This window comes from Streptomyces atriruber (assembly GCF_001418325.1).
Lineage (GTDB): Bacteria > Actinomycetota > Actinomycetes > Streptomycetales > Streptomycetaceae > Streptomyces > Streptomyces atriruber.
This window is the reverse complement of sequence record NZ_LIPN01000221.1, coordinates 1-41,822: the sequence shown is the minus strand read 5'-3', so window position 1 is coordinate 41,822 and position 41,822 is coordinate 1. Positions and strand designations below refer to the sequence as shown.

At 70.5% G+C, this 41,822-nt stretch carries 45 protein-coding genes and 1 pseudogene; 23 read left to right on the top strand and 23 right to left on the bottom strand.

From position 1 onward, the window contains the following. A pseudogene (locus AOK03_RS22800) lies at nt 1-253 on the bottom strand (AAA family ATPase); the annotation flags it as partial. Nucleotides 254-321: 68 nt separating this feature from the next. Between AOK03_RS22800 and AOK03_RS22795 the strand changes: the two are divergent. After that, nucleotides 322-993 (top strand): TetR/AcrR family transcriptional regulator, encoded by a 672-nt coding sequence (locus AOK03_RS22795; protein ID WP_055567184.1) that lies wholly within the window; start codon nt 322-324, stop codon nt 991-993. A 27-nt stretch (nt 994-1,020) separates the two neighbouring features. On the opposite strand, the gene AOK03_RS22790 is transcribed toward AOK03_RS22795, so the two are convergent. From AOK03_RS22790 to AOK03_RS22775, 4 genes are all read right to left on the bottom strand, one after another. Beyond that, nucleotides 1,021-1,830, bottom strand: a complete 810-nt coding sequence (locus AOK03_RS22790) for a hypothetical protein (RefSeq protein WP_055567183.1) — start codon at nt 1,828-1,830, stop codon at nt 1,021-1,023. Between the two features lie 201 nt (nt 1,831-2,031). Next, nucleotides 2,032-3,162 (bottom strand): aminoglycoside phosphotransferase family protein, encoded by a 1,131-nt coding sequence (locus AOK03_RS22785; RefSeq protein WP_055567182.1) that lies wholly within the window; start codon nt 3,160-3,162, stop codon nt 2,032-2,034. Between the two features lie 92 nt (nt 3,163-3,254). Then, nucleotides 3,255-4,052, bottom strand: a complete 798-nt coding sequence (locus AOK03_RS22780) for an HAD family hydrolase (RefSeq protein ID WP_055567181.1) — start codon at nt 4,050-4,052, stop codon at nt 3,255-3,257. After that, complete coding sequence (locus tag AOK03_RS22775; RefSeq protein WP_055567187.1) at nt 4,053-4,958, bottom strand: winged helix-turn-helix domain-containing protein; 906 nt, start codon at nt 4,956-4,958, stop codon at nt 4,053-4,055. Between the two features lie 125 nt (nt 4,959-5,083). Between AOK03_RS22775 and AOK03_RS22770 the strand changes: the two genes are divergently transcribed. Then, complete coding sequence (locus AOK03_RS22770; protein WP_055567180.1) at nt 5,084-5,272, top strand: hypothetical protein; 189 nt, start codon at nt 5,084-5,086, stop codon at nt 5,270-5,272. Nucleotides 5,273-5,323: 51 nt separating this feature from the next. Here AOK03_RS22770 and AOK03_RS22765 read toward each other — a convergent pair whose 3' ends face one another. Further along, the gene (locus AOK03_RS22765) at nt 5,324-6,235 is read right to left on the bottom strand and encodes a winged helix-turn-helix domain-containing protein (RefSeq protein WP_055567179.1); all 912 of its coding nucleotides are present in this window, start codon (nt 6,233-6,235) and stop codon (nt 5,324-5,326) included. 229 nt (nt 6,236-6,464) lie between these two features. On the opposite strand from AOK03_RS22765, the gene AOK03_RS22760 reads away from it, so the two are divergent. Further along, a complete protein-coding gene (locus AOK03_RS22760) occupies nt 6,465-6,650 on the top strand; it encodes a hypothetical protein (protein WP_055567178.1) in 186 nt (61 codons plus the stop codon). Between the two features lie 115 nt (nt 6,651-6,765). On the opposite strand, the gene AOK03_RS22755 is transcribed toward AOK03_RS22760, so the two are convergent. Further along, nucleotides 6,766-8,022 (bottom strand): GNAT family N-acetyltransferase, encoded by a 1,257-nt coding sequence (locus tag AOK03_RS22755; protein WP_055567177.1) that lies wholly within the window; start codon nt 8,020-8,022, stop codon nt 6,766-6,768. Nucleotides 8,023-8,093: 71 nt separating this feature from the next. Further along, nucleotides 8,094-8,702 carry an RsiG family protein gene (locus tag AOK03_RS22750; RefSeq protein WP_055567186.1) on the bottom strand — a complete coding sequence of 203 codons (609 nt, stop codon included), beginning with the start codon at nt 8,700-8,702 and terminating at the stop codon, nt 8,094-8,096. A gap of 164 nt (nt 8,703-8,866) precedes the next feature. On the opposite strand from AOK03_RS22750, the gene dtd reads away from it, so the two are divergent. Beyond that, a complete protein-coding gene (gene dtd / locus AOK03_RS22745; protein WP_055567176.1) occupies nt 8,867-9,304 on the top strand; it encodes a D-aminoacyl-tRNA deacylase in 438 nt (145 codons plus the stop codon). Nucleotides 9,305-9,323: 19 nt separating this feature from the next. Here dtd and ygfZ read toward each other — a convergent pair whose 3' ends face one another. The 3 genes from ygfZ to AOK03_RS22730 form a co-directional block, all read right to left on the bottom strand. Then, nucleotides 9,324-10,289, bottom strand: coding sequence for a CAF17-like 4Fe-4S cluster assembly/insertion protein YgfZ (ygfZ, locus tag AOK03_RS22740; protein WP_055567175.1), 966 nt, complete (start codon nt 10,287-10,289; stop codon nt 9,324-9,326). A gap of 34 nt (nt 10,290-10,323) precedes the next feature. After that, nucleotides 10,324-10,752 (bottom strand): Fur family transcriptional regulator, encoded by a 429-nt coding sequence (locus tag AOK03_RS22735; RefSeq protein WP_055567174.1) that lies wholly within the window; start codon nt 10,750-10,752, stop codon nt 10,324-10,326. A 66-nt stretch (nt 10,753-10,818) separates the two neighbouring features. Then, nucleotides 10,819-11,391, bottom strand: a complete 573-nt coding sequence (locus AOK03_RS22730; protein ID WP_055567173.1) for a heme-binding beta-barrel domain-containing protein — start codon at nt 11,389-11,391, stop codon at nt 10,819-10,821. 244 nt (nt 11,392-11,635) lie between these two features. Between AOK03_RS22730 and AOK03_RS22725 the strand changes: the two genes are divergently transcribed. Beyond that, nucleotides 11,636-11,893, top strand: coding sequence for a DUF3099 domain-containing protein (locus tag AOK03_RS22725; RefSeq protein WP_055567172.1), 258 nt, complete (start codon nt 11,636-11,638; stop codon nt 11,891-11,893). A 116-nt stretch (nt 11,894-12,009) separates the two neighbouring features. Here AOK03_RS22725 and AOK03_RS22720 read toward each other — a convergent pair whose 3' ends face one another. The 7 genes from AOK03_RS22720 to AOK03_RS22695 form a co-directional block, all read right to left on the bottom strand. Then, complete coding sequence (locus AOK03_RS22720) at nt 12,010-12,297, bottom strand: DUF1416 domain-containing protein (RefSeq protein ID WP_055567171.1); 288 nt, start codon at nt 12,295-12,297, stop codon at nt 12,010-12,012. 34 nt (nt 12,298-12,331) lie between these two features. Next, nucleotides 12,332-13,177: a sulfurtransferase gene (locus AOK03_RS22715; RefSeq protein ID WP_055567170.1), complete on the bottom strand. Its 846-nt coding sequence runs from the start codon at nt 13,175-13,177 to the stop codon at nt 12,332-12,334. A gap of 145 nt (nt 13,178-13,322) precedes the next feature. Beyond that, nucleotides 13,323-13,403, bottom strand: coding sequence for a putative leader peptide (locus AOK03_RS45220; RefSeq protein ID WP_350893136.1), 81 nt, complete (start codon nt 13,401-13,403; stop codon nt 13,323-13,325). Nucleotides 13,404-13,631: 228 nt separating this feature from the next. Next, nucleotides 13,632-14,384 (bottom strand): LmeA family phospholipid-binding protein, encoded by a 753-nt coding sequence (locus tag AOK03_RS22710; RefSeq protein WP_055567169.1) that lies wholly within the window; start codon nt 14,382-14,384, stop codon nt 13,632-13,634. 137 nt (nt 14,385-14,521) lie between these two features. After that, the gene (locus AOK03_RS22705; protein WP_079074893.1) at nt 14,522-15,916 is read right to left on the bottom strand and encodes a hypothetical protein; all 1,395 of its coding nucleotides are present in this window, start codon (nt 15,914-15,916) and stop codon (nt 14,522-14,524) included. Nucleotides 15,917-15,921: 5 nt separating this feature from the next. Beyond that, complete coding sequence (locus tag AOK03_RS22700) at nt 15,922-16,179, bottom strand: MoaD/ThiS family protein (protein WP_055567167.1); 258 nt, start codon at nt 16,177-16,179, stop codon at nt 15,922-15,924. 34 nt (nt 16,180-16,213) lie between these two features. Continuing rightward, nucleotides 16,214-17,059, bottom strand: a complete 846-nt coding sequence (locus tag AOK03_RS22695) for an alpha/beta hydrolase (protein ID WP_079074892.1) — start codon at nt 17,057-17,059, stop codon at nt 16,214-16,216. 244 nt (nt 17,060-17,303) lie between these two features. On the opposite strand from AOK03_RS22695, the gene AOK03_RS22690 reads away from it, so the two are divergent. From AOK03_RS22690 to AOK03_RS22665, 6 genes are all read left to right on the top strand, one after another. Further along, nucleotides 17,304-18,110: a response regulator transcription factor gene (locus tag AOK03_RS22690; protein ID WP_055567165.1), complete on the top strand. Its 807-nt coding sequence runs from the start codon at nt 17,304-17,306 to the stop codon at nt 18,108-18,110. 23 nt (nt 18,111-18,133) lie between these two features. After that, nucleotides 18,134-19,156 carry a LacI family DNA-binding transcriptional regulator gene (locus AOK03_RS22685; RefSeq protein WP_079074891.1) on the top strand — a complete coding sequence of 341 codons (1,023 nt, stop codon included), beginning with the start codon at nt 18,134-18,136 and terminating at the stop codon, nt 19,154-19,156. A 134-nt stretch (nt 19,157-19,290) separates the two neighbouring features. Next, on the top strand, nt 19,291-20,325 hold the full coding sequence (locus AOK03_RS22680; RefSeq protein ID WP_107098069.1) for a S1C family serine protease: 1,035 nt from the start codon (nt 19,291-19,293) through the stop codon (nt 20,323-20,325). Nucleotides 20,326-20,353: 28 nt separating this feature from the next. Then, complete coding sequence (locus tag AOK03_RS22675) at nt 20,354-20,533, top strand: hypothetical protein (RefSeq protein WP_055567162.1); 180 nt, start codon at nt 20,354-20,356, stop codon at nt 20,531-20,533. A 45-nt stretch (nt 20,534-20,578) separates the two neighbouring features. Continuing rightward, nucleotides 20,579-21,316, top strand: a complete 738-nt coding sequence (locus tag AOK03_RS22670; protein WP_055567161.1) for a response regulator transcription factor — start codon at nt 20,579-20,581, stop codon at nt 21,314-21,316. Beyond that, a complete protein-coding gene (locus AOK03_RS22665) occupies nt 21,313-22,776 on the top strand; it encodes a HAMP domain-containing sensor histidine kinase (protein ID WP_055567160.1) in 1,464 nt (487 codons plus the stop codon). The genes AOK03_RS22670 and AOK03_RS22665 overlap by 4 nt, the downstream gene beginning before the upstream one ends. A 24-nt stretch (nt 22,777-22,800) precedes the next feature. On the opposite strand, the gene AOK03_RS22660 is transcribed toward AOK03_RS22665, so the two are convergent. Both AOK03_RS22660 and AOK03_RS22655 read right to left on the bottom strand, forming a co-directional pair. Then, nucleotides 22,801-24,069: an LmeA family phospholipid-binding protein gene (locus tag AOK03_RS22660; RefSeq protein WP_055567159.1), complete on the bottom strand. Its 1,269-nt coding sequence runs from the start codon at nt 24,067-24,069 to the stop codon at nt 22,801-22,803. Between the two features lie 147 nt (nt 24,070-24,216). Continuing rightward, nucleotides 24,217-26,049, bottom strand: coding sequence for a bifunctional metallophosphatase/5'-nucleotidase (locus AOK03_RS22655; RefSeq protein ID WP_063792547.1), 1,833 nt, complete (start codon nt 26,047-26,049; stop codon nt 24,217-24,219). A 690-nt stretch (nt 26,050-26,739) separates the two neighbouring features. Between AOK03_RS22655 and mshD the strand changes: the two genes are divergently transcribed. Next, the gene (gene mshD, locus AOK03_RS22650) at nt 26,740-27,675 is read left to right on the top strand and encodes a mycothiol synthase (RefSeq protein WP_055567158.1); all 936 of its coding nucleotides are present in this window, start codon (nt 26,740-26,742) and stop codon (nt 27,673-27,675) included. 105 nt (nt 27,676-27,780) lie between these two features. On the opposite strand, the gene AOK03_RS22645 is transcribed toward mshD, so the two are convergent. Next, nucleotides 27,781-28,122 carry an LppU/SCO3897 family protein gene (locus tag AOK03_RS22645; RefSeq protein ID WP_055567157.1) on the bottom strand — a complete coding sequence of 114 codons (342 nt, stop codon included), beginning with the start codon at nt 28,120-28,122 and terminating at the stop codon, nt 27,781-27,783. Between the two features lie 198 nt (nt 28,123-28,320). Here AOK03_RS22645 and AOK03_RS22640 point away from each other — a divergent pair, with 198 nt between their 5' ends. The 10 genes from AOK03_RS22640 (at nt 28,321) to pstB (ending at nt 39,289) form a co-directional block, all read left to right on the top strand. After that, on the top strand, nt 28,321-28,737 hold the full coding sequence (locus AOK03_RS22640) for a GntR family transcriptional regulator (RefSeq protein ID WP_055567156.1): 417 nt from the start codon (nt 28,321-28,323) through the stop codon (nt 28,735-28,737). Continuing rightward, nucleotides 28,734-29,633: an ABC transporter ATP-binding protein gene (locus AOK03_RS22635; protein ID WP_055567155.1), complete on the top strand. Its 900-nt coding sequence runs from the start codon at nt 28,734-28,736 to the stop codon at nt 29,631-29,633. The genes AOK03_RS22640 and AOK03_RS22635 overlap by 4 nt, the downstream gene beginning before the upstream one ends. Continuing rightward, nucleotides 29,630-30,649 (top strand): hypothetical protein, encoded by a 1,020-nt coding sequence (locus AOK03_RS22630; protein ID WP_055567154.1) that lies wholly within the window; start codon nt 29,630-29,632, stop codon nt 30,647-30,649. Before AOK03_RS22635 ends, AOK03_RS22630 begins: the two co-directional genes overlap by 4 nt. Nucleotides 30,650-30,809: 160 nt before the next feature. After that, nucleotides 30,810-33,161 (top strand): RNA degradosome polyphosphate kinase, encoded by a 2,352-nt coding sequence (locus AOK03_RS22625; protein ID WP_079074890.1) that lies wholly within the window; start codon nt 30,810-30,812, stop codon nt 33,159-33,161. Continuing rightward, nucleotides 33,142-34,296, top strand: coding sequence for a CHAD domain-containing protein (locus AOK03_RS44185; protein WP_055567152.1), 1,155 nt, complete (start codon nt 33,142-33,144; stop codon nt 34,294-34,296). The genes AOK03_RS22625 and AOK03_RS44185 overlap by 20 nt, the downstream gene beginning before the upstream one ends. Then, nucleotides 34,293-34,751 (top strand): NUDIX hydrolase, encoded by a 459-nt coding sequence (locus AOK03_RS44180; protein WP_055567151.1) that lies wholly within the window; start codon nt 34,293-34,295, stop codon nt 34,749-34,751. Before AOK03_RS44185 ends, AOK03_RS44180 begins: the two co-directional genes overlap by 4 nt. Before the next feature lie 372 nt (nt 34,752-35,123). Continuing rightward, nucleotides 35,124-36,248, top strand: a complete 1,125-nt coding sequence (gene pstS / locus AOK03_RS22610) for a phosphate ABC transporter substrate-binding protein PstS (RefSeq protein ID WP_055567150.1) — start codon at nt 35,124-35,126, stop codon at nt 36,246-36,248. Between the two features lie 118 nt (nt 36,249-36,366). Then, nucleotides 36,367-37,389, top strand: a complete 1,023-nt coding sequence (gene pstC, locus AOK03_RS22605; protein ID WP_055567149.1) for a phosphate ABC transporter permease subunit PstC — start codon at nt 36,367-36,369, stop codon at nt 37,387-37,389. Then, complete coding sequence (pstA, locus tag AOK03_RS22600) at nt 37,386-38,459, top strand: phosphate ABC transporter permease PstA (protein WP_055567148.1); 1,074 nt, start codon at nt 37,386-37,388, stop codon at nt 38,457-38,459. Before pstC ends, pstA begins: the two co-directional genes overlap by 4 nt. A gap of 53 nt (nt 38,460-38,512) precedes the next feature. Then, nucleotides 38,513-39,289 (top strand): phosphate ABC transporter ATP-binding protein PstB, encoded by a 777-nt coding sequence (pstB, locus tag AOK03_RS22595; RefSeq protein ID WP_055567147.1) that lies wholly within the window; start codon nt 38,513-38,515, stop codon nt 39,287-39,289. Nucleotides 39,290-39,407: 118 nt separating this feature from the next. Here the strand turns inward: pstB and AOK03_RS22590 are convergent, their stop codons facing one another. Then, the gene (locus AOK03_RS22590) at nt 39,408-40,406 is read right to left on the bottom strand and encodes an inorganic phosphate transporter (protein WP_055567146.1); all 999 of its coding nucleotides are present in this window, start codon (nt 40,404-40,406) and stop codon (nt 39,408-39,410) included. 9 nt (nt 40,407-40,415) lie between these two features. Next, entirely contained in the window at nt 40,416-41,036 is a 621-nt protein-coding gene (locus AOK03_RS22585) for a DUF47 domain-containing protein (protein ID WP_055567145.1), read from the bottom strand. Between the two features lie 194 nt (nt 41,037-41,230). Between AOK03_RS22585 and AOK03_RS22580 the strand changes: the two genes are divergently transcribed. Continuing rightward, the gene (locus tag AOK03_RS22580) at nt 41,231-41,590 is read left to right on the top strand and encodes a metal-sensitive transcriptional regulator (protein WP_055567144.1); all 360 of its coding nucleotides are present in this window, start codon (nt 41,231-41,233) and stop codon (nt 41,588-41,590) included. Nucleotides 41,591-41,822 lie beyond the last annotated feature (232 nt).

Below are 41,822 nucleotides of genomic sequence, written 5' to 3'. Positions count from 1 at the left end.
CCCCTCCTTCGTCCCCCTCCCCTCCTTCGAAGTCCAGCCGCCCGAAGAACAACGGCGCCTCCGGCAGTTCGCGCATGGCCTTGGCGTGGCTCCGGAACTGGTACCCGAGCACCTCGGCGTCGGCACCGGACGCGGATACGTCCGCCCCGCCGACCACCCGCTCCTCGGCCCCCTCGACCATGCGGGCCAGGGCGGCGCGGCAGGCGTCGTGGTAGCTGCGTTCCTGGGCGAGGGCGTCGGGTGTCGTCGTCATGCGCCCCAGAATAATGTAACCGAGTTAAATTTGTAACCGAGTTCCGGCGCCCGGCTACACTCCCCCCCATGACCTCTGCCGACGAGACCACCGCGAGCGAGAGCGCCGCCACCGGCCCGACGGGGCTGCGCGCCCGCAAGAAGCAGCGCAGGTACGAGGCGATCTCCGAGACGGCGATCGCCCTGTTCCTGGAGAAGGGCTTCGAGAAGGTGTCCGTGGCGGAGGTGGCGGCGGCGGCCGAGATCTCCAAGCCGACCCTGTTCCGCTACTTCGCGTCCAAGGAGGACCTGGTCCTCCACCGCTTCGCCGACCACGAGGACGAGGCGGCCCGCACGGTGGCCGCCCGCCCCACGGGACTCACCGCGCTCGACGCCCTCCACCACCACTTCCTGGACGGCCTGGAGCGCCACGACCCGGTGACGGGCCTCAACGACGCCGAGGGCGTCATGGCCTTCCACCGCCTCCTCTACGGAACCCCCTCCCTGGTCGCCCGCCTCTACGGCTACCAGGACCGCTCCGAACAGGCCCTGGCCACCGCCCTGCTGGCCGCCCACGGCGGCAACCCCCTGGAGGCCCGCCTGGCCGCGGCCCAGATCGTGGCCGTCCACCGCGTCCTGGCGGAGGAGAACTGGCACCGCATCGCGGCGGGCGAGCCCGTGGCCGAGGTCGCCCCGACGGCGGTGACGGCGGCGAACAGCGCGTTCGACCAACTGCGCACGGGCCTCGCGCGCTACGCGTGACCCACGCGGTGGCCGACAGGCGGCCCCTCAGGAAGCCCACACCTCGGGCAACGGCGAGGAGAGCCGCCACAGCGTGTCGAAGAGATCCTGCCGCTGAGCGACCTTCTCGCGCCCCGCGGCCCCCGACTCGGAGCGCCAGTGGGTCAGGACCGCCTGATAACCCTTGAGGTCGAGGATCTGCCGCTCCGGCGGCACCGGGGCCGACTCCTGCACCACCTTGTCGTAGATGCCGTCGAACAGCTCCTCGCCGTTGATCAGGCAGAACTTCAGCAGGGGCGTGATGCGCAGCATGCGGAACTGCACGTCCATCTCGGCCCGGCGGGAGCCTCTGAGGCTCCGGGCCGCTTCCCCGAACTCGCGGACGTTCCACCGCACCCGGTCCAGTTGGTACGCGCGGTACGCGGGATCGTCCACCGCTCTGCCGTCCGCGTCCAGCGTCCCCGGTATCGCCATCGGCGCGGTGAAGTCCGGCACGAGGATACGAACCCGCACGTTCCGTCGCGCGTCCTCTCGCAGGGCTTCCAGGCTCCGGCTGATCGGCGCCTGGACGGTCTCTCCCGTGTAGCCGATGGCGTCGATGCGGATCCGCCTGGTCCTTCGGTTTCCCAGCACCCGCTCGATGTGCTCGTTCAGTTCAGCCGTGCGTATCTCGGAACCGGACTCGGGCGGCGTCCGGTCGTTCAGTTCGGACACCACGTCGTAGAGCACGTAACCCACCAGGCTGAGGATCGCACCGCCCGCATAGACCTTGCCCTCCAGCGCGCCCCCCACCGGCTGCACGAACTGGGCGACCATGCCCAGGAGGAACACACCGAGCAGCAGCGCCTTGGTCGCCACGCTCTCCGCCCTCGCCCAGCGTTCCCGTCCCGCACGTCCCGCACGACGACCTCTCACAGTCACCGGGCCCCCTGCCTCACGGTATTGAGCGGAGTGCTCAACAGTGCAGCCATGGTGCCCGCGCCCCGGGCCGTCAGGAAGAGCCCGTCCCCGTCCACCGGCCGACGGCCCGGGAGCCGCCGACGGATCCCGCCACACCGCTCAGGGACGGCCGAACGGCCCCGCGCACCACTCCCGAAGAGCGCTCTCGGCGACCCCCTCGTCCGGCACCGAGTCCAGCTTCAGCGGCTCCGCCGCCCTCCGTACCGCACGGCACACCCGCGCCGCCGCGCCCGCGAAGTCGGCGGCGTCCGGCTCGTCCGGCAGGGCGATCAGGTCGAGTGCGGCCCGCATGATGTCGGGGAAGACGGACTGGGCGTACTCGAAGTCCAGGTAGACGGGCAGGTCCGTCGCCATGCCCTCCGTCATGGCGGCGTGGCCCGCCCGCTCCATGCCGTCGGCCCACAGCTCCTTGACCCGGGTCTGCTCGTCCTTCTCGTAGTCCATGCGGACGACGTGGGTCGCGAGGTCGTGCAGGGGGTCGCCGTACATGGCCAACTCCCAGTCGATGACGGCCAATTGCCTGCGGTCGACGACGACGTTCGCACGGTGCACATCGGTGTGCAGCAGGCAGAAGGGCCTCGGCGTCAGCCGCGGGCGGCCGGGGTCGTCGAGGAAGGCGGTCATGGCGTCGCGGCGCACCCCGACCGCGGAGAAGAGTGCGTCGAATCGCCACCTGTTGGGCTCGTGCACCCGCTTCTCGGTGAAGTCGACGAGCCACCGGAGGAACGCCTCGCTCTGCCCGGACTCCGGCCAGTCGGCGGGCCGGGGCGGCAGCTCCCCCTCGGGCACCGCGGCGGCCCGCGCGAAGAACTCGGCGAAGGAGCGCAGCAGCGCCTCCCCGACGGGCCCTTGGGGCTGCACCTCGGAGAGGGCGCGCCCGGCCCGGTAGGAGTGCAGCGACCAGTCGCCGAAGTCCCGGTAGCAGCGCGGCACTTCCTTCAGATACCGGCTGACCACCCTGAGCAGCTCGGGCTCGCTCGGCCAGATGCGGGGCGCCACCTCGACCGCCTCACGCGGCATCCGGCACTTGACCCGGGCCCTGAAGGGCATCGTGCGCAGCAGCAGGGCGAGGGACCAGCCGAGCGGCACGACGTAGTTGATGTTGTGGTGACCGGCCACGACCTGGCGGTCCGGGCGGTCCCGGTGCAGATCCGCGAGGCGTCGGATCCACGCCTCGCGACGCCCGGTCTTCGGCGCCTCGTGGGGGGCGCGAGGCGGAGGTGACGGCATGAGCGCAGAGGGTATCCGCTGCACGGAACCGTTCCTGCCACATGCCACATAGTGGACGCCGGCGTGGCGCTTGCATGCTCTCGCCTGCTCCTTTAGGGCGCCTTCGTGCGCCCGATGGCGTATACAACCCTGGAGAGTTGTTCGAGAGAGTCGACCAGGTGTTCCGCACCGGCCAAGCGCAGCAGCTCCGCCTTGCGCTCGTTACGCGCGTAGCCGAGGAAGCGCACGCCCGCCCGCTCCGCCGCCACGTAGTCGGACGGCGCGTCACCGATCATCAGGGCGGCTCCCCGCTCCGCCCCCATCGCGTGCAGCGCACGCTCGACGCAGTACGGATCGGGCTTGAGGAGACTGAGGTCCTGGGTGCGGCCGTATATGTGGGGGGAGAAGCACTCCAGGAGGCCGCGCATCTCCAGATATCTGCCCACCGCGCACGGCGCGTTGTTGGTCGTCACCGCGAGCCGGACGCCGACCGCCGCCCAGGTGCGGATCAGCGGATCGACGTACGCGGTCGGCATGGCCGTCGTCACGGCCGCCAGCTCCTGCCGGGTGAGCCACTGCTCCAGCTCGGCGACCAGGTCGCTGCGGGGATGGCGGCGGTCGACGGCACGCAGCACGACGTAGGGATCGGGCAGCTTCTTCTCGTCGGCGGTGAGCAGTCCGCGCAGCCCACGCTCCTTCAGCCACTGGACCAGGTCCTGCGCCACCGTGGACGCCGGCCGCCCGGCGAAGAGGCGGCAGATGGGCCCGTCGAAGTCGAAGAGCACGAATCGGACGGGCGTGACCACCTTCCGCAGCAGGGCGGCCGCGTCCGCCGCCGCTTCGGCCTGCGTCGCTTCGGCCTGCGGCCCGTCGGGCTGCGTCGCTTCGGATTGCGTCGAATCAGGTGTCATTTAAGAGAGTGTCAGGTCAGTGGTGATGGTTTCCCAGAGGGCGTCGAACCAGTTCTGCGACTCGTCGACGAATACGGTGTCGCGGGAGGCTTCGCCGGTCTTCTCGAAGGAGAAGACCGGCGCCTTGATGCCCCCGGCGTCCCAGATGTCCATCGTCTCGGTCGCCCCGCCGCGCACGTCCAGCTCCACGGACGTCGGCGCCAGCGTGTAGAAGGCGAGGAGCGCCTCGCGTCCGTTGAGCAGGTAGAGCTTGACGGGCGTGGTGAACGGCAGGGCGCGGAACGTGACCTGGACGTCGATTCCGTGGGAGGCGCGCAGCGCGCGCAGGTTGTGCCGCAGCACCTGGCCCTGCGCGTTGCGCTGGGCGAGCCAGCGCCGGTGGAGCCGCTCCCGGCCCTGCTCGCCGCCCTCCACGGGCACGGGGAAGGCCAGCTCGATGTCGCTGCTCGGCAGCAGGATCCGTACCTTGATCGAGTTGGGGCGCAGACTGCCCTCGTGGATGAGCCGGACCGGCTCGCCCAGCGCGACCATCAGCGTTTCGGCGGTGTACGAGACCGCGTCGATCCGGACGTCGGGCGCGGCGAACGCCTCCGCGAGGCGTGGGGCCAGCGCGGCCATGGACGGCTGGGGGTCCTTGCCCACGGGGAGCTTGGGGGACTGCGCCACGCGCGGCGGGCTCCCCTTGCTCACGTTGGACAGCAGGCCCTCGGCCTGCAGCTTCTTCATGGCCTGGCGCACCGCGCCGCGTTCGACGCCGAACTCCTCGGCCAGTTCCGCCTGGGTCGGCAGGCGTTCTCCCGCTCTGAGTTCGCCCACGCGGATGCGCTCGCGGAGGGTGTCGGCGATGTCCTGGGGGGTGAGTCTTCTGCTGCCGTTCACTGCCACGTTCTCCTGGGTCACGACCAGACGATACAACTGACCGCCATCTCTGGGGAGTTGAGGGCAAGTTGTTTATGGACTGTCACCAAGTGGGGACAACTCAAGCAGAGTTGGTTGCCAACTGGCTCAAGATGGCAGAAGGAGGAACCACCATGCCCGCCATAGCCCTCCTCGCAGCCGTGGTCGCTGTAGCCCTGGAACAGCTCGTGCAGTGGAAGTACGGCCCGATGGGCATCGTCGGCCTCCTTCTGCTCACCGTGGGCGTCAAGGCGAAGAATCCCACGTGCAGTTCCATCGGAGCCGTCGTCCTCGCCCTGATGGTGACGGGTCCGGCCGGCTGATCCGACAGAACCGGCGGCCGGCCGGCCCCGGGCGGGGAACTCCCGGGGCGCTCAGCCCGCCGCCAGCTCCAGGTCTTGACTGATCGTGTTCCAGAGGGCGTTGAACCACAGATGGGACTGTTCCACGAACGTCGTGTCCCGCAGCCCGTCCCCCTCCTTGAACGGAAAGAGCATCGACTGCGTGCCCTGCGCGTCGTACATCTCCAGGGACTCCTGGCCGATCTCCTCGTCCCGCTTGGTGAGCGTGTAGTAGGCGAAGAGCGCCTCCGAGCCGTTGATCAGGTACAGCTTCACGGGCGGCGTGAACGGCAGCGCGCGGAACTGCACCGATACGTCGATGCCGTGCGAGGACCGCAGCGCGAGCAGGTTGTGGCGCAGCACCTGCCCCTGCGCGTTGCGCTGGTCCAGCCAGCGCCGGTGCACCCGGTCGCCCTGGTGGTCCCCGCCGTCGACCGGCGCCGGGAAGGCGAGGTCGATGTCGCGGCTGGGCAGCAGCACCCGGACGTCGACCTTGGCCGGTTTCCGCCGTCCGGCATGGATCTGCCGCAGCGGTTCGCCGATGGCCATGGTGAGAGAGATGGACGTGAGACACAGGGCGTCTATCTCGACGTGCGGCGCATCGAACGCGGCTGCGATCCGCGGGGCCAGGCCGACCATGGTGGGCTGCGGACGCACCTCGCCGGAACCGGCGGAAGCACGCTCCGCGACGTCCGCGACCGTGGCCGGGCTCCCCTTGGACACATTGGACAGCAGATGCTCACGGTGCAGGATGCGCAGCGCCTCACGCACGGCTCCGCGCTCCACACCGAACTCATCGGCCAGCTCGGCCTGCGTGGGCATGCGCTGACCGGGTCGCAGCGACCCGGTCCTGATCCGGTCGCGCAGCACGTCGGCAACCTCTCGGTGGCTCCGCTGCGCTCGCTTGCGCCCGTTGACGGCGGCGTGTTCGGTGCTCACAACCAAACAGTACAACTTCGCGCCATCTTAGGGGAGTTGCAGGAAAGGTGGTTATGAGTCGACTCCTAGCGGAGATAAGTCAGTTGAAGTTGGTAGCCAACTTCGGCGATATGGTCGGACCCTCCCGGGGTTGGCCACCAGCCGTCGGCAGCCGCCCGCAAGCACCCCGCAGCGGCAGCCAGTTGGCCATCGACCGAACGGGGTCCGCCGCCCCGATCCCGAAGGAGGGAACGTCATGCCGCTCATCGCCATCGTCGTCGCCGCCCTCGCCATTGGATTCGAGCAACTCGTCCAGTGGAAGTACGGACCGCTGGGCATCGTCGCCTTCGTCCTGCTGACCGTCGGAATCAAGGCCAAGAACGTCAAGCTCAGCGGCGTCGGAGCCGGACTCCTCGTCCTGCTCCTCGCCCAGTCGGGCTGAACCGCCCGACCCGACAGGTTCGGCTGGCCGGGCTCCCATCCGGAGGGGAGCCGGGAGTCCGGTCAGCCGTAAGGGGGGGCTGGGCCCCGGTCCATCGCTACGGACGGGCCGGGGCTCAGAACATGTCCGGGCACCATGGCCGCCTGGACGTGCGGAACAGGGCGTCGGCCACCACGGCGGCGCCCGTCCGCTCCTCCACCACCCGCCCGAGCGCCACGGCCCGCGCCACGGACGCGTCCCCCAGCCACATCTCCCCCAACTCCCGCACATCGAGGGCCAGGTCGGCCGGAGCGCTCGTCGGCACACAGGACGCCCCCTGCGGCGTCGCGTCGAGACGGTAGCGCCCGCCCGCGAGCCCCGCGGCGTCCGTGATCTCCAGGACGACCGTGCCCGAGCCGTCGTACGTACGCGACTCAAGGGCCCGCACGACGTCCAGGATCCGCACCCAGAGCCAGTCCGCGTGCCCGCTGACCTTGGCCGCGCGCGGGTCGGGCAGGAGGTGCGGGAGCAGGTCGTCGGGGGCCAGCCAGCCGCTCCTGACCTCGAGAACCTTGTCGACCGCGCAGACGAAGTGCCACAGGGCTCGCTCGGCGGCGGGCGAGACCGCCGTCATCCCGAGCACGGTCGCCGTGTTCTCCGGCAGCCGGGACGGCCCCCACTCGTCGTTCGTCGTCCGGTACGCGACGAGCCCGTCCACCTGGCCCGAGGGGGCGCGGTAGAGGGCGTAGAACGGCTCCTGCCAAGGGAATTCGGGGGTGGCCTGCAGTCCGGTGTTGCGCAGCCACCACTCCTCGTCGCGGTTGACCACGCCGTGCCGGGCCGCGCGGAACCGCTCGAACAGGTCCGGGCCGTGCTTGCGGACGTCGTCGCCGTCGACGAGGTCGATGCGGGCCCCGGACTCCTCGGGCCCCGACCAGCGCGGATCGAGACCGGAGCGCGCCACGTCGACCGTCCACTCGGTGGCCCAGGACGCGGGGCCGAAGCCGTACCGCCCGTAGATCGGGTACTCGGCGGAGATGAGCGTGGCCAGGACGTCGCCGCGCTCCTTCGCCTCGGCGAGGTCCCCGGACATCATGCGGCTGAGGATGCCGCGGCGGCGGTGGGTGGGCGCCACGGTCACGCCCGACACCGCGTTCGCCACGACGGGTGCGCCGCCCACCGCGGTGACCTCCTGCCGGAAGGACCGGAAGGTGCCCACGAAGCGGTCGCCGTCAAAGGCGCCCAGGAGGCGGGACGGAGCCGTACGGGAACGGAGATGGGCGACGGCTTCGTCCGACATCTCGGCGAAGGGCTGCAGGAACCCGGCCTGCGCGGCCCGCAGCCAGCCGGACAACTCGGCGTCGGAGACCGCTCTTACGTCAACATCGCTCATCCGCCCACGCTAGGCAGCGACCACCCGCCACCGCACGCGCTTTCCGGTGAGCCCCCCCCCACCCGCGGGGCTCACAGCAACAGGTCGTCCACCTGGGCCTCGCCCACGCGGTACCTCCGCGCGATCTCCGCCGAGCAGTCGTCCGCCGTGTGCTGCAGCGCCTGTCTGCGCCGCGACACCTGCTGTTCGTAGCGGACGAGGCGGCCCATCGCGGTGTCCAGTTCGTCGTCCGTGCGCGCCGCCAGGTCGGAGAGCTCGACCTCGGCGAGCATCTCCGTGGCCAGCAGCCGGGACTCCTCGCCGAGCGGGGTGCCGAGCGTGACGTGCCGGGCCGAGGAGCGGTGGCGGGCCGGGGCGTCCCTGAGGATCTCCGAGAGCCGGTCCACGACCGTCGTCTCCGGCTCGGGCGCCGGTGGTCCCGGTGCCCTGCGGCGCGCGATCTCGGCCCGCAGGATGTCGATGCGCCCCTGCAGCAGCCGCCGCACATAGCTGAGGTCGGCCTCGTCCTGCTGCGCCCCCTTGCGCAGTTCGCGGAGCTCCGGCAGGCGCAGTGCGGCCAGGTCGTGCTCGGGCACGTCGGGCAGCAGTCGGCCGCCGGTGCGCTGCGCGGGCGGCCGCGCGGTCTGCGTGCGCCGCAGCGAGACGCGGCCCGGCGGCTGCCCGGTACTTGAAGTACTCACCATCTGGCTCTACCCGTCCCCTCGACCGGCCGACGCGGTGCACCGCGTGTATGCATGGTGCCACCCCGAGTGGCCGCTATGGGACCGAGTGCCCGGAATCGGCCCCGGATGGGGGGATCAGGGGCCCGTCCCGTGCGCCTCGTGCGGCACGGCATGATGGCCGTATGCGAGCAGTGGTGCAGAGGGTCGACGGAGCGAGCGTCGTCGTCGCGGGTGAGGACGGCCCCGAGACGGTGGGCGAGATCAGCGGCGAGGGCCTGTGCGTCCTGGTGGGCGTCACGCACGACGACACCAAGGAGAAGGCCGCCCAGCTGGCCCGCAAGCTGTGGTCGGTGCGCATGCTGTCCGACGAGAGGTCGTGCAGCGACATCGACGCACCGCTGCTGGTCATCAGCCAGTTCACGCTCTACGGAGACGCCCGCAAGGGCCGCCGCCCCACATGGAACGCGGCGGCCCCCGGTGACGTGGCCGAGCCCCTGGTCGACGAGGTGGTGTCGCAACTGCGCGCCCTGGGGGCGACGGTGGCGACGGGCCGCTTCGGGGCGCAGATGCGGGTGGGCCTGACGAACGACGGCCCGTTCACGGTGCTGCTGGAGATGTGACGGGACCCCGACGACCGCGTCAGGGCTCGACGACGACTTCCTGCGCCGCGGCCGTGTCTCCCGCGATCAGCCCCGCGTCCACCGGCACATTGCGCTTGACCAGGCCCAGCGCAATCGGCCCGAGCTCGTGGTGGCGGACGGCCGTGGTGATGAACCCGAGCTTCCGCCCCTCGACGCCCTCGCTCGCGAGATGCAGCGGCGTCCCGGCCACGGGCAGGTGCACCTCGCTGCCGTCCAGGTGCAGGAAGACCAGGCGGCGCGGCGGCTTCCCCAGGTTCTGGACGCGGGCGACCGTCTCCTGGCCGCGGTAGCAGCCCTTCTGCAGGTGCACCGCCGAACCGATCCAGCCCAGCTCGTGCGGGATGGTGCGGTGGTCGGTCTCGAAGCCGAGGCGCGGCCGGTGGGTCTCCACCCGCAGTGCCTCGTACGCGAGGAGTCCGGCCGCGGGGCCGTTCCCCTCGGCGTACGCCTCCAGGTCCGCGCGGGGCAGGAACAGGTCGCGCCCGTGCGCGGTCTCGCGTACGACGACGCCGTCCGGGACCGGGGCGATGGAACCGGCCGGCAGGTGGACGACGGCGACGTCCTCCGTGCGGTCGGCGACCTCGACGCGGTAGAAGAACTTCATGCTCTCCAGGTACGCGATGAGCGCGTCCTGCGTGCCGGGCTCGACGTGCGCCCAGACGGTCTCGCCGTCGTCGACGAGGGAGAGGTGGTGCTCGATGTGGCCGTTGGCGGAGAGGATCAGCGCTTCGGTGGCCTGGCCCGCGGGCAGCTCGCTGAGGTGTTGGGTCAGCAGCAGATGCAGCCAGCTCAGCCGGTCGGAGCCGGTGACGGTGACCACGCCGCGGTGCGAGAGGTCGACGAAACCGGTGCCGTCGGCGAGGGCGCGCTGCTCTCGGAACAGTTCGCCGTAGTGGGCGGCGACGCCTTCGTCCACGCCCTCGGCGGGGACGGCGCCGGGCAGGGACAACAGGGGGCTCTTCATGTTCACAAAGACTACGACCCGCTGATGACGGTTTTTATTTCTGGGTCGCGCAGTTCGCGCACTGTCCGAAGATCGCGAAGTGCTTCAGGTCGGTGTCGAAGCCGAACGTCCCGCGCAGCTTGGCGGTGAACTCCGCGGCGATCTCCGTGTCGGCCTCGATGACGTCCGTGCAGTCCCGGCAGACCAGGTGGATGTGGTGGTGCCGGTCCGCCAGGTGGTACGTCGGCGCGCCGTGCCCGAGGTGGGCATGGCTGACCAGGCCCAGCTCCTCCAGGAGCTCCAGGGTGCGGTAGACCGTGGAAATGTTGACCCCCGACGCCGTCTTGCGCACTTCGCAGAGGATGTCGTCGGGGGTCGCGTGTTCAAGGGTGTCGACGGCTTCGAGGACAAGCTGTCGCTGCGGCGTCAGCCGGTAGCCGCGCTGACGCAGGTCGCTCTTCCAGTCGGAGTCGGTACTCGCCACACCCAGAAGTCTAGGGCCTTCCGTCGGGGGCGGGCCGGGCTCGCGCCGGACGGAAGGCCCTGGGGTCTACTTGAAGAAAGCGATGCCGTCGTCGGGCAGATCACCGAGGTTGCGGGCCATGTCGGCGACCTCTTCCGGGGTGACGACCTTCTTCAGCTGGGCCGACATGTAGGGCCGCAGCGGGACCTCGGGGGTCTGCTTCTCGCCGACCCACATCAGGTCGCCCTTCACATAGCCGTAGAGGCGCTTGCCGCCGGTGTAGGGGCCGGAGGCGGCGGTGCGCGCCACGGCGTCGGTGGCCAGGTCGATCTGCGGCTTCTTGTCGGCCAGCTCGCCGTACCAGACCTCGACGACGCCGTCGTCGCGGACCATGACGACCTCGACTTTGCGGTCCTTGTCGATGCGCCAGAAGCCCGACTCGGACTCCAGGGGCTTCACCTTGTTGCCCTCGGCGTCGAGGATCCAGCTGTACGAGCGGTACTCGATGAAGTCCCGCCCGTCATGGGTGAAGGAGACTTCCTGGCCGAAATTCGCCTTCTCGGCGCCGGGGAAGTCGGTGACGCCCGCGCCCGCCCAGTTGCCGAGGAGCCAGGCGAGGGGGACGAGGTCGGGGTTCAGGTCGGACGGAATCTCGATCATGGGAAGCTCAGGCGATCTGTGGAGGTGGCGGGGGTCAGCGCTGGCCCTGGTACAGCTTCTTCACGGTGAGCCCGGCGAAGGCGAGAACGCCGACGCAGACAAGAACCAGCAGGGCGGAGAAGAAGGCCTCAAGCACGGGGTGCTCCTCGGTGAGCGGTTGGGGCAGGTATTCAGAGCCGGTCCCACTGTAGTCGGGCGGCGCCCGTCCCTCTCTGTGAGGGCCCTGGCGACGTACGCTGGATGTATGTACGCGCGACGGCGTCATGTGTACTTCGCCATGATGGGGACCTGCATCGGTCTCTTCGTCCTGGCCTGGGGCGTCGTGCGGCTCTGGTCGGTCCCCGTCGCCGTCGGGATGTGCGTCGTGGCGATGGTGATCCCGCCGCTCGCGGCCATGGCGGCGAACCGGCGCGGCCCCGACGACCGCTGGTGGGACGACCCCAGCGGGGACGAGAAGTCCGACGAGTGGTGGGACGAGCTCGACGGCAGGCGAAGGCGGTAGCCCGAGTGGCGGCCGCCGGAAAGACCGCCGGAAGGCAGCCGAAGGGCCGCACCCCGTCCAGTGGCGTCCAACCCCCTGGGGTGCGGCCCTTCAGCCGTTCTCGGTGCGGTGAGTGGTCAGACCGCGATCGCGACCTCCGCGAGGCCGCCCGTCTGCGCGACGACCGTGCGGTCGGCGGTGCCGCCGGGGATCAGCGCCCGGACGGTCCAGGTGCCCTCGGCCGCGTAGAAGCGGAACTGTCCGGTGGCCGAGGTCGGGACCTCGGCGGTGAACTCGCCGGTCGAGTCGAGCAGGCGCACGTAACCGCTGACGGGCTCGCCGTCGCGGGTCACCTGGCCCTGGATCGTCGTCTCACCGGGCTTGATCGTCGAAGCGTCGGGGCCGCCGGCCTTTGCTCCACACATGGGTACTCCTGAGGGGGAAGGAAGGTCGGATGACTTACTTGTTGGCGCCGAGCTCGATCGGCACGCCGACGAGGGAGCCGTACTCGGTCCACGAGCCGTCGTAGTTCTTGACGTTGGTCTGGCCGAGCAGCTCGTGCAGGACGAACCAGGTCAGGGCCGAACGCTCACCGATGCGGCAGTAGGCGATGGTGTCCTTGGCCAGGTCGACCTGCTCGTCCTCGTAGAGGGCCTTGAGCTCGTCGTCCGACTTGAAGGTGCCGTCGTCGTTGGCGTTCTTCGACCACGGGATGTTGCGGGCGGACGGGACGTGGCCCGGACGCTGCGACTGCTCCTGCGGGAGGTGGGCCGGGGCGAGCAGCTTGCCGCTGAACTCGTCGGGCGAGCGCACGTCGACCAGGTTCTGCGCGCCGATGGCCGCCACGACGTCGTCGCGGAAGGCACGGATCGAGGTGTCCTGGGGCTTGGCCTTGTACTGGGTGGCCGGGCGGTTCGGGACCTCGTCGCCGTCGACCAGGTCGCGGGAGTCGAGCTCCCACTTCTTGCGGCCGCCGTCGAGGAGCTTCACGTCCTGGTGGCCGTAGAGCTTGAAGTACCAGAAGGCGTAGGACGCGAACCAGTTGTTGTTGCCGCCGTAGAGGACCACGGTGGTGTCGTTCGCGATGCCCTTGGCCGAGAGGAGCTTCTCGAAGCCCTCCTGGTCCACGAAGTCGCGGCGGACCGGGTCCTGGAGGTCGTCGGTCCAGTCGATGCGGATCGCGTTCTTGATGTGGTTCTTGTCGTACGCGGAGGTGTCCTCGTCGACCTCGACGATGGCGACCTTCGGGTCCTCGATGTGGGCCTCGACCCAGTCGGCGTCTACCAGGACGTCGCTGCGGCTCATGCTTCTCTCCTCCGGGGCAGTTACGGCGGTGCAAAGGGGCGTGCGCGGCACGGGCGGTGCGGGGAGGCACGGCGTGCGTACGCACGGGGGAGGCCCTGACGGATGGCGTCAACAGGCCGGGGGAATGCGGGGATGGGGCGTCCCGCTAGAAGGTGCGACAGAGCATGGCGGCGACGCGGCACAGGTCCACTGCCCGCCGCTTCGTGAGGTCCGCCTGTCGGTGCATGCGTCCGATCGTAGGGACGGAGAGGCGGCCGTGTCACCGGCGCTCCGCATGCTGAGACACGATCGTCCACGATGTGGGAATCGTTGAAGCCCGCGGCCGCCCCGGTGGGGCCGTGGGCCGCCTGTCGCCCCGGTCACATCCGCCCGCCGGACGCCTCCGTCTCGCACTGCGGACGGAGCCCCGGAGGAAGCCGGAGGGAAGGCGGGGGAAGCCGGAGGAAAGAGGGGTTCAGCCCGCCAGGCGCACGTTGGAGCCGGTCACCGACATGTCGACGCCGTCCGGTGCCGCCTCGACCTTCTCCAGCTTGATGCCCGCCGGCAGGTCGTCGATCTTCTGGTCGAAGTCGGTGACGTTGCGGGCCGTGCCCTCGGGGAGCGGGATGGAGACGCCGAGGACGTCGATGCTCTTCGGGATCCGGTCGGCGTGGACCTTGATGTTGTCGCCCTCGACGCGGACCGTGCTGAGGACGTGGACGGGCTTCGGGAGCTTCACGCCGCCCTTGCTGACCTCGACCGCGACCTTGATCTTGCCGTTCCCGCCGTCGGAGAGGCCGATGACCTTGCCGGTCGCGCCGAGCGGCAGCTCGACGGGCTCGGACCTGCTGGCCTTCAGGAGCTCGTCGTACGTGACGTGGGCGGTGCCCGTGGCCGTCGCGGCGGTCGCCGAGCTGTAGTCGCCGGAGAACTCGACGCCCTTCATGTGGGCCGTGAGGTCGGCGATGCGGATGGAGTCGGACCCGGATTTGGCGTCGTAGTTCTTGATGCCGACCTCCACGTCGTCGAGCTCACCGCCCATGACCTGGGTGAGGAAGGGGAAGCCCTTGATGGAGACGTCGGGCGTCTCGCTCAGCCCCTCGCTGGTCCGCATCTTGTCCGCCGCCTCGCCCTCGGCGAAGTTCACGGCGAGCCGGTCGGCCGCCACGAAGAGACCTCCGAGGATCACGACGACGATCAGAAGTATGCGTATGGCTCGCTTGCTCATGTCCGGTGTTCCCCCACCTGGTCCCCCGAGTGATGTGTCGTTTCCGCGAGCCTAAAGGACAGGTCCCCGGCCGGAGAGCCCGGCGGGGGACCTGTCGATCAGCTGTGACGATCAGCCGTGGCCGGTCGGACGCGTGGTCAGCCGAGGGCGCGGCCGAGCACGTAGACGGCCGGGGCGGCGGCCGCCAGCGGCAGCGCGACGCCCGCCGTCATGTGCACGAAGCGGGACGGGTAGTCGTAGCTGGCGGCGCGGTGCCCGATCAGCGCGCAGACCCCGGCGCCGAGGGCGAGCAGCGCCCCCTCGCTGCCGTAGTCCGTCGTCCCGCCGACCGCGATCCCCGCTCCGGCGGCCGCGAGCAGCGCGACGACCACGGAGGCGGGGGTGGGCAGCGGCAGCGCGCGGGCGAGGATCGCGACGGCGACGGCGATGCCGCCCACTGTCACGGCGTCGGACGCGGCCGCGAGGTGCCCGGCAGCGACGATCGCGAGCGCGGCCGAGGCGACGGTGGCCATCAGCCCGTACATCCGCTCGTCGGCACCCGCGTGGCTGCGCAGTTGCAGCACGAGGACGAGCAGCACCCACACGCCCAGGGTGCCGAGGATGGCGGCGGGCGCGTTCTCCTTGCCGACGGCCAGCAGCGCCACGTCCGCGACGACACCGCCGAGGAAGGCGAGCGCGATGCCCTGCCGCGCGGGCCACATGCCGTTGAGCCGGAACCATCCCGCGGCGGTCACGGCCTGCAGGAGCACGAGCGGGACGAGCAGTGCGTACTGCCCGACGGCCGCGCCCGCGGCCAGCAGCAGCCCGAGCAGGGCGGTCAGCGCGGCGGGCTGCATCCCCGGCTCGATGATCGGCGAGCGCCCCTCGGCGCGGGCCCGCTGGGCGTCGGTGACGCGGGGGTTGCCGGTGGTGGTGGCGGGACCGTACGAGGACGCGTCCCCGGCGGCGGATCCGGGCTCCGGCTCCGCCGCCGCGCCGGGCTCCTCCGGCGTGGCTGCTTCCGACATTGCCGCTTCCGGCATGACTGCTCCCGGCATGGGTGCGGGGGCGGCGCCCTGCGGCGGCAGATAGGCCGTCGCCGTCATGTCCACCGCGGCGGCGGGCTGCCCCGCCTGCGTCTCCCAGGTCTGGCCCGCCCACTGCTGGGTGTGCTGCTCCTGGCCGTACTGCTGCTGGGGCGCGGCGTAGTACTGCTGGGGCTGGGCGGGCTGCTGGGGCTGGGCGTACGGCTGGCCGTACTGATCCTGGCCGTGGCCGTACTGGTCCTGGCCGTACTGGTCCTGGCCGTACTGGCCCTGGCCGTACTGGCCCTGAGCCTGGCCGTACTGACCCTGAGCCTGGCCGTACTGGTCCTGGCCCTGGCCGTACTGCTGCTGCGCGTAGTACTGCTGCTGGTCCGGATACGGCTGCTGCCCGGGGTGGGCCTGCTGGTCCGGGTACGGCTGCTGATCCGGGTACGGCTGCTGTTGCTGCCGCGGATACGGCTCGTACCCGTCGTACCCCTCGTACCCCTCGTAGGGCTGGTTGGACATGGCGCTCATCCTCCTGCGAACGGCGGGAGCACCTCGACCGTGCCGCCCTCGGCCAGCCGTACGGTCTCATGCCTGCGGGTTCCGACGGGGGCTCCGTCGACCAGGAAGGAGCAGCGCTGCAGGACCCGGACGAGTTCGCCGGGATGCCGCTCGCGGGCGGCGTCCAGCGCGTCGGCGAGCGTCGCCGCCGCCTCGTACGGCTCCTCGGCGACGCCCGCGGCCGCCTTGGCAGCGGCCCAGTAACGAATGGTGCCGTTCACCATGCGACTCCCCTTCCTTTCAGTCGGCGGTTGCCGATCAGTCGGCGGTTGCCGACGTCCATGATGCCGTGGCCCACGAGGCGATCCGCCCGACGAGCCCGTCCGTCGCCGCGTGCTCCGCGTGTCCCATGCCCGCTTCCAGCCACAGCTCGGCCCCGCCGTCGGCGGCCGCGGCGAGCATCCGGGGATGGTCTAGCGGAAAGTACGGATCACGGTCGCCGTGGACGATGAGCAGCGGCGTCGGAGCGATGAGGGGGACGGACTCGACCGGTGAAAGGGGGACGGGGTCCCACTCGTGCGGGTGGATTCGCGTCCGCAGCCCGAACCGGCCGACCGCGCGCCCCACGGGCCGTGTGACCACCCAGTGCAGCCGCCGCATCGGCGCCGTCCCCCGGTAGAACCACCGCGCGGGGGCACTCACCGCGGCCACCGCGTCGGTCCGCGCTTCCGTGCGCCCCCTGTGCAACGCGGCGTGACGGAGGACGACCGAGCCGCCCATCGAGAAACCCACGGTCACCACGCGCGTGTGCCCGAGGGACCGCGCCCACTCCACCGCCGCCGCCAGGTCGAGCACCTCGCGGTCACCCACCGTGGAGTGCCCGCCGGAGCCGCCGTGCCCCCGGAAGGAGAAAGTGATCACGGCCGCACGCTGGGCGAAGACGCCCGCGATGCGACGCACGTGCGGACGCGACAAGTCGCCCGAAAAGCCGTGCGCGACGACGATCGCGAGCTCTCCCGCGGGGTCGGGCCCGGGGTCGTACGCGGCCTCGATCGCCACTCCGTCATGTGTACGGAGCGTGGCGCTCTGCTGAACGCGGCGCTGACCGCGAGTGAGCGGAGGCACAGAAGATCGCGCCTCTCGACCTGCCGGACCGGGGTTCATGTGGGCTATTCTGCTGGGCAGAGGATCCGGGCAGCGCAGCCCCCGGGTCCTTTCGTGCTTTCCGGGGCCCCGGGCGCGGGCCCTTAGGAGAACACGGCAGAACGCAGTACGAAGCAGTGCCGTAAACGCCCCCAAGCTCCAAATGAGCAGGGGGGACCCCCTCCGCAGGGACCGAGGAGGAACCAGACGTTATGGGCGAGCGAAACGTGCACGACAGTCGGACGACCCGGGCAGGTGGTCGGCAGTGAGTTCTCTGCTGCTCCTGACCAATGCCCTCCAGCCGTCGACGGAGGTGCTCCCCGCTCTCGGCCTGCTCCTTCACAACGTGCGCGTCGCCCCGGCGGAGGGGCCCGCTCTCGTCGACACCCCGGGTGCCGACGTCATCCTGATCGACGGCCGCCGCGACCTCCCCCAGGTCCGCAGCCTCTGCCAGCTGCTGCGCTCCACGGGCCCCGGCTGTCCGCTGGTCCTCGTGGTGACGGAGGGCGGCCTCGCGGCCGTCACCGCGGACTGGGGCATCGACGACGTACTCCTCGACACGGCGGGCCCCGCCGAGGTCGAGGCGCGGCTGCGGCTCGCGATGGGCCGCCAGCAGATCACCTGCGACGACTCCCCCATGGAGATCCGCAACGGCGATCTCTCCGTGGACGAGGCGACGTACAGCGCGAAGCTGAAGGGCCGGGTCCTGGACCTGACCTTCAAGGAGTTCGAGCTGCTCAAGTATCTGGCGCAGCACCCGGGGCGGGTCTTCACGCGCGCCCAGCTGCTCCAGGAGGTGTGGGGCTACGACTACTTCGGCGGCACGCGCACGGTCGACGTGCACGTGCGGCGGCTGCGGGCGAAGCTCGGCGTCGAGCACGAGTCGCTCATCGGCACCGTCCGCAACGTCGGCTACCGCTTCGTCACGCCGGAGAAGGTGGAGCGCGCCGCCGACGGCGAGAAGGCGAAGGCGGCCACCCCGCGGGCCCAGGAGAACGGCAGGGGCCCGGCGGCCGCTCCCAAGGAAGTGTCCGCTCCGAAGGAAGCTGCCGTACGCCCTGCCCAGCGGTAGTTCCATCCGCGTAGACTCCGCGCGTGGCCAAGGTGACTCGGGATGACGTGGCAAGACTTGCGGGTACTTCGACCGCGGTCGTCAGTTACGTCATCAACAACGGACCCAGGCCGGTCGCCCCGGCCACGCGCGAGCGGGTACTCGCCGCGATCAAAGAGCTGGGCTACCGGCCCGACCGTGTTGCCCAGGCCATGGCCTCGCGGCGCACGGACCTCATAGGCATGATCGTGCCGGACGCGCGCCAGCCGTTCTTCGCGGAGATGACGCACGCCGTGGAACAGGCGGCGTCCGAGCGCGGAAAGATGGTCCTGGTCGGGAACTCCGACTACGTGGAGGAGCGCGAGACGCACTACCTCCGCGCCTTCCTCGGCATGCGGGTCTCCGGCCTCATCCTCGTCAGCCACGGCCTGACCGACCAGGCCGCCGCCGAGATCGACGCGTGGGACGCCCGCGTGGTGCTGCTCCACGAGCGGCCCGAGGCCATCGACGACGTCGCGGTCGTCACGGACGACGTGGGCGGCGCGCAGCTCGCCACCCGGCACCTCCTGGAGCACGGCCACGAGTACGTCGCCTGTGTCGGCGGCACCGCCGAGACCCCGACCGTCGGCGACCCCGTCTCCGACCACGTCGAGGGCTGGCGGCGCGCGATGCGGGAGGCCGGGCGGTCGGTGGAGGGGCGGCTCTTCGAAGCCCCGTACAACCGCTACGACGCCTATCAGGTGGGCCTGGAGCTCCTCGCCCGCCCCGACCGGCCCACCGCGATCTTCTGCTCCACGGACGACCAGGCGATCGGCATCCTGCGGGCGGCACGCGAGCTGCGCATCGACGTGCCGGGGGAGCTCGCCGTGGCCGGCTTCGACGACGTCAAGGAGGCGGGGCTCACGGACCCGCCGCTGACGACGGTGGCCTCCGACCGGCCCGCGATGGCCCGCGCGGCGGTGGACCTGGTCCTGGACGACGGCCTGCGGGTCGCCGGGTCGCGTCGGGAGCGGCTGAAGCTGTTCCCGTCCCGGCTGGTGGTGCGGCAGTCCTGCGGCTGCGCGTAACACCTGCCCGTAGCGGCTGGCCGTAGCAGCTGGCCCTGGCCGCCCGAGGCCTTTATATCGGGCATACGCACTTCTGCCGGGCTTCTCAGGACGTACTCAGACAGCTCTCATGTACGCCGGACAGTCTCATAGTCATGACCGAGACCTTCCGCCACAGCGGCGAGTACCACCAGCAGCAGTCGTCAGCGCCTGTGCCGCCCGGCGGTACGCAGGGCGCCTACGCGCAGGGCGCGTTTCCGCCTCCGCCCGCCCACGCGCCGGAAGCACCTCAGGAACCCGCCCCCGCCAGGCGACGCCGCGCGAAGGGCCCCGTGGCCCTGCTCGCCGCCGTCGCCATAGCGGCGGCAGCGGTCGGCGGCGGCACCGCGTACGCCGTGCAGACGCTGACCGGCAAGGACGGCGGCTCCTCCGCCACCAGCACCGACGTCGTACCGACGAGCAAGAAGGGCACCGTCGCCGGAGTCGCCGAGGCGGTCAGCCCCAGCATCGTCGAGATCAGCGCGAGCACCGCCGAGGGCAAGTCGACCGGCTCCGGCGTCATCACCAGGAGCGACGGCGAGATCGTCACCAACAACCACGTCATCGCCGGTGCCACGGCGATCAAGGTCCGGACGAACGACGGCAAGACGTACGACGCCGAGGTCGTCGGCACCGACAGCAAGAAGGACCTCGCGCTCATCCAGCTGAAGGACGCCTCCGGGCTCAAGCCCGCCACCCTCGGCAACTCCGACAACGTCAAGGTCGGCGACGAGGTCGTCGCCATCGGCTCCCCCGAGGGCCTCACCGGCACCGTCACCAGCGGCATCATCTCCGCGCTCGACCGCGACGTCACGGTCGCCACCGGCGACGGGCAGCAGCAGCCGCAGAACCCCGAGGGCGGCTGGCCGTTCGAGTTCGACGGGCGGCAGTTCAACGGCGACACCGGCTCGTCGAAGACCACGTACAAGGCGCTGCAGACCGACGCCTCGCTCAACCCCGGCAACTCCGGCGGCGCCCTCATCGACATGAACGGCAACATCATCGGCATCAACTCGGCGATGTACTCGCCCGGTTCGTCCGACCAGGGCTCCGAACAGACCGCCTCCGGCAGCATCGGCCTCGGCTTCGCCATACCGGTCGACGCGGTCAAGGACGACCTCGGCAAGCTCCGCTCGGGCTCGAAGACCTGACCTTTCGTACGACCCCCAGGAGGCCGCCATGTCCGGCAGCACCCTCACCTCCGTCACCGTCAACCGCGCCCGGCACGCGCTCGCCCTCACCGTCGGCTGGGGCCGCCCCGCCACCGATCCGGCCGGGCTCGACCTGCCGCTCGCCGTGGCGCGGGACGTCCACGCCGTCCGGCCGGGCCGCACCGACCGCCCCCGCGTGCGAGGCTGATACCGGCCCCCGTTCCGCCCCCTGACCCGAGGAAGTCCGAAGCCCATGAGCCCCGCCGAAGGCGACCGCACCGGTGACCGCGAGCAGCTGCGCATCCTGATCGTGGACGACGAACCCGCCGTGCGGGAGGCGCTGCAGCGCAGCCTCGCCTTCGAGGGGTACGGCACGGAGGTCGCGGTCGACGGCGCGGACGCGCTGGAGAAGGCGGCGGCGTACCGCCCCGACCTGGTCGTCCTGGACATCCAGATGCCCCGCATGGACGGCCTCACCGCCGCGCGCAGGCTCCGCGCCACGGGATCGACCACCCCGATCCTGATGCTGACCGCGCGCGACACCGTCGGCGACCGCGTCACGGGACTCGACGCGGGCGCCGACGACTACCTGGTCAAGCCCTTCGAGCTGGACGAGCTCTTCGCCCGCATCCGCGCGCTGCTGCGCCGCAGTTCGTACGCGCCGGGGGCCGGGCAGGCCGCGGAGGGCGACACCCTCGCCTTCGCCGACCTGCGGATGGACCTGGCGACGCGCGAGGTCACGCGGGGCACGCGGACCGTGGAGCTGACCCGTACGGAGTTCACCCTCCTGGAGATGTTCCTCGCACATCCGCGCCAGGTCCTGACCCGCGAGCAGATCCTCAAGGCGGTCTGGGGCTTCGACTTCGAACCGACGTCCAACTCCCTCGACGTGTACGTCATGTACCTGCGCCGCAAGACGGAGGCGGGCGGCGAGCCGCGCCTCGTGCACACGGTGCGGGGCGTGGGGTACGTGCTGCGGGGCGGCGAGTGAACAGGGTGCTGCGGCGCTTCCGTGCGCTTCCGCTGCGCTCGCGGCTGGCGTTGCTGGTCACGGTCGCCGTCGCGTTCGCGGTGGCCGCGAGCGCGCTGGCGTGCTGGTTCGTCGTACGGAACGTGCTGATCAGTTCGTTGGACGACGCTCTGAACGACGCCAAGGTGCAGCCCGCTTGGGTCTCCGAGCGCGTCGACGCGAGCGGACAGTGCCTGCGCACGATCATCAGGGGTGACGCCGACAACCCCGACATCTTCAAGGAGACCGTTCAGGCCATCGACGCGAGCGGTGGGCACTGCGTCATCATCGGCAAGCGGTCCCTCAAGGTCACTTCGGACGACACCGAGGTCGCCCGGACCGGGACCGGGCACGCGTACCACAACGCCACCGCGTCCAACGGCGACGAGTACCGCGTCCTGACCTACCCGCTGGACGGCCGCCCCGGCCTCGCGATCTCCGTGGCCCGCCCCCTCAGCGAGGTCGACGACACCCTCAACAACCTCGTCCTCGTCCTCATCGTCGTCGCCGGAATCGGCGTCCTCGGGGCGGGGGCCGCCGGGCTCTGGGTGGCCCGGACCGGGCTCAGGCCCGTGGACCAGCTCACCGACGCCGTCGAACACGTCGCCCGCACCGAGGACCTGAACCTCCGGATCCCCGTCGAGGGCGACGACGAGATCGCCCGGCTGTCGGAGTCCTTCAACTCCATGACCGCCTCGCTCGCCTCGTCCCGCGACCTCCAGCAGCAGCTGATCGCCGACGCGGGCCACGAGCTCCGCACCCCGCTCACCTCCCTGCGCACGAACATCGAGCTGCTCGCCCGCAGCGAGGAGACGGGCCGGGCGATCCCGCCCGACGACCGCAAGGCGCTCCTCGCGTCGGTCACCGCCCAGATGACCGAACTGGCCGTGCTCATCGGCGACCTCCAGGAGCTCTCCCGCCCCGACGCGGGTCCCGGTGCCGGGGACGGGGACGGCGGCGGCAAGATCCAGGTGGTCGCCCTGCACGACCTCGCCAGGACCGCGATCGACCGGGCCCGGCTGCGCGGCCCCGAGCTGAAGATCACCGCGGAACTCGCCCCCTGGTACGTCCGCGCGGAGCCGCCCGCCCTGGAGCGGGCCATCGTCAACATCCTCGACAACGCGGTGAAGTTCAGCCCGCCGCGCGGCACGGTGGAGGTCACCCTCGACCGCGGCCGCCTCACGGTCCGCGACCACGGACCCGGCATCCCCGCCGACGAACTCCCCCACGTCTTCAACCGCTTCTGGCGCTCCCCCTCCGCCCGCGCACTGCCCGGCTCGGGCCTGGGCCTGTCGATCGTGGCCCGAACGGTCCGCCAGGCGGGCGGCGAAGTGACGCTGGAGGCGGCGGAGGGCGGCGGCACGGTGGCGGAGATGCGGCTGCCGGGGGCGGCCACACCGCCCCCGGAGACCCCGTTGCCGGAGGCCGGCGCGTCGTACTAGCGGCCGGCGACCAGTGGCCGGCGCCTAGCGGCCGATCCCGATCCCGGAGCCGGTGATCCGCACCCGGATGCCCTCCTTCTCCACCGTCACGTCCTGCAGCGACACCGTCCCGGCCCCCGGCAGCTTCGGCAGCTGGAAGGCGAGGGTGAGGCGGTCGGCGAGGACGGGGCGGGTGAGCTGGGAGAGGCCGTTCAGGAGGGCGGGATCGAGGCCGAGCTTCTTGAGGAGCTCGGGGTGGCCCATCGCGACGTCGATGAGGTTGAGGCCCATGACGTCGTTCACGAAGCGCGGGGAGCCGGTGAGCTCGTTGAGCTTGGCGTCGCTCTCCAGGGCCCCGCTGACCACGTCCCGCGGGACGCCGAGCCGCTCGACGATCGCCGGGACGGACAGCAGCGCCTTCGCCTTCGAGGTCTCGTCGGCGACGCGGTCGGCGGACTTCTGCGACAGGTGCAGGCCCTCCTTGTCGCGGGTGCCCGGACGGTACGTCGCCAGGTCGCCGAGCTGCAGGCTCATGCCGCCGATGTCGGTGGAGATGCCGCGGTCGCCGTTGCGCTGGATGCGGGCGTCGGCGCGGACCTTCAGGTCGTGTCCCGCGACGGGCAGCGTGCCGCGCGCGAGGACCTGGTCGCGGCCGTGGCCGGTGAACGTGACCTGGGAGGCGCCCAGTTCACGGTTGAGGTCCTCGAAGGAGAGCAGGACCTCGCCGTTCATCTCGCCGATGCTGGCGCCCGTGATCGAGGTGGGCCCGTCGCCGTCGATCGTGACGTTCGTGGCGGTCGCGGAGACCTTGGCGAGCGAGATCCGGTCGGCCGCGACGTCGGGGACGGTGACCTTCACCTTGTCGACGCGCTTGTCGAAGACCTGGGTGAGGAAGGGGAACCCTTCGATGTCGACCTCGGGCGCCGCGCTCAGGTTCATCTGGTCCTTGAGCTTGTCCGCGGCCTCGTGCTCGGCGTAGAGCAGCGCCCAGCGGTCGCCTAGCGCGAGGAACGCGGCGGCGACCAGGACGGCCACCAGGGCCTTCGCGGCGAGCGGCAGACCCGCGAAGCGGTTCCGGCGACGGCTGCCGCGCCGGTGGTTCGGCGGCACCCAGGGCTTCTCCGCCTCGGCCGCCTCGTCCTTGTCCTCGTGGAGGAACTCCTCCAGCGGGTTCGGCGCGAGCGCGGCGAGTTCGTCGTACGGATTGCTGTACGAGGAGACCGGCAGCTGAGCGGTGTCGTTCCGCTGATCGTCGTGCTGATCGATCGGATCTTCGTTCGAAGGACGCGTGGCCATGCGGTGGGGGGAACGCATCAGAGGATCTCACCATACGTTCACACCCCACCCCAAGCCTTACACCCGGTAACACCCGGTTTCGGCCGCTTCTTTAACGCGCCGTTTTCATCACACGCCACCCGCGGGCCACCGGGCTGTCACCTGCGTCACGTTCCGCTTCACGTCCTACTTCACGATCGTGATCCGGTCGGCCTTCGGCGGCGCGATCGGCTTGTCCGCCGAGGAGTTGGCGGTCAGGTAGTCGTTGAGCGCCTTCAGGTCGTCGCTGCCGACGAGCGACTTCGTGCCCTTGCCGAGCTCGGCGAAGCCGTCGCCGCCGCCCGCCAGGAAGGAGTTCATCGCGACGCGGTAGGTGGCCGCGGGGTCGATCGCCTTGCCGTTCAGCTTGATCGAGTCGGCGACGACCCGGTCCGCGCCGGTCTTGGTCATGTCCAGCGTGTACGTCAGCCCGTCCGAGACCTGAAGAACCTTCGGGGAGGCCTCGTTGGACCCGCTGACCTGCTGCTTCAGCCCGGTGACGAGCTGCGCGCCGGTCAGGTCGACCAGATTGACGGTGTTGCTGAACGGCTGCACGGTGAACGCCTCGCCGTACGTGACGACGCCGTCACCCTCGCTGCCGCTCGCCTTGAAGACGAGGTCGGAGCGGATGCCTCCCGGGTTCATCAGCGCCAGATCGGCCTCCGGATCAACGGACTTGGCGTGCGCGAGCTGCGCGTCCGCGATGAGGTCGCCGAGCGGGGACTCGGGGACACCGGCGCCGCGCCCCGGGATGTCCGCCGAGATGTGGCCGACGGCCTTGTTGGCGACGGGCGCGGCCAGCTTGTCCCAGCGCGAGATCAGCGAGGTCATGTCGGGCGCCTTGGCCTGCTCACGGCTGACGACGTGGTTGGCCGACTTCACGCGCGTCCGCACGATGTCCTTGGTCCTGCGGTCGTACGTGAGCGTGGTGTCCGTGTAGAGCTTGCCGAACGAGGACGCCGAGGTGACCATGCGCGGCTTGCCCGCGGGGTCCGGGATCGTACAGACGTACGCGTTGTGGGTGTGCCCGGTGACGAGCGCGTCGACCTTGGGCGTGATGCCCTTGGCGATGGTGGTGATCGGGCCCGAGATGCCGTCGCCCGCGCCCGGGGAGTCGCAGTCGTAGTTGTACGTCTGCGACTTCGGCACGCCGCCCTCGTGGATGAGCGTGACGATGGACTTCACGCCCTGCTTGTCGAGGATCTTCGCGTACTTGTTGACGGTCTCGATCTCGTCGTGGAACTTCAGCCCCTTGACGCCGTCCGCGGAGACGATGTCGGGGGTGCCCTCCAGGGTCACGCCGATGAAGCCGATCTTGACGCCCTTGTGCTTCCACACCCAGTAGGGCTTGAGGATGGGCTTGCCGGTCTTCTCGTCGGTGACGTTGGCGGCGAGATAGGGGTAGTCGGCGCCCTTGAACTTCTTCCCCTTCCCGTCCTTCTCCTTCTCGAAGCAGCCGTCCTTGGGGTGACAGCCGCCGTTCTGCATCCGGGCCAGCTCCTCGGCCCCCTCGTCGAACTCGTGGTTGCCGACGCTGGTGACGTCCAGGTCGAGCTTGTTCATCGCCTCGACGGTGGGCTCGTCGTGGAAGAGCCCGGACAGCAGCGGACTGGCGCCGATGAGGTCGCCCGCGGCGGCGGTGACGCTGTAGGGGTTGCCCTTGCGGGCGGTCCGCAACGAGCCGGCGAGGTACTCGACCCCACCGGCATCGACCTTCTTCTCGCTCCCGTCGGCCTGCTTCTCCGTCACCTGCCCCGACGATCCGGCGGGCGGCTGCAGATTCCCGTGGAAGTCGTTGAAGGACAGCAGCTGCACGTCAACGGTGCGCTTCTGCCCTCCCTTGCCCCGGCCGGAGTGGTCCTGCCCGGCACTGGCGGGCAAGGAGACGACCAACGCCCCCACCGTGGCGATCCCCGCCGCCACGGCAAGAACACGAGTGGCCCGAGGCCTGGGCCTGCGATGCTTGGGTATGGCGGACACGTGTTCCCCCGGGGGCTAGTTGTGAGAAGACCGGAACCGTCGGCAGCCTAGAGTCAACGCGCGTAGCGCAACAGAGGGTTGCTGGTTACAGCCTGGTTGCCCTTGAGGAAACAGCCCCAAGCACGCCCACCACTTGAGAACGAGCCTAGGGGCACGGCTCCAGCCCGCCCCGGCCCCATCCAGCCCTTCCCACCGCTTGAGAACAAGCCTCGGAACACGGTTCCAGCCCGCCCACCGCTTGAGGACAAGCCTCGGAACACGGTTCCAGCCCGCCCACCGCTTGAGAACGAACCTCGGAACACAGTCCAGCCCGCCCACCGCTTGGGAACGAGCCTCGGGACACAGTTCAGCCCGCCCACCGCTTGAGAACGAACCTCGGAACACAGTCCAGCCCGCCCACCGCTTGGGAACGAGCCTCGGGACACGGTTCCAGCCCGTCCGGCGTTTGAGGACGAGCGCGCAGCGCGACAACCCACCCCCGGCGGGAGGCCGAAGAACCGCACCAGGCCAAGAGGGGGGAGCCCGTCCGGCGCTTGAGGACGAGCGCGCAGCGCGACAACCCACCCCCGGCGGGAGGCCGAAGAACCACACCAGGCCAAGAGGGGGGAGCCCGTCCGGCGCTTGAGGACAAGGCGAGCAGCGCAACGCCCCCACCCCCAAAGGCGCCCCCGCCAGAATACGCTCGGGGACATGACTGACGACCGCCCCGCCGACACCCCCACCTCCCTCCGAAAGATCGACACCCTCGCCGAACTCACCTCCGCGCAAGCCGAAGCCGTGCTCGCGCTGCTCGCCGAGGCAGCCCGTACGGACGGGCAGCAGGCGGTGTCCGAGCAGGGCCGGCTGCAGCTCCGCGGCGGCGCCCGCGACGGCGTCCGGCACCTGCTGCTCACCGTCGAGGACCAGCTCGTCGGGTACGCGCAGCTGGAGGACACCGACCCCGTCGAGGCCCCCGCCGCGGAGCTCGTCGTGCACCCCTCGCGCCGTGGGCACGGACACGGCAGGGCGCTCGGCACGGCGCTGCTCGCGGAGTCGGGCCGCCGACTGCGCGTGTGGGCGCACGGCGGGCACTCCGCGGCCCGCCACCTCGCGCAGGTACTGGGCCTCGCCCTCTTCCGCGAACTGCGCCAGATGCGGCGCCCGCTCACGGACCTCGACCTGCCGGACCCGACGCTCCCCGAGGGCGTCTCCGTACGCACCTTCGTCCCCGGACAGGACGACGCGGCCTGGCTCGCGGTGAACGCGGAGGCCTTCGCCCACCACCCCGAGCAGGGCGCCCTCACCCAGCGCGACCTGGACGACCGCAAGGCGGAGCCGTGGTTCGACCCGGCGGGCTTCTTCCTCGCCGAGCGCAAGAGCGACGGCGAACTGGTCGGCTTCCACTGGACGAAGGTGCACGCCGACGAGCGTCTGGGAGAGGTGTACGTGGTGGGCGTACGACCGGGCGCGCAGGGCGGCGGCCTCGGCAAGGCGCTGACCACGACCGGTCTGCGCCACCTCGCGGAGGCGGGCCTGCCGACCGCGATGCTGTACGTGGACGCGGACAACAAGGCGGCCGTGAGCGTCTACGAACGCCTCGGCTTCGTCACGCACGAAACGGACCTGATGTACCGCACGGAGTCCTGACCACTCCGGCTCACAGTCGGCCACACCGCCCCCCTCGACACACACGAAGGGCGCGGCTCCCCCTCCTGGGAGGGGGAGCCGCGCCCTTCACACGTCCAGGTCCCGCTACTTCGCCCCGACCTGCGTCAGACACATCGAGAACTGCACCCGGCCCCGCCGGGTCTGCTCGTACCGGGTCTGCCCCGGCTCGCACTCGTTCTCGAACTTGCTCGCGACCTTGTAGTCCGCCTCGGCGTCCGAGCAGTCGATGACCTCCATGTCGGGGCTGTCGTCGGACCCCTTGTTCTGCACGCAGTCACCGACCTCCGCGACCGCGGGCGCCTTCGCGCTCTCGCTGTCGGGACCGGTGGTGTTGCCGCGGCTCGTGTACATCCAGACGCCCGCGATGACCGCCGCGATGGCGAGGACCGCCACCTTCATGAGGGGCGAGAGGCGCTGCTGGGACATGGTGGAACCCCCGTAAATCGTGCGTGTTCACGTCAACTCCGAGCGGCAGACGTTACAAGATCGCGGACGCCTCCCCGAAACCCCGGGGACCTCTCCCCCGAAACCTCCGGGAAGACGTCTCAAAACTTCCACTTGACCGGCGGGCTCCCCTTGCACCACCCTTTCACTACTCAATTAGTGAAAGGGTGGTGCAAGGCAGTGGTCGAGTACCGCATCGACCGGCGCAGCGGCGTCGCCACGTACCTCCAGATCGTCCGGCAGACCCACCAGGCGCTGCGCCTCGGCCTGCTGGAGCCCGGCGACAAGCTGCCGACGGCCCGCGAGGTCGTGGAGGCCACGGCCATCAACCCGAACACCGTGCTGAAGGCCTACCGCGAGCTGGAGCGCGAGGGCCTGGTCGAGGCCCGCCGCGGCCTCGGCACGTTCGTCCGCCGGACGCTGGGCAGCGCGGCCACCGACTCACCGCTGCGGGGGGAACTCGCCGAGTGGGCCGCCCGGGCCCGGCAGGCGGGGCTCGACAGGGACGACGTGGCGGCGCTGTTCACGGCCGTACTGGAAGAACAGTTCGACGATCCGCAGACCCAGGAGCCGGAAACCAGGGGGGACCCCGCATGACCGACACCGCCATCGAGGCGACCGCACTGACCAAACGCTTCGGACGGAGCCGATACGCCCTGCGGGACTGCGCCTTCCGCCTGCCCACCGGCCGCGTCTGCGCGGTCGTCGGCCCGAACGGCGCGGGCAAGTCGACCCTGCTCGCCCTCGCGGCGGGCCTCGACCGGCCCACCGAGGGCACGCTCACCGTGCTCGGCACCCGGCCCGCCGAGGCCCGCGCGCGCATCGCGTACGTCGCCCAGAACAAGCCGCTCTATCCGCAGCTGACCGTCGCGGAGACGCTGCGGCTCGGCGCCGAGCTCAACCCGGGGCGCTGGGACCCGGCCGTCGCCGAGCGCGTCGTGAGCGTCGGCGGGCTCGACCACGACGCCCGCGTCCGGACCCTCTCCGGCGGCCAGCGCACCCGCGTCGCGCTCGCCCTCGCCCTCGGCAAGCGCGCCGAGCTCCTGCTCCTGGACGAACCGATGTCCGACCTCGACCCCCTCGCCCGGCACCAGCTCATGGGCACGCTCATGGCGGAGGCCGCCGAGCACGGCACGACCGTGGTGATGTCCTCGCACATCATCGGCGAACTCGCCGACGCCTGCGACCACTTGCTGCTCGTCTCCGCAGGACGCGTCCGCCTCGGCGGCGGCATCGACGACCTGACCGGCGCGCACCGCCTGGTCACCGGGCGCGGCCCGGCCGACCGCCTCCACCCGCACACCGTCGTCGAGTCCCGCGCCACCGGCCGCGGCCTGACGGCCCTGATCCGCCCCGAGGGCCCGGTCGGCGACGACTGGGACGTCCAAGAGCCTTCCCTGGAGGAGCTGTTGCTCGCCCACCTGCGCGCCCCGGACGCGCCGCCCCTCCTCTCCCCCGGCGCCACCCCTCGCGGACTGGAGGTGTCCGCGTGACCACGCTGACGAAGGCCCCCGCCGAGCCGCGGGACCGCCGCACCGGCTTCGCCCTGCCGGGCCCGTACCGTGCGGTGCTGCGCCAGCACCGCACGCCCCTGTGGATCGCTTTCGGCCTGCTCGTGCTCGGCGCCGCGGCGCTGGCCGCGGACCGCATCTGGGTGGCCCACGCCGCCGACGTCTTCACGGCGACCGACTGCGTCATCAGACACACCACACCGGAGTGCGGCGGCGAGGTCCGCGGCTACCTGGACGCCGAATTCCAGTTCGACAGAAACCTCGATTACGCGGGCATGGCCGTGCTCGTGCTGCCGTGCCTGATCGGAGCGTTCGTCGCGGGCCCGATCGTCGCGAAGGAGCTGGAGTCCGGCACGTACACCTGGGCCTGGACGCAGTCGTCCACGCCCGCCCGCTGGCTCGCCGCCCGGCTCGCCGTGTGCGCCGCGTTCACGGTCACCGGCGTGACCCTCTTCACGGCCGTCCAGCGCTGGGCGTGGACCACCGGACCGGAGCTCGAATACGTCAGGGGCTCCTGGTACGAGCGGGCCATGTACGGCTCGCTGGGCACGGTCGCCGTCGGGTACGCCCTCCTCGGCCTCGCCGTCGGCGCGCTCGCCGGAATCCTGCTGCGCCGCACGCTGCCCGCGATGGGTGCCGCGGCGGCCGTCATGGGGGCCTCGGTCGTCCTGCTGCCGCTGGCGCGCGTCCACTTGTGGGCGACCGACACGGTCACCTCGTCGAACCGGAACCCGGCGGAAATCCCCGATTCCGCCTACGAGGTGGAACGGGGCATGCTCACGGCCGACGGCAGCCGAGTGCCGAAGTCACTGTGCCTGGACTGGTCGGACAAGTACCAGCAGTGCCTCGCCGACCACCGAATCACCGGCTGGTACACCGACTTCCACCCCTCGTCGCACTTCTGGCCGCTCCAGTTCGTGGAGACCGGCATCGTCCTCGCCCTCGCGGCCGCCGCGACGTACGCCGCGTTCCTGCTCTTGCGCCGCCGCGCGGCCTGAACCGTACGCTCGCCGCGGCCTGAACCGTATGCCGAGCACGGCCTGAACCGTATGCTGACCGAAGGCCCCCGCCCTGTAGACGCCCGGGGGCCTTCGGCCGATTTCCTGCACGTCATGTCGCCGTAACCGCTGATTCAGACAGCCTTGCGACGCTCGCTCAATGCAGCCCGCCGAGCCCGACCCCGCCCCGGTGAACGGGAAGCTCCGCCTAGCTCCCGCGCTCTCCGACGCGCCCATAGTCGTGCCCGCGCGGAAGAATGGGTCCATGAGCCAGCAGAACACGCAGGGACGAGTCCAGCACGCCCAGCCTTCCGTGGGTTCCATCGCCGCGCACCGGCCCGCCACCATCGCCGCCACCGTCTCCGACCTCGACCCCGACATCGACGCCGATCTCGACGCGTACGACGAGGACGCCGCGGTCGGCCACGACGGCGCCGAGCTGCCCCAGGGGCGGTTCCTGGACCGGGAGCGCAGCTGGCTCGCCTTCAACGAACGCGTGCTCGAACTGGCCGAGGACCCGCACACCCCCCTCCTCGAACGGGCGAACTTCCTCGCGATCTTCGCCTCGAACCTGGACGAGTTCTTCATGGTCCGCGTGGCCGGCCTCAAGCGCCGCATCGCGACCGGCGTCGCCACCCGTTCGGCCTCCGGCCTGCAGCCCCGCGAGGTCCTCGAACTCATCTGGAACCGCTCCCGCGAGCTCATGGCCCGGCACGCCGCCTGCTACCAGGACGACGTCGCGCCCGGCCTCGCCGACGAGGGCATCCACCTGGTGCGCTGGCACGAGCTGACCGAGAAGGAGCAGTCCCGGCTCTTCACGCTCTTCCGGCAGCAGATCTTCCCCGTCCTGACGCCGCTGGCCGTCGACCCCGCGCACCCCTTCCCGTACATCTCGGGGCTCTCGCTGAACCTCGCCGTGGTCGTGCGCAACCCGGTCTCCGGCCATCAGCACTTCGCACGCGTGAAGGTCCCTCCGCTGCTCTCCCGCTTCCTGGAGGCCTCCCCGCAGCGGTACGTCCCCATCGAGGACGTCATCGCCGCGCCCGCGCATCTCCAGGAGCTCTTCCCGGGCATGGAGATCCAGGAGCACCACATGTTCCGGCTCACCAGGAACGAGGACCTGGAGGTCGAGGAGGACGACGCCGAGAACCTGCTCCAGGCCCTGGAGAAGGAGCTCATGCGGCGCCGCTTCGGCCCGCCCGTGCGCCTGGAGGTCGAGGAGTCCATCGACCCGAACATCCTCAGCCTGCTGGTCCGCGAGCTGAAGATCAGCGAGTCCGAGGTCTACCCGCTGCCCGGACCGCTCGACCTCACCGGCCTCTTCAGCATCGCCAAGCTGGACCGGCCCGAGCTGAAGTACCCGAAGTTCGTGGCGGGCACCCACCGCGACCTCGCCGAGGTCGAGTCGGCGTCCGCGCCCGACATCTTCGCCGCCCTTCGCGAACGCGACGTACTCCTGCACCACCCGTACGACTCGTTCTCCACCTCCGTGCAGGCGTTCCTGGAGCAGGCGGCCGCCGACCCGGACGTGCTCGCCATCAAGCAGACGCTGTACCGGACCTCGGGCGACTCCCCCATAGTCGACGCGTTGATCGACGCCGCCGAGTCCGGCAAGCAGGTCCTCGTCCTCGTCGAGATCAAGGCCCGCTTCGACGAGCAGGCCAACATCAAGTGGGCGCGGAAGCTGGAGGAGTCCGGCTGCCACGTCGTCTACGGCCTGGTCGGTCTGAAGACCCACTGCAAGCTCTCCCTCGTGGTGCGCCAAGAGGGCGACTCCCTCGTCCGCTACTCGCACGTGGGCACCGGCAACTACCACCCCAAGACCGCCCGCCTCTACGAGGACCTGGGCCTGCTGACCTCCAACCAGGAGGTCGGGGCGGACCTCTCCGATCTCTTCAACCGACTCTCCGGGTACTCCCGCAGGGAGACGTACCGCCGCCTCCTCGTCGCTCCCAAGTCCCTGCGCGACGGCCTGGTCTCGCGCATCAACAAGGAGATGCAGCACCACCGCGCGGGCCGCCCCGCCTACGTCCGCATCAAGGTCAACTCGATGGTCGACGAGGCGGTGGTCGACGCGCTGTACCGCGCGTCGCAGGCGGGCGTCGAGGTGGACGTGTGGGTGCGCGGCATCTGCGCGGTGCGCCCCGGCGTCGCGGGGCTCTCGGAGAACATCCGCGTACGTTCGGTCCTCGGCCGCTTCCTCGAGCACTCCCGGGTCTTCGCCTTCGGCAACGGCGGCGAACCGGAGGTGTGGATCGGCAGCGCCGACATGATGCACCGCAATCTCGACCGCCGTATCGAGGCGCTGGTCAGGGTTCAGGACCCGGCGCACCGGGCGGCCCTCAGCCGGCTCCTGGAGACCGGCATGTCGGACACCACGGCCTCCTGGCACCTCGGCGCGGACGGCAACTGGACCCGCCACTCGATGGACCCGGAAGGCCAGCCCCTGCGCAACGTGCAGGAGATGCTCATAGACGCCCGGAGGCGCCGGCGTGGCACAGCAACACCATGAGATGACGGGTACGGGCTCGGGCACCGCCGGTGAGGCCCTCACGGCCTACCTGCAGGACCAGGCCACGGAGTTCCTCCGCTCGCTGCGGCTGCACCGCGAGTCCAGCACGGACGCGCAGGGCGCCGAGGAGTCCCTGGAGGCGTCCGTCTCCCTGCGCCGCGCGGCCCGCCGCATCGGCGGCACCCTCCACACGTTCCGCCCGCTCCTCGACGCCGACTGGGCGTCCTCGCTCCGCCCCGAACTGGCCTGGCTCTCCGGCACGCTGGCCCAGGAACACGCGTACGCCACCCGCCTGGACCGTCTCCTGGAGGCCCTGCACCGCCTGTCGGGCCCCGCCCCGGGCCCCGCCTCTGTACCTGGCCCGACCGGTCGGACCGGATCGTCCGGGGCCCTGCACGCCGCCGCGGCGCTGGCCGCCCCCGCCGCAGGCCGCCGTTCCACGGCACGGCAGAACGGATGGGCGCAGCCCCCGGCGTCGGCGGCCGCCGACGGGGGCGGTGCCCCGCGCGGTCTCGCGGTCGGCGCGGCCAAGGCCGCCGCCCTCCTGGAGCGGCAGCTCACGCTCGCCAGGACCCGGGCCCACTCCACCGCCCTCCAGGCCTTCGGCTCCTCCCGCTTCCACGCGGTGGCGGACAACGTGGCCGTACTGGCCAGCGAGGTGCCCCTGAAAGACGCGGAGAAGGGTGCGGAGAGGAAGCTTGCGGAGCAGGTGGAACAAGCCCACGAAGCCCTCGACGAAGCCGTCGCCGCCCTCCCCCTCGGCCAGGCGGGCCACCCCTACAACGCGGGCGCCCTCTCCCACGGCCTCGCCCCCACGGACACCGCCCCGGACGCCCAGGACGCCCCCTGGCTGCAGGTCCGCTCGCTGCTGCGCCTGCACCGGTACGCGCAGGAGGTCCTCCTCGGCCACGCCCGGCCGGACCCGCGCATCGCGGACGCGAGCCACGCCCTGAACGTGCACCGGGAGGCGGCGTCGGCGGCGGGCGCGGCGGCCCAGGCGGCCAGGACGCCACGGATCGCCCCTGCCACGGCGTACGCGCTGGGGGTGCTCCACGCCGACCAGCGCCACGAGGTCGAAGCCGCCCGGTTCGTCTTCCAGCGGGCCTGGCTGCGCGAGGAGGCGAGGACACGGTGAAGTACACGTACAGCGACACGGTCCTGGCGGCCGGCTGCGTCCTGTGGCGCCCCGCGCCCGCCGCGGGCGACGGGGCCGGGCCCGCGCACGGGATCGAGCTCGCCCTGGTCCACCGCCCCAAGTGGTCGGACTGGTCCCACCCGAAGGGCAAGCTCAAGCGCGGCGAGACGTTCGAGGCGGCGGCCCTGCGCGAAGTGCTGGAAGAGACCGGCATGACGTGCGAGCTCGGCGCCGAGCTCCCCACCGCCCACTACAGGGACGCCCAGGGCCGCCCCAAGGAAGTCCGCTACTGGGCCGCCGAGGCGATCTCCGGCACCTTCGCCCCCAACTCCGAGGTCTCGCAGCTGCGGTGGCTCTCGCCCGACGCGGCGCGCCGCCACCTCACGCACCGCAGGGACGTCGGGCTCGTCGCGGACCTGCTGGCCGCTCTGGCCGCGTCCGGGGGCGGGCGCTAGGGCGCCAGGGCCCTAGGCGGCCTTGTTCCTCCGCGCGCGGCACTCCGTGCGGAACTCCAGGCCGACCCACACCGCCACGGCGGCGACGGCGAGCAGCACGGTGGCGCCGACGAGGAACGGAACGATCATGCGCACATCGTATCCGGCGCCGTCGGACCAGCATCCATGACGCTATGTAGCAGGAGCGCTACTTTTCGTAGTGATTCGGCTAACCGGGCCGACCGCCGAGGTTCACCCGCCGTTCACTCGTGCCCATCGGCCGCTTCACCTGCCCTGCCTAATTTCGGCCTTACAACACGACGTAAGACCTCACCACGCAACACATCGCACGCCGCCAGCATGGGTCGGCGGCTCCCGGAAGGAAGACCCGAAGTGAAGCTTCAGCGCAAGAACCGGCTCCGCGCCCTCTCCCTCGGCGCCATCGCCGTCTCCGGCGCCCTGGCCCTCACGGCGTGCGGCTCCGACGACACGAGCTCGGGCGATGGCGGCAAGGAGACCAACGCCAACGCCAACATCAAGTGCGACGACGCCAAGGGCCAGCTCGCGGCCTCCGGCTCGTCCGCGCAGAAGAACGCGATCGACGCCTGGCGGAAGGTCTACACGACCAACTGCAAGGACGTGCAGCTGAACTACAACCCGACGGGTTCGGGCGCCGGCATCACCGCGTTCCTCCAGGGCCAGACCGCGTTCGCCGGTTCGGACTCGGCGCTGAAGCCCGAGGAGATCGAGAAGTCGAAGAAGGTCTGCAAGAGCAGCCAGGCCATCGACCTGCCCATGGTGGGCGGCCCGATCGCCATCGGCTACAACGTCCCCGGCGTCGACAAGCTGACCCTGGACGCCGCGACCCTGGCCGACATCTTCAACGACAAGATCAAGACCTGGGACGACAAGGCGATCGAGAAGCTCAACCCCGGCGTCAAGCTCCCCAGCACCAAGGTCCAGGCGTTCCACCGCTCCGACGAGTCCGGCACCACGGACAACTTCACCAAGTATCTGAAGGGCGCCGCCCCGAAGGCCTGGCCCTACGAGCCGGGCAAGTCGTGGGAGCCCAAGGGCGGCCAGTCCGCGAACGGTTCGTCCGGTGTCGCGAGCCAGGTCAAGCAGACCGCCGGCGCCATCTCGTACTTCGAGCTCTCCTACGCCGGTGAGGGCGTCAAGACCGTCGACCTGAAGACGGAGGCCAAGGAGCCGGTGAAGGCCACCGTCGACAACGCCTCCAAGGCCATCTCCGAGGCCAAGGTCGTCGGCAAGGGCAAGGACCTCGCCCTGGAGCTGAACTACAAGCCGACCGCCGAGGGCGCCTACCCGATCACCCTGGTGACGTACGAGGTCGTCTGCGAGAAGGGCAACAAGGCCGACACGCTCGCCGCCACCAAGTCCTTCCTGACCTACATCGCCAGCGAGGACGGCCAGACCGTCCTCAAGGACAACGACTACGCGCCGATCCCGGCCGAGATCATCACCAAGGTCCGCTCCACCGTCGCGGGCCTGAGCTAGCTGAACCGAGTGCGGCCGACCCCGTACGTACGAACGGGGTCGGCCGCACCGTCCGGTGCACCGCCGCCACGGAGCGCCTGCGTCACCCGCACGGCGCCTCCGCAGACCGGAGAACCCCATGGACATACCAAGCAATACGACCGCTCCTCCCCCCGTCGACGACGCCAAGCCGGTGGCCCCGGCGAGCAAGGCGACCGCCCGCGGCGCCACCCGCCCCGGCGACCGGATCTTCCTCGGCCTCTCCCGGGGCTCCGGGATCGTGCTCCTCCTGATCATGGCGGCCATCGCCGCGTTCCTGACGTACCGCACGGTCCTCGCCCTCGCCGACAACACGGGCAACTTCCTCACCACCTTCGAATGGGACCCGGCCGGTGCGAGCACCGGCGGCAAGCCGTACTTCGGCATCGCCGTCCTCGTCTTCGGCACCGTGGTGAGCTCGATCATCGCCCTCGCGATCGCGGTCCCCGTCGCCATCGGCATCGCGCTCTTCATCTCGCACTACGCGCCGCGCAAGCTGGCCGCCCCCATCGCCTACGTGATCGACCTGCTGGCCGCCGTGCCCTCGATCGTGTACGGCCTGTGGGGCGCCCTCGTGGTCGCGCCCAACCTCACCGGCCTCTACAGCTGGCTCGACGACTACTTCGGCTGGACCGGCATCTTCGAGTACCAGGGCGGCGCCCCGCGCTCCCTGATGACCGTCGGCATCCTCCTCGCGATCATGATCCTGCCGATCATCACGAACGTGAGCCGCGAGGTCTTCCTCCAGGTCCCGAAGATGCACGAGGAGGCCGCGCTGGCCCTCGGCGCCACGCGCTGGGAGGTCATCCGCATGTCGGTGCTCCCCTTCGGCCGCTCCGGCATCATCTCCGCCTCGATGCTGGGCCTCGGCCGCGCGCTCGGCGAGACGATCGCCGTCGCCACCGTGCTCTCCCCGACCTTCGTGATCCAGGCCTCCGTGCTCGATTACGGCGGCGGCACGTTCGCGCAGAACATCGCCAGCAAGTTCAACGAGGCCACGGAGTACGGCCAGGACGCGCTCATCGCCTCCGGTCTGGTCCTGTTCATCATCACGCTGCTGGTCAACGGCGCGGCCCGCCTGATCATCGCGCGCCGCAAGGAGTACTCGGGGGCCAACGCATGAGCACCACGACACCCACCCCGTCCAACCCCCTCGTCAAGCGTCCCTCGACGCTCAAGGCCGCGAGCCTGCCGCGCTGGTCGCCGCTGGCCGTCGCCGCCGGATCGGCCGCCGTCGCGGTCGGCATCGGCGCCGGGGCAGGCCTGGACAGCCGCATCCAGTGGGGCCTGATCGCCGCCGTCCTCTTCCTCGTCGGGTCGTACGTCCTCGCGGTGACCGTCGAGGGCGCCCGGCAGGCCAGGGACCGCCTCGCCACCTCGCTGGTGTGGGTCATGTTCCTGCTCGCCGTCGTCCCGCTGGCCTCGCTGATCTACGAGACGGTGCAGCGCGGCGCCAAGGTCTTCGACGGGTACTTCCTCACCCACTCGATGGGCCTCCTCTCCGACGAGGAGACCGGCGGCGGCATCTACCACGCGATCATCGGCACCCTGGAGCAGGTGCTCCTGGCCTCCGTGATAGCCGTGCCGATCGGCCTGCTCACCGCGGTCTACCTCGTGGAGTACGGACGCGGGAAGCTCGCCAAGACCGTCACGTTCTTCGTCGACGTCATGACCGGCATCCCCTCGATCGTCGCGGGTCTGTTCGTCCTCAGCTTCTGGATCCTGATCCTCGGCTTCGGCTACTCCGGCTGGGCCGGTGCCATGGCACTCGCCATCCTGATGATGCCGGTGATCGTGCGCTCCACCGAGGAGATGCTGAAGCTCGTCCCGAACGAGCTGCGCGAGGCCTCCCTCGCCCTCGGCGTCCCGAAGTGGCGGACCATCCTCAAGGTCGTCCTGCCCACCGCGATCGGCGGCATCACCACGGGCGTCATGCTCTCGGTCGCCCGCATCGCCGGTGAGACCGCGCCGGTCCTGCTGCTGGTCTGGGTGAACCCCGTGATCAACACGAACCCGTTCGACGGCTCGCAGGGCTCGCTGCCGCTGTACATCTACCAGCAGTACGCGGCGGGCACGGACGCCTCGATCGACCGCGCCTGGGCCGCGGCCCTCGCCCTCATCGGCTTCATCATGATCCTCAACCTGGCGGCCCGCGGCGTAGCCCGCTGGAAGGCCCCCAAGACGGGCCGCTGACCGCGGCCATATCAGCGACCCTCAGCACGTCCCTTTTCGAAAGCAGTGATCCCATGGCCAAGCGAATCGACGTATCGGGCCTGACCGCCTTCTACGGTTCCCACAAGGCGATCGACGACATCTCCATGACCGTGGAGCCCCGCTCCGTGACGGCCTTCATCGGCCCGTCCGGCTGCGGCAAGTCCACGTTCCTGCGCACCCTGAACCGCATGCACGAGGTCACCCCCGGCGGCCGCGTCGAGGGCAAGGTCCTCCTGGACGACGAGGACCTCTACGGCCACGGCGTGGACCCGGTGGCCGTGCGCCGCACGATCGGCATGGTCTTCCAGCGCCCGAACCCCTTCCCCACGATGTCGATCTTCGACAACGTCGTGGCGGGCCTGAAGCTCAACGGCTCGTACAAGAAGTCCGAGCTCAACGACGTCGTCGAGAAGTCCCTCAAGGGCGCGAACCTCTGGAACGAGGTCAAGGACCGCCTGAACAAGCCCGGCTCCGGCCTCTCCGGCGGCCAGCAGCAGCGTCTGTGCATCGCGCGGGCGATCGCGGTGGAGCCCCAGGTGCTCCTCATGGACGAGCCGTGCTCGGCCCTCGACCCGATCTCGACCCTCGCGATCGAGGACCTGATCGGCGAGCTCAAGGAGCGCTTCACGATCGTCATCGTGACGCACAACATGCAGCAGGCGGCCCGCGTCTCGGACCGCACCGCCTTCTTCAACCTCGCCGCCGTCGGCCAGCCCGGCAAGCTCGTCGAGATCGACGACACCGAGCGGATCTTCTCCAACCCGTCGGTGCAGGCCACCGAGGACTACATCTCGGGCCGCTTCGGCTGAGCCGTCCGCGAGACTCCCCGCGGTGCTGCATGGCGGTGCCACCGCAGGGACAACAAGAAGGGCCCGCCCCTGGCTCCCGGGGGCGGGCCCTTCCATGTACTCCCTGTACGCGTACCCGCTACAAGAACGCGAGATTCACGACCCAGAAACTCAACGCGGCCACGATCGCAGCCGCAGGCATCGTAATGAACCAGCCCAGGATGATGTTCTTGGCGACACCCCACCGCACCGCGTTCACACGCTTGGTCGCGCCCACGCCCATGATCGCGGACGTGATGACGTGGGTCGTCGAGATCGGCGCGTGGAACATGAACGCCGTGGTGAACATGATGCCCGCGCCGGTCGTCTCGGCCGCGAAGCCCTGCGGCGGGTCCAGCTCGATGATCTTGCGGCCGAGGGTCCGCATGATGCGCCAGCCGCCCGCGTACGTACCCGCCGAGAGCATCAGCGCACAGGCGATCTTGACCCAGATCGGAATGGGAGCGTCGGCGCTCTGCACGTCGGAGATGACGAGCGCCATCACCACGATGCCCATCGTCTTCTGCGCGTCCTGCAGACCGTGCCCGAGGGCCATGCCGGCCGCGGACACCGTCTGCGCGATGCGGAAGCCCCGCTTGGCCTTGTGCGGGTTGGACTTGCGGAACATCCACATGATGGCGCACATCACCAGATAACCGGCGACGAGGCCGATCACCGGCGACAGGAACATCGGGATGACGATCTTGTCGACGACGCCGGACCAGATGACCCCGATGCCACCGGCGAGCGCCGCGCCGACCATGCCGCCGAACAGCGCGTGCGACGAGGACGAGGGGAGCCCGAAGTACCAGGTGATGAGGTTCCACACGATGGCGCCGATGAGCGCCGCGAAGAGGATCCACATCCCCTTGTCGCCGTGCGGGGTCTCGATGATGCCCTCGCTCACGGTCTTGGCGACCCCGCTGCCCATGAAGGCACCGGCGAGGTTCATCACCGCGGCCATCGCGAGCGCCGCGCGAGGCGTCAGCGCACGCGTGGAGACGGAGGTGGCGATGGCGTTCGCGGAGTCGTGAAAGCCGTTCGTATACGTAAATCCGAGCGCGACGCCGATCGTCACGATCAAAGCAAAGGTGTCCATGGCGAGGCCTCAGGACTCCTTGACCGCGATGGTCTCCACAGTGTTCGCCACGTGCTCGAAGGCGTCGGCGGCCTCTTCCAGCACATCCACGATCTGCTTGAGCTTCAGCACCTCGATGGCGTCGTACTTGCCGTTGAAGAGCTGGGCCAGGAGCTTGCGGTGGATCTGGTCGGCCTGGTTCTCCAGACGGTTGACCTCGATCCAGTACTCGGTGAGGTTGGCCATCGTCCGCAGATTGGGCATGGCCTCCGCGGTGAGCTCGGCGGCCCGGGCGAGCACCTCGATCTGCTGCTCGACGCCCTTGGGGAGTTCCTCGACCTGGTAGAGGACGACCAGGTCGACGGCCTCCTCCATGAAGTCCATGATGTCGTCGAGGGACGACGCGAGGTTGTAGATGTCCTCACGGTCGAACGGCGTGATGAACGAGGAGTTCAGCTGGTGGAAGATCGCATGCGTCGCGTCGTCTCCCGCGTGTTCCGCGGCCCGCATACGCTCTGCGATCTCGGCTCGTGCGGAAGAGTCCGCTCCGAGCAGTTCCATCAGGAGCTTCGAGCCCGTGACGATGTTGTCCGCGGATGCGGCGAACATGTCGTAGAAGCTCGTCTCCCTGGGGGTCAGACGAAAGCGCACGTGGGGTCCTCGGGGTGCTTTGGATGCGGTCAGGCTGATGCTAGGCGCATCATCCGGCCACGGCTAACCGGCCGCCCCCCAGTGTCGCCCATCAGGCACAGTGATCAGCACACCCCCCGAGAAATCGGCTATCATATACCCACCAGGGGTATATGGAACTGCAGAAATCCACAGCAATCCAGGAGGAGGACGCGATGACGACCACCGAGGCGGCCGACGCGGCCGTGCCGACGCCGGGGGCGCCCGAAGCGCCCTCCGACCACGACCGCGGAGTGCACGGCTACCACAAGCAGAAGGACGAGCACCTCAAGCGCCTGCGCCGCATCGAGGGCCAGATCCGCGGCCTGCAGCGCATGGTCGAGGAAGACGTCTACTGCATCGACATACTCACCCAGGTCTCGGCGAGCACGAAGGCGCTCCAGTCCTTCGCCCTCCAGCTCCTCGAGGAGCACCTGCGCCACTGCGTGGCCGACGCGGCGGTGAAGGGCGGCACGGAGATCGACGCGAAGGTCGAGGAGGCCACGAAGGCGATCGCGCGCATGATGCGGACGTGACGCTGCCGTGAGCCGCGCGGTGCGGGGTGCGGGGTGAACCGGTGGGTGGGCGGGTGGTCCGCTAGGGGAGGTCCTCGCCCGCCGTGGCGGGTTCCGGGCCGTCGGAGACCTGGAGGACCTCGTCGATGCGGTCGAAGCTCTACCGCTCGGCCGCCGCGCTCGCCGCAATGATGAGCTCGCCGCACAGTTCGATCTCGGCGAGGGCGACGTGGTCCTGAACCGCCGTACCGCC

Excerpts from the sequence above, each read along its gene's own strand:
- AOK03_RS22795 (WP_055567184.1), top strand. The coding sequence starts at position 322 with ATGACCTCTGCCGACGAGACCACCGCGAGCGAGAGCGCCGCCACCGGC.
- AOK03_RS45220 (WP_350893136.1), bottom strand. The coding sequence starts at position 13,403 with ATGCACCGACAGGCGGACCTCACGAAGCGGCGGGCAGTGGACCTGTGC.
- AOK03_RS22660 (WP_055567159.1), bottom strand. The coding sequence starts at position 24,069 with ATGCGTTCCCCCCACCGCATGGCCACGCGTCCTTCGAACGAAGATCCG.
- AOK03_RS22770 (WP_055567180.1), top strand. The coding sequence starts at position 5,084 with ATGCCCGCCATAGCCCTCCTCGCAGCCGTGGTCGCTGTAGCCCTGGAA.
- AOK03_RS22700 (WP_055567167.1), bottom strand. The coding sequence starts at position 16,179 with ATGGTGAACGGCACCATTCGTTACTGGGCCGCTGCCAAGGCGGCCGCG.
- AOK03_RS22710 (WP_055567169.1), bottom strand. The coding sequence starts at position 14,384 with ATGAGCAAGCGAGCCATACGCATACTTCTGATCGTCGTCGTGATCCTC.
- AOK03_RS22695 (WP_079074892.1), bottom strand. The coding sequence starts at position 17,059 with ATGAACCCCGGTCCGGCAGGTCGAGAGGCGCGATCTTCTGTGCCTCCG.
- AOK03_RS22580 (WP_055567144.1), top strand. The coding sequence starts at position 41,231 with ATGACGACCACCGAGGCGGCCGACGCGGCCGTGCCGACGCCGGGGGCG.
- pstC (WP_055567149.1), top strand. The coding sequence starts at position 36,367 with ATGGACATACCAAGCAATACGACCGCTCCTCCCCCCGTCGACGACGCC.
- AOK03_RS22780 (WP_055567181.1), bottom strand. The coding sequence starts at position 4,052 with ATGACACCTGATTCGACGCAATCCGAAGCGACGCAGCCCGACGGGCCG.
- AOK03_RS22635 (WP_055567155.1), top strand. The coding sequence starts at position 28,734 with ATGACCGACACCGCCATCGAGGCGACCGCACTGACCAAACGCTTCGGA.
- AOK03_RS22730 (WP_055567173.1), bottom strand. The coding sequence starts at position 11,391 with ATGATCGAGATTCCGTCCGACCTGAACCCCGACCTCGTCCCCCTCGCC.
- ygfZ (WP_055567175.1), bottom strand. The coding sequence starts at position 10,289 with ATGAAGAGCCCCCTGTTGTCCCTGCCCGGCGCCGTCCCCGCCGAGGGC.
- AOK03_RS22590 (WP_055567146.1), bottom strand. The coding sequence starts at position 40,406 with ATGGACACCTTTGCTTTGATCGTGACGATCGGCGTCGCGCTCGGATTT.
- AOK03_RS22705 (WP_079074893.1), bottom strand. The coding sequence starts at position 15,916 with ATGTCCAACCAGCCCTACGAGGGGTACGAGGGGTACGACGGGTACGAG.
- AOK03_RS22675 (WP_055567162.1), top strand. The coding sequence starts at position 20,354 with ATGTCCGGCAGCACCCTCACCTCCGTCACCGTCAACCGCGCCCGGCAC.
- AOK03_RS22625 (WP_079074890.1), top strand. The coding sequence starts at position 30,810 with ATGCAGCCCGCCGAGCCCGACCCCGCCCCGGTGAACGGGAAGCTCCGC.
- AOK03_RS22670 (WP_055567161.1), top strand. The coding sequence starts at position 20,579 with ATGAGCCCCGCCGAAGGCGACCGCACCGGTGACCGCGAGCAGCTGCGC.
- AOK03_RS22785 (WP_055567182.1), bottom strand. The coding sequence starts at position 3,162 with ATGCCGTCACCTCCGCCTCGCGCCCCCCACGAGGCGCCGAAGACCGGG.
- AOK03_RS22760 (WP_055567178.1), top strand. The coding sequence starts at position 6,465 with ATGCCGCTCATCGCCATCGTCGTCGCCGCCCTCGCCATTGGATTCGAG.
- pstB (WP_055567147.1), top strand. The coding sequence starts at position 38,513 with ATGGCCAAGCGAATCGACGTATCGGGCCTGACCGCCTTCTACGGTTCC.
- dtd (WP_055567176.1), top strand. The coding sequence starts at position 8,867 with ATGCGAGCAGTGGTGCAGAGGGTCGACGGAGCGAGCGTCGTCGTCGCG.
- AOK03_RS22680 (WP_107098069.1), top strand. The coding sequence starts at position 19,291 with ATGACCGAGACCTTCCGCCACAGCGGCGAGTACCACCAGCAGCAGTCG.
- pstA (WP_055567148.1), top strand. The coding sequence starts at position 37,386 with ATGAGCACCACGACACCCACCCCGTCCAACCCCCTCGTCAAGCGTCCC.
- AOK03_RS22755 (WP_055567177.1), bottom strand. The coding sequence starts at position 8,022 with ATGAGCGATGTTGACGTAAGAGCGGTCTCCGACGCCGAGTTGTCCGGC.
- AOK03_RS22725 (WP_055567172.1), top strand. The coding sequence starts at position 11,636 with ATGTACGCGCGACGGCGTCATGTGTACTTCGCCATGATGGGGACCTGC.
- AOK03_RS22645 (WP_055567157.1), bottom strand. The coding sequence starts at position 28,122 with ATGTCCCAGCAGCGCCTCTCGCCCCTCATGAAGGTGGCGGTCCTCGCC.
- AOK03_RS22715 (WP_055567170.1), bottom strand. The coding sequence starts at position 13,177 with ATGAGCCGCAGCGACGTCCTGGTAGACGCCGACTGGGTCGAGGCCCAC.
- AOK03_RS22720 (WP_055567171.1), bottom strand. The coding sequence starts at position 12,297 with ATGTGTGGAGCAAAGGCCGGCGGCCCCGACGCTTCGACGATCAAGCCC.
- mshD (WP_055567158.1), top strand. The coding sequence starts at position 26,740 with ATGACTGACGACCGCCCCGCCGACACCCCCACCTCCCTCCGAAAGATC.